Raw genomic sequence first — 56,341 nt, 5'->3', positions numbered from 1 at the left:
TACTCCCACTTCGTCATGTGCGGAGCCTAACTTGCCACCCGAACGACCTATGCGTGGTTCCGGCCGTTCGGGCTACCTTGATCACATGGAGACCTGGCGGATCATCGCCACCGGCCTGTTCGGAGTGGGCGGGCTGGTGATGGTGCTCGTCGCCATGGCGCAGGTGAGGGACCGCAAGCACAGCCATCACGCGGACGTCGTCAAGGCGGGGCTGATCGGGCTGGTGGTCGTGGCGGTCATCACGGTCAGCATCGCGCTGTGGCTGCCCTCGGTCGTCGTGTGGGCGCTGGTCGCCGCAACCGCGATGGCCGTCTTCTTCCTCACGATGATGGATTGACCGGTCAGTCCACCTTCCGCCGGATTCACACCTAGTCTGGACGTGTGACGTCGTGGACCGAGGAGCTGACCCGAGCCCGCCTGCACGTGGTCTCCGGCAAGGGCGGCACCGGCAAGACCACGATCGCCGCCGCGCTGGCCCTCGCGCTCGCGACCGGTGGCCGCCGGGTGCTGCTGGTCGAGGTCGAGGGACGGCAGGGCATCGCCCAGCTCTTCGACCGGGCCCCGCTGCCCTACGCCGAGGAACGGATCGCGTCCGCTCCCGGCGGCGGTGAGGTGCACGCCCTCGCGGTCGACGCCGAGGCCGCGCTGCTCGAGTACCTGGCGATGTTCTACAACCTCGGTTTCGCGGGACGGACGCTGCGCAAGATGGGCGCCGTCGAGTTCGCCACGACGCTCGCGCCCGGCCTGCGGGACGTGCTGCTGACCGGCAAGGTCAAGGAGTGCGTGAACCGCACCGGCAAGGACGGGCGCCACCTCTACGACGCGGTGGTGCTCGACGCGCCGCCGACCGGGCGCGTGGTCAAGTTCCTGGACGTCACGAAGGCCATGGCCGACCTCGCCAAGGTCGGGCCGATCAAGGGGCAGAGCGAGGGCGTGGTGCGACTGCTGCACTCCGGCGACACCGCGGTCCACCTGGTGGCGCTGCTGGAGGAGATGCCGGTGCGCGAGACCCTGGACGCGGTCGCCGAACTGGACGGCGCGGACCTGCGGCCGGGCGCGGTGCTGGTCAACCGGGTCCACCCGGCCCGGCTGCCGGCGCGGTCGGTGCCGGTCGCCGCGGAGGGCAGGGTCGACGCCTCACGGGTGCGGGCCGGGCTGACGGCCGCCGGGCTGGAGCTCGACGAGTTCACCCTCGACGGCCTGGTCGACGAGACCGTGGAGCACGCCATCCGGGTGCAGTCGCAGCAGGAGGCGATGGAGCTGCTCAGCGAGTCGGACCTGCCGACGGTGGAGCTGCCGGAGCTGACCGACGGGGTGGACGTGGCCGCGCTCTACGAGCTGGCCGAGGTGCTGGTCGCGGCGGGTGTGCGGTGACCGAGAAGCTCGACTTCGACCCGTTGCTGGACGATCCGGCGACGCGCGTGCTGGTGTGCTGCGGCTCCGGTGGCGTCGGCAAGACGACGACCGCGGCGGCGCTGGCGTTGCGCGCGGCGGAACGCGGCCGGCGCGTGGTCGTGCTGACGATCGACCCGGCCCGGCGTCTGGCGCAGTCGCTGGGCCTGCGGGAACTGGACAACCACCCGCGCGAGGTCGTCGTCGACGGCTTCGAGCCCAAGGGCGAGCTGTTCGCGATGATGCTCGACATGCGTCGCACGTTCGACGACATGGTGCTGACCCACGCGGGCCGCGACCGGGCCGACCAGATCCTGTCGAACCCCTTCTACCAGACCATTTCCTCGTCGTTCTCCGGCACGCAGGAGTACATGGCGATGGAGAAGCTGGGCCAGCTGGTGGCGCAGGACGAGTGGGACCTGATCATCGTCGACACCCCGCCGTCGCGGTCGGCGCTGGACTTCCTGGACGCGCCGCAGCGGCTGTCGACGGTGCTCGACGGCAAGTTCATCCGCATGTTGTCGGCACCCGCGCGCGCGAGCGGGCGCGGGTTGCTCAAGATCGTCGGGACCGGTTTCAGCCTTTTCACGCGTGCCGTGTCGACGATCGTCGGCGGCCAGCTGCTGCAGGACGCGTCGACGTTCGTGCAGGCGTTCGACAGCATGTTCGGCGGCTTCCGCGAACGCGCCCAGCGCACGTACGAGCTGCTCCGCTCGCCGGGCACCGGTTTCGTCGTGGTGGCGGCGGCGGAGCCGGACGCGTTGCGCGAAGCGAGCTATTTCGTCGAGCGGCTCAGCGCGGAGAACATGCCGTTGTGCGGGCTCGTCGCGAACAGGACGCATCCCGTGATCGCGACGGACCTGCCCGCGGCGAACGCGCTCGCCGCAGCGGACGACCTGGACCGCTCCGGTGAGGCGCCGCTCGCGGCGGCGGTGCTCCGGCTGCATGCGGACCGGGTCGCAGTCGCCGATCGGGAACGGCGGCTGCTGGCCCGGTTCACACGTGCGCACCCCGGTGTGGCGCTGGTCGGCGTGCCCGCGTTGCCCGCGGACGTGCACGACCTGGACGGCCTCCGAGAGATAGGTCGGCGCCTGGCCGGGGAGTAGCCGTTACCCGACTCGGGTGTCTTCGAGGTGCTCTTGACGTGCGTTGTCGAGCAGCTCGAACCACGAGTCGACGTCCGGGCGGCGGCGCAGCAGAGCGCGACGCTCGCGCTCGGTCATGCCACCCCAGACCCCGAACTCGATCCTGTTGTCCAGCGCTTCGGCCAGGCATTCCATGCGAACTGGGCAACCCAGGCACACGAGCTTCGCCTTGCGCTGCTCCGCACCCCGAACGAAGAGCTGGTCCGGCTCCTCATCGCGGCACGAAGCGTTGATACGCCAATCCCCCTGGTTCATATCCCCCACTCCTCAGTGCTGTCCAAATGTGGAAAATCCGCCACACCCCTGCCACGGATGCCGTAGCGTTCGAGCCACGGCTGCATTCCTTGGACGTTGACGGACTGTAGTGCCGTTCGGTTCCACGTCCAACCCTGGGCCACCCAACTGTTACCTGTCTTGCGTATCTCTACTCATGCTGAGTAACGGGCCTTACTGATCACTGTCACCCGTTCGTGTACCGCGTACGCTGACCTGCGTGCGAGTCAGGAATGGCGTGCTCAAGATGCTCGGCCTGTGCCTGCTGGCTGGGGTTCTCCTCGCCGGCATGCTGTTCCCAGTCGTGGGCGCGACAGGCCTCGTGTCCAACCGCGCCAGCGACACCGTGGACAGCATCTCCGCCGACCTCGTGACCACCGATCCTCCGTTGATCACCACGGTCACCGACAAGGACGGACAGCCGATCGCCTACCTGTTCGACCAGTACAGAGTCCTGACACCGCCGGAGAAGATCTCGCCGACCATGAAGGCGGCGCTGATCTCGGTCGAGGACCGCCGGTTCTACGAGCACCAGGGCGTGGACTGGAAGGGCACCATCCGCGCCGGCCTGACGAACCAGGTCAGCGGCTCGGTTTCGCAAGGTGCGTCCACACTGACCCAGCAGTACGTGAAGAACTACCTGGTCCACGTCGTGGCGCGGAACAACAAGCTGGAGCAGGCCAAGGCCCAGGAGCAGACCATCGCGCGCAAGATGCGCGAAGCCCGGATCTCCTTGCAGCTGGAGCGAAAGCTCGGCAAGGAGGAGATCCTCGCCAGGTACCTGAACGTCGTTCCTTTCGGGTCGACGATTTACGGCATCGCCGCGGCGTCGCAGGCTTACTTCAACACGACGCCGGACAAGTTGACGGTTCCGCAGGCCGCGATGCTCGCCGGAATGGTCAACAGCCCGTCAGCGCTCGACCCCGAAGCGTATCCGGACAAAGCGCTGGAGCGGCGCAACAAAGTGATCGACAGGATGGTCGAGAACGACAAGCTCTCGCGCGATGCCGGTGAGGCGGCGAAGAAGGAAGGACTCGGACTCGCGAACCCGGTCCGAACGCCACCGAACGGTTGTGTGGGCGCCGGTCCGGAAAACGGTTTCTTCTGCTCGTACGTGGTGAACTACTTGCAGCGCGCGGGTTTCAGCGAGGAGCAGCTGCGCACCGGCGGTTACACCATCCAGACCACTTTGGACAGAACGGTGACCGCGCAGGCGAAAGCCGCGGCGGAGGCCGGGGTGGCCAAGAACGCCGACGGCATCGCGAACACGATGGCCGTCGTGCGGCCCGGCAAGGACCGCCACGAGGTGCTGGCGCTGGTCGCGAACCGCGACTACGGGTTGAAGGCCGAGCAGAACCAGACGACGTTCGACCTGCCCAGCGGCGTGGAGAACAAGTTCGGCGCCGGATCGGTCTACAAGGTCTTCACGGCCGCCGCGGCCCTTGAGAAGGGCATGGGCATCGAGAACGTCATCCAGACGCCGACCCACCACGTCTCGAAGGTCTTCAAGGGTGGCGCGCAGCGCTGCCCGAGCACCGGTGAACCCGGCACCCGCTGGTACTGCCTCTCGAACTTCGACGGCAGCTACCCGTCGTCGATGACGCTGCAGCAGGCGCTCGCGACGTCGCCGAACACCGGCTTCGTGATCCTCGAGGAGCAGGTCGGCATGGACGCCGTCGTCGACATGGCCTCGCGCCTGGGCATGCGCGAGACGATGGCGACGAACCTGCAGGGCACCAGGCCGGACCCGAAGGCCAAGGACAAGCAGAACCGCATCTCGCAGACCGAGTTCTACAAGCAGAACGGCGGCAACGCGTCGTTCACGCTGTCGCCGGCACCGGTGTCCACTTTGGAACTCGCGAACGTCGCCGCGACCATCGTGAGCAGCGGCAAGTGGTGCCCGCCGACGCCGATCGTCAAGGTGCTGGACCGCAACCAGAAGGCCGTGCCGGTCAACGAGGCGCCGTGCGAGCAGGTCGTGTCGGAGGCCCTCGCGAACGGCCTCGCGACCGGCATGAGCAAGGACGACCAGGGCAACGGCACCGCCGCGGCCGCCGCACGTGCGGCCAAGTGGACGCGTCCGATGATCGCCAAGACGGGCACGACCGAGGAGTACAAGTCGGCGGCGTTCATCGGCGCCACCCCGGACTTCGCGGGCGCGGTGCAGACGTTCAACGACGGCACGGCCCCGCGGCCGATCTGCCTGGCCGGCGCGGGCCAGCCGCGGTTGTGCGGCAGCGGCAACATCTTCGGCGGCACGATCCCCGCCAAGACGTGGTTCGAGACGATGACGAAGGTGCACGGGTCGTTGCCGGTCAAGCAGCTCCCGCCGGTCGAACAGCGGTTCCTCAAGGGCGGCAGGGAGATCCAGGTGCCCGACGTCGTGGGCCGTCAGGTCAACGACGCGACGCGGATCCTGGAGCAGGCCGGCTACAAGGTGAGCCAGCAGTCGGTCAACTCCGAGCAGTCGAAGGGGACGGTCGTCAGCCAGACGCCGCGCGGCAACGCGTTGCGCGGCACGGTGATCACGCTCTCGGTGAGTTCCGGGTACGTGCCGCCGCCGGTGGCGACCGAGCCGTCGAACCCCAACCCGAACCAACCGCCGCCCAACCCGGGCAACCCGAACGAGCCGCCACCGATCACGCTGCCGACCGAGCCGGGCGAGCCTCGCTAGAGCAGTCGTTTGAGCTGCTCGACGCTCGTGTCGACGTGTGCGCGGATCTCGGCGACCGCCCGGTCGCGGTCGCCTGCGCGCAGGGCGTCGAGGATGAGCCTGTGCTCGGCGACGACCTGGTCCGGCGACTCGGACCGGGACAGCACCGTGAGGTAGAAGCGGAGCTCCTTGGTCAGTCCGGCGAAGAACTCGTCGAGCCGTGAGCTGTCGAGCAGCGCGACGATCGCCTGGTGGAAGGCCAGGTCCCGGTCGACGATCCGGCTCTTGTCGCCGGTCTCGGCGGCTTCGGCGAGCTCGTCGAACGCCCTGGTGATCGCATCGAGCTGCTCTGGCCGCGGCACGCGGGCCGCCGCGGCCGTTTCGAGGCGTTCGCGGGCGGTGTAGAGCGCCTCGACGTTCTCCGGGGTGGGCGCGATGACGACGGCACCGCGGTTGACCTCGTAGCGGACCAGGCCGGTCAGCTCCAGGATGCGCACGGCCTCGCGGATGGTGTTGCGGGCGACGCCCAGCTCGGCCGCGATGGCGCTCTCCCTGAGCCGGTCACCGGGGCCGAACGCACCGGCCATGATCCGTTCGGCGAGGCCGTCGGCGAGTTGCTGGGCCGTGGTGGTGCGGCGCACTTCGAGGCCGTCGAGGGCGGACATGGGCCGATTTTACTCGATTGCCCTGCAGTTGAACTGTACTACAGTTTGGTTCATGGACCTGACGAAGTTCCAGGCGCTCAGCTTCGACTGCTACGGCACGCTCATCGACTGGGAGACCGGCATCGCCGCGGTGCTCTCACCGTGGGCGCGCGAACAGGGGCTCTCACTGTCCGACGAGGAACTGCTGCTCGCGTACGGGGCGCAGGAGGCGGTCGTCGAGGCGGAGAAGCCGTTCCGGCTGTACCCGGACGTGCTGGCGACGGCGTTCCACCGGGCCGGTGCCGAGCTCGGCCGCGAGGTGAGCGACGAGTGGGCGCGGCGGCTGGGGTCGTCGGTGCCGGACTGGCCGGCGTTCCCGGATTCCGCGGACGCGCTGGCACGGCTGGCCGCCCACTACAAGTTGATCATTCTGTCCAATGTGCACCGCGACGGGTTCGCGGGCAGCAACCGGTGGCTGCGCGGGGACTTCGCGGCGATCATCACCGCGGAGGACGTCGGCGCGTACAAGCCGGCCGAGAACCACTTCCGGGCGCTGGACGACACGCTCGGCGCGTTGGGAGTGGAGCGCGCGGGCCTGCTGCACGTGGCGCAGAGCCTGTTCCACGACCACGTGCCGGCCCGCCGGGAGGGACTGCCGTCCGTGTGGATCAACCGGAGGCACGACCGGCCGGGCTGGGGCGCGACGCCGCAGCCGTCCGGTGAGTTCGGCTACGACCTGGAGTTCGGGTCGATGGGCGAGTTCGCGGACGCGGTCGACAAGGCGTTCTAGTTCGGGTGCCGCAGCGGGTTTCGCGCCCGCTGCGGCACTGGTTCAGCTCGTGAGCCTGGACTTCACCGCGGCGGCCACCCGGCCACCCTCGGCACGTCCGGCAACCTCGGCGTTGACGGCCTTCATGACCTGGCCCATCTGCTTGGGCCCCGGCGTCTCGCCGAGCTGCGCGGCCAGCGCCTCGATCGCCTTGTCCACAATGGACGCCAGCGCGGCGTCGTCGAGCTGGGCGGGGAGGTAGGTCTCCAGCACGGCGAGCTCCTGGCGCTCCAGCTCGGCCTTCTCGGCCCGGCCGGCACCCTCGAAGGCCTCGGCGGCCTCCTTGCGCTTCTTCGCCTCGCGCGTGAGGACCTTCACGACCTCGTCGTCGCTGAGCTCGCGCGCCTGCTTGCCCGCGACCTCCTCGTTCGTGACCGCCGTGAGCGCCATCCGCAACGCACCGGCCGTGACAGTCTCCCTGGCCTTCATGGCCGCAGTGAGGTCGTTCTGCAGCCGCGTCTTCAACTCCGCCATGGCGCAGAACGGTACCGCCCGCCGGATGCCGCGCCGATCGAGTTAACCGCCTTCCGTACCCTTGACACCGTGAACAAGCTCGGCCGAGCACTCCTCGCCACGACCGCACTCGGCGCCGCGACCATCGCGTACGCGGCAGGAATCGAGCGGAGGCACTGGACTCTGCGCACCGCCACCGTGCCTGTCCTGTCCCCCGGCTCCAAGCCGATCCGTGTGCTGCACATCTCAGACCTGCACATGACGCCGAACCAGGTGTCGAAGCAGCGCTGGGTCGCCTCACTGGCCGACCTGAACCCGGACTTCGTCGTCAACACGGGCGACAACCTCGCGCACAAGGACGCCGTCCCCGGCGTGCTGCGCGCGCTCGGCCCGTTGCTCGACAAGCCGGGCGTGTTCGTGTTCGGCAGCAACGACTACTACGCGCCCCGGCTGAAGAACCCGGTGCGCTACCTGCTGCCGTCCGCCAAGACCAAGCGCATCCACGGCGTGACGCTGCCGTGGCGCGACCTCCGCGCGGGCATGATCGAGCGCGGCTGGCTCGACCTGACGCACGTGCGCAGGACCATCGAGGTGGGCGGCCAGACGATCTTCGCCGCCGGCCTGGACGACCCTCACCTCAAGCGCGACCGCTACGCCGACATCGCCGGCACCCCGGACCCGTCCGCCGCACTGCGCCTCGGCGTCACGCACTCCCCGGAACCGCGCGTGCTGGACCCGTTCGCCGCCGACGGCTACGACTTCGTGATGGCCGGGCACACCCACGGCGGACAGCTGCGCGTGCCGTTCTACGGCGCCCTGGTGACCAACTGCGAACTCGACCGCGGGCGTGCGCGCGGGGTGTCGCGGTGGGGCTCGCACATGTGGATGAACGTCTCCGCCGGGATGGGCACTTCGCCGTACGCGCCGGTGCGGTTCTGCTGCCCTCCGGAGGCTTCGCTGCTGACCCTGGTTCCTCGGCCCGTTACGCCTGGTCAGGGCCGAAATGAGGGGGTCCGATTCGGAGCTGGGGCGGACATGATGTAGAGTTCTACTCGTTCCCAGCCGGGGTGTGGCGCAGCTTGGTAGCGCGCTTCGTTCGGGACGAAGAGGTCGCAGGTTCAAATCCTGTCACCCCGATTAAGAATCGGGCCGATTCCAGCTTGTGTTGGAATCGGCCCGATTTTTGTTTTCCCGGCCCGATCGAGGGCACCCCCGCCAAGACCACGCCGGAGGGTCGAACGAGCCACCCGCGTGCAGCGGCTGGGTCGAGCGTTTTCAGCCAGGGTCCAAGGGCGGCAGCTTCACGCGAAAGGTCACTCCCTCTCGGTAATACCACCCGATCGTGTGGTCTGGCTCGACACGAGCGGCCGCAGCGTTCACCGTGGTTGCATGACGCAGCGCCACCGTTCCGCACCAAACTATACGGAACGCGCACGTAGCGTTAACCCTTACGGGTGAAGGTTGACGGTTCAACTCACGTTCCGTAACGGGTGTCTTGATCCAAACGACGAAGGCAGTGGTTCAGCACTCGTTGAAAGAGTCGGGAGATGCTTGTGATGGACTCCGTCGCCGCCAAACCTGCCCATAGGTCGTGGATCGTCATAGCGGCCAAGTCCATTGTGGTGCTTCAGGCGCTGGGAATCGTTTACATGCTCACGTCGGTCTGGGTGGCGGCTGCGGCGGCGATCGGTTTCGCGCTGATCGTGGGCACGGTCAAGGTGCTGTCGCGGGCGTCGCGGCAGGTCGACCAGATCTTCGAGGACGAGCTCGGCCGCCGGTGAGGCCGGCGTCGTTCAGCTGAGGAAGCCTCGCGCGGGCAGGCCTTCCGGGAAGCGTTCCAGCGCCTCCCCGGCGTCGCGGGCCAACGCCTCCAAGGTCTCGGTCTCCACGGGCGTCGCGGTGTGCGGGACGGCCCAGTAGCAACCGATGGCGCCGAGTGGTTCCGGGCGCAGGATCGGGGCCATCAACAGGCTTCGCACGAATGTCGGCCGATACGCTTCCTGAGGAATCCTCGAATCGAAGCGGATGTCCCTGATCGCCACCGTTTTGCGGTTCAGCATCGCCCAGCCGCTGATGCAGTTCCCGACCGGGAAGCGCTGGCCCTTCCACAGCGGACTCATCGAGTCCTCGTCCGCGTAGTAGCAGAGATCGCCGTCGAGCAGCACCAACGTGGCGCCGTGGGCGGACAGCGAGGAACGGGCCGTGGTGCGGACGATCCGTTGCACTTCCTCCAACGTGGCCGCCCCGGCGAGCCGTTCCATCGTTTCCGACATGTATCAACATTAACGCCGCCGCACCCGCACGACCAGATATTCCGGTGCGGGCTGAAACCTGGTGTGATCAATTGTTCGCCGATAACGTGAGACCACGCCGCAGACATCCGATCTGTCCCTTCGCCGCGGGCATTGCACCGAAGGAGATCTGATGCGCGCACAGTGGGCGCTGGTGGCGACGGTCGTCGCCGCTCTCATCACCCCGGCCCAGGCGCGGGCCGTGAACGTCCTGTGGGAGGCGGATCCGGCCAAGGGGCTGGCGGCCGTGTTCGACGGGCTGGAGCAGGACCCCGGCAGGATCACCGTCGCGAACGACGCCACGTACGGGGCGTCGATCAAGTACGAGACGTGGGACTGGAACAACGGCAAGGAGCGCTGCGAGAGCCGGGGCATGCGCAAGAACGGGGCGCCGTACCGGATCGGCGCTGCGGACGTGGGCAAGGTCTTCTACTTCGGCTGGCGGGCCAAGTGGGACCTGAACCCCAACGGCGGGCACTGGATCTCGGTCTACCAGCTGCACGTCTCCGGGGAGAGCGGGTCGCAGCCCCAGTCCGGGCCGTTCGTGCTGCGGACGCTCGGTGACGGCAAGCTGCACTTCCAGCTCACCTCGCCGAACGGCGGCACGAAGCACATCTGGACCGTGCCGTTCCCGGCCGGGCAGTGGAACGACTGGGTGATCGGCTTCCGGCTGAGCCGCGGCGACGACGGCTGGGTCGAGCTGTACCGCAACGGCGTGCAGCAGACGTTCGACAACGGGCAGAAGCGGTACGCGGCGGCAACGCTGTGGGGCACGCACGTCAACACCAAGTGGGGTGTCTACCGGTCCGGTCCCAACAGCGGGCACGCCACGGCCTGGCTCAACAGCGCCAAGCTCGGCACCAGCTACGCGGACGTCGCGCCGTAGATCTGCTTCAGCGTGAACACCTCCGAAGACGGGCCGTGCGCGCGCAGGTGCACCAGCCGTTCCTCGGCTTCGGCGACGGACGGCCGGTGACCGACGGGCACCCACCACAGCGCGGTCATCGCCTCGGCCGGGTGATGGAACCACTTGCGCCTGCCGCGCAGCACCGCCCGGTGGGCGTCGCCGTAGACGTAAGCCAGCAGCGACTCCGGCGACTCCCACACCGACATGTTCACGATCAGCCAGTCGTCGTCGAAGACGCGGATCGCGGTCGCGTCGCCCGCCTCGCTCTGCAGCCGCCAGCGGAAGCCGGGTGCGGCGTCCGCGACCGCGTTCACCTCGTCGAGCGCGTCGACGAACTCCTTGAGCTGCGGGCTGTCGAGCGGTGCGAGCAGCCGCGAGATGTTGACCTGGGCGAGTTCCATCGACGCGGCAGCTCCCCACTGAGGTGGTTGTGTCATTTCGAATCCCCCTTGAACCAGGTCTGACTCTAGTGTTGCGGTGTGACAACGCACCCTGCTCCGAACGTTCCGGACCAGCTCTTCGACGATCCGGCCGCCGAGACCCGGTGGCGCGAGCGGTTCACCGCTCCCCGGATGAGCCTGCCCAGCTGGGCGGACGACGCACCGGACCGCACCCTGTACGTCTCCAACGCGAGCGGCGTGTGGGAGATCTACGCCTGGGACCGGGCGAAGGACGAGCACCGCAAGGTCACGGACCGCCCGAACGGCACCTCGCACGGCACGCTGAACCCGGACGGCACCGAGATCTGGTGGTTCGACGACCACGACGGCGACGAGTTCGGCGTGTGGGTGCGCGAGCCGTTCACGCCCGACGGCCGCAAGGCCGAGCCCGCGGTCGCGAACGTCCACGCGGGCTACCCCGCGGGGCTTGAGCTCGGCCGCGACGTCGTGGCGGTGGCCGCCTCGACCGACGACGGCACGACGGTCTGGCTGTCGCGTGCCGGCGGTCCCGCCGAGGTGATCTACCAGCACGTCAACGACGCCGGCGTGACCGCGCTGTCGAAGGACGAGTCGCTGGTCGTGATCGCGCACTCCGAGCACGGCGACAACCGGCACATGGCCCTGCGCGCGCTCAACGCCGCGACCGGTGAGGCCAGGGCCGAGAAGTGGGACGGCAAGGGCAAGGGCCTCGACGCCATCTCGTTCAGCCCGGTGCGCGGCGACCAGCGGCTGCTGGTGCTGCACGAGCGCCGCGGCCGCGAGGAGCTGCTGATCTGGGACGTCGCCGCGGACACCGAGACCGAGATCGTCCTCGACCTGCCGGGTGAGGTCGCCGCGGACTGGTACCCGGACGCGTCCGCGCTGCTGATCGTCCACACCCACCACGCCCGCAACACCGTGCACCGCTACGACCTCGCGACCGGCGAACTGTCCACTCTGGACACCGCGCCCGGCGTGATCGGGTCCGCCGGCGTGCGTCCGGACGGCACGGTCGAGTACTCGTGGTCGTCCGCCGAGAAGTCGACGGTGATCCGCGCGCTGGCCACCGACGGCACCGAACGGGTGCTGGTCGAGCCGCAGGGTGCCCGCCCGGCGACCTCCGCGCCGTTGGAGGACGTCTTCGTCGGCGAGGTGCACGCGCTGGTGTCCAGGCCGGAGGGCGAGGGACCGTTCCCAACGGTGTTCCTGATCCACGGCGGCCCGCACTCCTCCGACGAGGACCGCTTCTCGGCGTACCGGGCCGTCTGGCTGGACGCCGGGTTCGCGACCGTGCACGTCAACTACCGCGGTTCCAGCGGCTACGGCTCGAAGTGGCGGGACGCGATCGAGGGCAGGCCGGGCCTGACCGAGCTGGAGGACATCGCCGCCGTGCACGACTGGGCGGTCGAGTCCGGGCTCACCGACCCGTCGAAGTCGGTGCTGAGCGGCGCGTCGTGGGGCGGCTACCTGACCCTGCTCGGCATCGGCGTGCAGCCGCAACGGTGGACGGTCGGCATCGCGGGCGTCCCGGTGGCGGACTACTTCGCCGCGTACGAGGACGAGATGGAGCCGCTGCGGGCGTTCGACCGCGCGTTGTTCGGCGGTTCGCCGGAGGAGCTGCCGGAGCTGTACCGGGAGTGCTCGCCGCTCACCTACGTGGAGCAGGTGACCGCGCCGGTGCTGGTGCTCGCGGGCGAGAACGACCCGCGCTGCCCGATCCGGCAGATCGACAACTACCTCGACGCGCTCGCGGCCCGTGGCCACACGTACGAGATGTACCGCTACGACGCCGGCCACGGTTCGTTGGTGGTCGCCGAGACCATGCGGCAGACCGCGGCCGAGGTCGACTTCGCCAGGAGGCACCTGGCGATGTGACCGAAGTCAGCAAAACGTCACCAGCGCCTCCGTACTGTCGCGACCATGAGGAAAGCCCACTGGGGAGCGGCACTCGCGCTGGTGGCGTTCTTGCTGCCGGTGCAGGCCGCGGAAGCGGCCACGCCGCAAAGTCAGGTCACCACACCCAGGCCTGAGATCGGTTCGCTGTCGCCCTCCGGCGACGCCACGGACCACCACTGCTCCGGCAGCGTGGTCACCAGCCCGCGCGGCAACGTGATCGTCACCGCCGCGCACTGCGTCTACGGCAAGAGCAAGATCTTCTTCAGCCCCGGTTACCACGACGGCCAGGCGCCGTACGGGACGTGGCAGTCGGCGGCGATCTACGTCGACGACGGCTACAAGGACAACCACGACATCAACGGCGCCGGCTCGCCCTACGACTACGCCTTCGTCGTGCTGCAGCCGCGCAACGGCAAGAACGTCGCCGAGGTGACGGGCTCCTCGCTCAACCTCCACGTCGACGCGGCCCTGCCCGCGAACATGACCGTCTTCGGTTATCCGTCCGCCAAGGACAAGCCCTACCTGTGCGACAGCAGCGCGTCCCGCGACGGCCAGTACTGGGAGAAGCTGGAGTGCCTGGGCATTCCCGGCGGGTTCAGCGGCGGACCGTGGGTGCTGCGCGGCACCAAGGAGCTGATCGGCGTCATCGGCGGCAAGGGCCAGGACCTGCCGCCCACCAACCCGGACAACTACAGCGTCCGCTTCGACAGCCGCGTCAAGGCGTTGTACGACAAGGCCGTCGCGGCACCGGTGCCGCCGAGCAACGGCAACCTGGGCTATCCGCTGGGCAGCGGTGCGACGTGGAAGCACGCGCAGCTCATCACGTCCGGCCGCTTCACCGGCAGCACTCAGCTGGACATGATCGTCCGCTGGAGCGACGGCGAGGTCACCCTCTACCAGGGCGGATCCACGTCCGACCCGCAGAAGCCGTTCGTCGGCGAGACCCAGCTCGCGGCTCCGCAGAGCATCTGGACGCACGCCAAGGGCATCGCCACGGTGGGCAACGGGCTCGTCGTGACGTGGTCGGACGGCGAGGTCACCTACTACGGATCCGTCGACAAGAGCGGCTTCCACAACGAGGTGCAGCTCGCCGCGCCCAACGCCCTGTGGAAGGACCACGCGTCGTACATCGCCGGGCTCGGCGGTGACCTCGTGGTCGTCTGGAACGACGGCGAAACCACGCTCTACCAGGGCATCGCCGCCAACAAGCTCGGTTCGGAACGCCAGCTCGCGGCACCGAACAGCACCTGGACGCACGCCCAGACGATCTCCGGCGGCAACTGGACCGGTTCGGGTACGCCCGACCTGCTGGTGCGCTGGAGCGACGGCGAGTTCACCATCTACGGCGACGTGGCCTCCGCCGGTCTCGGCCAGGAGCACCGGGTCCAGGCGCCGAACGACCTGTGGACGCACGCCACCGTCACGGCCGGCCGCGGCAACGGCATCATCGTGCGGTGGAGCGACGGCGAGGTGAGCTTCTACCCCGACGTCGACGGTCAGCTGCACCGCGAGATCCAGCTCGTCGCGCCGTAAGACGAAGGCACGCGGGGAGCTTTCGTACTCTCCTGGAGTACGGAAGGGCCCCGCGTGCGGAAAGCAGGTCAGGCGGCTTGGGCCTGCCACATCCAGTGCGCCTGCTCCAGTTCCTGCGTGATGCCGATCAGCAGGTCCTGGGTGACGAGGTCGGGCTTGTCGGTCTCGTCGATGCGGGCACGCATGCGAGAGATCAGCGACGCCAGGGCAGCCGTGATCGATGCGACGACCTGCTCCTCCTTCAGCCAGCCGGTCTCGATCTCGGGCACGCCGGACGACGCGGCGATGGTCTTCGCCGTGCCGTTCGGCGTGACGCCGAGAGCGGCCGAACGTTCGGCGACCTGGTCGGCGGCGGTGCGCGCCAGCGTGACCAGTTCGTCGAGCTGGAGGTGGACGCTGCGGAAGTTCTTGCCGATCACGTTCCAGTGCGCCTGCTTCCCGATCAGGGACAGGTCGACGAGGTCGACGAGTGCGGCCTGCAGAACGGCTCCGACCGCGTCGCGGTCAGCGTCGGACAACGGGCTGGTGATCGGGTTCTTGGCCATGGTCTTACGCGCCTCCTCAGACGGTGACGGTGAGCGCCACCTCGATGTTGCCGCGCGTCGCGTTGGAGTACGGGCAGACCTGGTGGGCCTGCTCGACGAGCTTCTCCGCGACCGCCTGGTCGAATCCGGGGATGTTCACCGCGAGCTCGACGGCCAGCTGGAAGCCGCCGGCACCGTTCGGGCCGATCCCCACCTTGGCGGTTACCTCAGAAGAAGCGAGCTGAATCTTGCCCGCGCGCGCGACCGCGGCGAGGGCGGAGTTGAAGCAGGCCGCGTAGCCGGCCGCGAAGAGCTGCTCGGGGTTGGTCGCGTCACCGCCGGGGCCGCCCATCTCCTTCGGCACCGACAGCACCTCGTCGATCACACCGTCGGAGGACCGGACCTCGCCGTTGCGGCCTTCGCCGTAAGCAGTCGCCTCAGCCGTGTACAGCGCTTCCATTCCGCTCTCCCTTGAGTCAGTGGGCTTTGTTACCCACCGGTTAGAACGGATCGCACACGACTTATCTGCCCGATCGTGAGTCAGTTCACGTCGAGTTGAGACGCGTGGCGCAGCGCGAACTCCACGACCTGCCGGCCGATCACCCGCAGGTTCCGGTCGACGTCGTTGTCCGAGCAGGCGCCGTCGCCGTCGAACTTGACCTGCGCGGAGTTGATCGCGGCGCCGAGCGGGGTCGGCCAGCCGCGCAGCGCGTGCACGATGGAGCGGACCGCGGCCAGCGTGTTCACCGCGGCCTGCCAGCCGTACGCGGCGGTGATCGTGCCCACCGCACGGCCGTCGAGGTACGGGCGGTCGTCCTCACGCAGGTCCTCGATGTAGTCGAGGGCGTTCTTGACCAGGCCGGACACCGTGCCGTGGTAGCCGGGCGACACGAGGATCACGCCGTCGGCGCGCCGCAGGTCCTCGACCATGCGACGGGCGATGTCCGTCCGTTCCGGCACCGACGGGTCGTAGAACGGCAGCACCAGATCAGGCCCGCTGTACTGGATCGTCTCCGCACCGAGCTCGCGGGCACCCTCCAGGGCCACCCGCAGCGCGCGCTCGGACTGCGAGTCGGACCTGATCGAGCCCCCGATGCCCACCACCGTCACCGTCATGACCACGATCCTTCCACCTCCAGATACCTGGAGATCCAGCACTACTCGCGAGTAACGTGAAACACATGTCGAATTTCCAGACGGCCGTGCTGGCCGGCGCTCTGCGCTTCGCGTTCGGTCTCCCCGGCCCTGTGCGCCGCCTCATCGCCGGTACCCCGATCCGTCTGGACGGTCAGGACCTGCACCCGGAGGCGCAGCTGCTGCTCAGGCTCCAGCAGTTGTCCGGGACGGACTGGCGCACCAGGTCAGCGTCCGCGAGCCGCCTCGACCTGGAGTTGAGTTCGAAGCTCGTGGCCGGTCCGAAGATCACCGGAGTCGGCACGCGGGAGCTCACGATCGGCGAGTTCGCCGGACGGCTCTACACACCGGACGGCCTGGCCACCGGCTCCCCGCTGTTGATCTTCTACCACGGTGGCGGCTGGGTGACCGGCAGCCTGGAGAGCCACGACAACCTGTGCCGGTTCCTCGCCAGGGAGGCCGGTGTCCGGGTGCTCGCGGCCGACTACCGGCTCGCTCCCGAGGCGCCGTTCCCCGCCGCGGCCGACGACGCGGCCGAGGTGCTGCGCTACGCCGTGGCCAAGGCCGAGGACCTGGGCATCGACGCCAGGCGGATCGCGCTCGGCGGTGACAGCGCGGGCGGCAACCTGGCCGCGGTGACCGCGCATTCAGCCGAGGTCGACCTCGCGTTCCTGCTGCTCTTCTACCCCGGCGTGGACGCCTCGGTGCGCCGGCGGTCGCGGGAGATCTTCGGCAACGGGTTCTTCCTGACCGACGAGAAGATGGACTGGTTCCTCGACCAGTACAGCGCGGGCGGCAAGGACCGCCACGACCCGCGCCTGTCGATCATGCTCGCGGACGACCTCTCGAACCTGCCGCCCACCTACATCGCGACCGCGGGCTACGACCCGTTGCGCGACGAGGGCGAGGCCTTCGCGGAACGCCTGGCCGCCGAGGGCGTGCCGGTCGTGCTGCGCCGGCACGAGGGCCTGTTCCACGGCTTCGCGAACGTGCTCGGAGTCGGCGGGATCTTCCGCGAGGCCGTGTCCGAGGCCGTGGGCGCGCTGCGGACCGGCCTCGCGCTCGCGAACTCCGCTCAGGACGTGACCGAGACCGCCTGACGCTGCCTCGACAACACCCAGCCCAGACCGGCGATCGTCAGTCCGGCCAGCCCGGCGACGACGAAGCCGAGCGGGGGTCCGCTGTGGTCCACGGCGACCCCCGCGAGCGGCTGACCGGCGGCGACGCCGAACGTGAACGCGGAGCCCTGCAGGCCCAGGGCGAGCCCGCGGGCCGACGCGGGCGCGTACTTGCTGATCAGCTCGGTCGACGCCGCGATGGTCGGCGCGCACGCGAAGTTCATCGGGACGAGCGCGATCGCCAGCAGCGCCACGTTGCCGTCGCCCAGTCCGACCGGGAGCTCCAGCAACGCCATGACCGCCAGCAGCACGACCCCGCTCGGCACCCGTTTCAGGCTGCCGTAGACGAGCCCGCCGAGGGCCGACGCCGCGCACATCACCACGAAGATCAGGCCGAGCCAGCTCTGCTCGCCGACGCGCTGCATCGACGCGATGGAGGCGATCTCCATGCCCGACAACGTCATGGTGGCGCCGAACGGGATGATCAGCGCCGCGATCACCGGCCCGCGCAACCACTGGGTGAGCCGGGGCTTCGGACCGTCGACGACCTCGTCCTCGTGCACCAGTGGCGGGTTCACCGCGAACAGCACCGCGCTGGCCACGAGGAGCGCCACACCGATCGAGACGAGTGCGGTGCCCGTCGAGAACCTCGTCGCGATCAGCACACCGGCGGCGGGCCCGACCATGAACGACAGCTCGACCGAGATCGAGTCCAGCGAGAAGGCCGGCCGTCGTTGCGGTTCGGGGATGAGCGCCGTCAGCGCCTGGCGGCCGATCGACATCATCGGCACGGCCACCAGCCCGTTGGCGAACGCCAGCACCAACAGCACGTAGTAGTTCATCAGCGGCGCCGTCACCCAGAACACGCCTTCGAGCAGGCTCAGCGCGAGCGTGACCCGCAGGCCCTTGCTGTCGATCAGCTTGCCCATCAGCGGTGACCCGAGGCCGATGCCGACCATGGTCGCGAAACCGACCGTGCCGGCCGCCGCGTAGCCCTGGTGGAGCGTGGTGACGACGTGCAGGGTCACCGTGACGCCCGCCGCCGTCGGGGGAATCCTCGCCAACAGCATCAGCAGCATCAGGGGACGCACCCGCGGCAGCGCGAGGACGTTTTTGAAGGGGGCGAGGTTCACGCCCCTCATCGTCACCCCACTGGCAACGGATTTACCTGCTGACGTTGCCGCGCGAGCACCCACGCGACGCCCGCCACGAGCAGACCCGCCGCACCGACGACGGCGAACCCGAGCGGAGCACCGCCGTTGTCGATCGCGACACCGGCGAGCGGTGAACCGATCGCACCGCCGATGGTGAACGCCGAGCCCTGCAGTCCCATCGCCAGCCCGCGCGCGGCAGGCGGTGCGAGCCTGCTGATCTGCTCACCGGTGGCGGCGATCAGCGGCGCACACACCAGGTTCATCGGGATGAGCAGCACGCACAGCAGGAGAACGCCGCCGTCGCCCAGCCCGACCGGGATCTCGCACACCGCCATCACCGCGAGCAGCACCAGGACGCTCGGCACGCGCTTCACCCCGCCGTAGACCAGTCCGCCCACGATGGACGCCGCGCACATCGCGAAGAACACGACGCCGAGCCAGCTCGCCCGGCCGATGTGCTCCAGCGACGCGATCGCCGACACCTCCATGCCCGTCAGGCAGATGGTCTCGCCGACGCACACGACCAGCACCGCGACGATCCGGCCGCGCAGCCACTCGGACACGCGCGGCTTCGGGCCGCCGACGACCTCGTCCTCGTGCACCATCGGCGGGTTCGCCCAGTACAGCAGCACGCCCGCGACCAGGATCGACACGCCGATGAACATCAACGCGGCGTTCGTCGAGAACTTCGTCGCGACGAACACGCCCAGCGCGGGCCCGCCCATGAACGAGAGCTCCACCGAGATCGAGTCGACCGACAGCGCGACCCGCCGCTGGTGCTCCGGCACGAGCGCGGTGATCATCTGCCGGCCGACCGACATCATCGGCACGCCGAGCAGACCGACCACGAACGAGCTGACCAGCAACGTCCAGTAGCTCATCAGGGGCGCCGTCAGCCAGAAGGCCACGCTGGCCGTGACGCTCAGCGCGAGCATCGACCGCAGGCCGCGGCCGTCGACCAGCCTGCCCATCAACGGCGCACCCAGCCCCATGCCGACCGTGCCGGCCGCCCCCACCAGGCCCGCGGCCCCGTAGCCCTGGTGCAGGGTGACCGCGACGTGCAGCGTGAGGATCACGCCGGTCGCCGCCTGGGGCATCCGCGCGAAGAACATCAACAGCGCGAGCGGGCGAACTCTGGGCAGCAGGAGGACGTGTTTGAAGGGGGCGAGATCCACGCGGTCATCCTCACTCGCGTGGCAAAACGTTTAACCCTTCGTTTTCTTGATGTGTTCAAGATCGCAGGACTAGGGTGATGACCGTGGCTGCACTGGACCACCTCGTGTGTCGCGAATGCGGCCGGGTCGAGGACGTGGACTGCGTCTTCACCCCGGCGGCCGAGCTCGCCGGCTTCCACGTGGAACGTGCCGAGGTCACGTTCTGGGGCCGGTGCCCTCGCTGTACAGCTCTTCCAGCGCCCGGTACGCCTTCACCACGAACGGCCGTGCCGACGCGTACCTCCTGACGGCGTCCTCGTCGGGTGTGATCGTCCGAGCCGGCCGCACGAGGTCGACGGTCAGGTCGGGGATCTCGTCGAGGGCCCGCCAGGCCAGCAGGGCAGCGCCGACCGCGGAACCGCCGCTGTCCTCGGTCAGGTGCAACGGCATGCCGAGGGTGTTGGCCAGGGTCTGCGCCCAGATCGGGGCGCGGAAGGCACCGCCGGTGATCCGCAGCGAGCTGACGTCCGGGACGGCGTCCAGCACCAACGCCAGCTGCTGACACACACCCTCGACCAGAGCCTTGGTGATCTGCTGAGGGGTGTGTTCGCGGCGCAGGCCGAGCAACGCGGCGTGCGTGGTCGGATCCCACCACGGCGCCCGTTCGCCGAGCAGGTACGGCAGGGCGACCAGGCCGTCCGAGTCGACGGCGGAGGCCTGGTCCAGCAGGTCGCCGACCGGGATGCCGAACGTCTCGGCGGCCCACTGCGCGACGACACCGCCGTTGCTGATCGCGCCGCCGCGCACCCACAGGCCCTCGGCGATGGCGTAGCTGAAGGTGCGGCCCTCCTCGTCGACGCCCGGACCTCGTTGCGCCACCCGCAGGGCGCCCGAGGTGCCGAGTGAGATCGCGCCGGCGCCGGGCGTGGCCGCACCGACGCCGAGGTTGCCGAGCGGGCCGTCGCCACCGCCGATGATCACCGGGATGCCCTTGCGCAGACCGGGGATCTCGGCGTTGAGCGGCGTCGCGTGAGTGGGTTCGACGAGCGGCGGCAGCTGGTCGGCCGTGACGCCGGCGAACTCCAGCGACGGTTCGTGCCACTGCAGCGTGTGGATGTTCATCAGGCCCGTGCCGGAACCGCACGAGTGCTCGTTGAGCAGCTCGCCGGTCAGGTGCAGGTGCACGAAGTCCTTGATCTCGCACCACTTCGCGGCGCGCACGCCGTTCTCGTGGAACCAGGCGAGCTTCATCAGCGGCGTGAACGAGTGGATCGGCGCGCCGGTCGCCTGGTGCAGCGCACGGCCTTCCGGCGTGCCCCGCAGGCGTTCGGTCTGCTCGACCGCGCGGTTGTCGGCCCAGCTCAACGACTCCGTGACCGGGCGCAGATCGGCGTCGAGGCCCATGATCGAGTGCATGGCACCGGTCAGGGCGATGGCGCGGACGTCGTCGGACGCCAGCTCGGCCAACGCGTCGAGGGCGGCGTTGAGCACCTGGAACGGGTCGTGGGCGGCTTCGGCGCCACTCGTGCGCATCGGATAGCCGCGTTCGGTCGAGGCCACGACACGGGCCTGGGCGTCGACCGCGACCACCTTGGTGGCCGTGGTGCCGAGGTCCACCGCGAGCACGATCACGAGCCGGCCCGCACTGCCGTGAAGACGCCGAAGCTGGGGCACTTCCGCAGCGCGTCCCAGAACTCCCCCTCGTCCGGGGTCACGGTCGGCTGGCGGGTCACGTCGGCCAGGCCCGCGCGGGTCAGCGCGCCGTCGAACGCACCGCGCTCCCAGTAGAACGAGTCGAAGTCGAACGGCGGGTCGCCCAGGACGTGCACCGTGACCGGCTGCTTCAGGTTCATCGGACCGGTCGGCGTGATCTGGTAGCCGTAGCGGCCGTACTCCGCGTACAGCTCCCAGTCCGGTTCCGGGTTCGGCACCAGCACGACGAGCCGTCCGCCTGGCGCGAGGTTCGCGACCAGGTTCGCGACCATGGCGTCGAGCGCGGCCTCGTCGTCGGCGTAGCCGAGCAGCCAGACGGCGGTCACGACGTCGAACTCGCCGAGCACCGGCAACGCGGTCGCGTCGTGCTGCTCGTAGCCGATGCCGCGCGGTTCGCGTTGTTCGACGTACCGGGCGTAGCCGATCATCTCGCCGGCCGAGTCGACGCCGACGACGCGGGCCGCGCCCAGGTCGTGGAAGAGCCGAGCGTAGAAGCCGGTGCCGCAGGCCACGTCCAGCACGGACTTCCCGCGCACGTCACCGACCGCGGACAGCAGCGTGGCACGCTCGGCCAGCCCGGTCGGGATGTGCTTGGCCCGCTCGTAGATCGCGCCCAGCGCGTCGTACTGCTCGTCACTCTCCGCCATGGCCCTCAGCCTAGGAGGGCGGGTAGCGGGTGAACCACTCCTGTGCCATCGGCGGGTTCGGCCCGATCTCGGTGGCCCAGTCCTCGACCATCTGGTCGATGACCTCGCGGAACTGGACGCGCTCGACCCAGTCGGGGCGGATCCGGTCGACGCCGTGCAGCGCGCCGACGAGGTTGCCGCACATGGACGCCGTCGAGTCGTTGTCGCCGCCGTGGTTGACCGAGATCAGCAACGCCTCGTTCGGGTCGTCGGTCACCAACGCCGAGTACAGCGCGATCGCCAATGCCGTGTCGCCGACACCGCCACGCCCGAGCTCCTCGACGCGTGCCACGCTCGGGTCGCCGAGAGCGGCGAGCTCGATGGCGTGCTCGACGGCGGCGACGACCTCCTCGTGGTCCTCGTGCCAGACGATCTCCTTCATCGCGGAGTCGACACCTTCGAGCAATCCCTTGCCCTGCAACGCTTCGTAGATGAGCACGGCGAAGAACCCCGCGGACAGGCAACCGCTCGGATGGCCGTGGGTGAGCTCGGCGGCGCACTTCGCCAACGAGAAGGCCTGCTGGGCGTCGTCCGCGTAGAAGGCGATCGGGGCGACGCGCATGACGCCGCCGCAGCCCTTGGAGTTGTTGGCGGGGTTCCTGCTCGTGGCCATCACGCCGGTGCGCGCGTACTGCTGCAACGCCGACGTGACGGTCAGACCGGGCGCCCGCATGCGGAACAGGTCGCGGTGGCCGATCAGCCAGCCGTCCGGTTCGTCCAGTGTGGACAGCGGGCCGCGGGCCTTCTCCCACGGCGTCTTCTGGGTGTGCAGCCAGCGCTGGTAGGCGTGTTGCAGGTTTTCCAGCACGTCCGCGGTGCCGGTGATCCGCTTGCCCGCGTGCGCCCTGATCACCGCTTCGAACGTGAACAACGTCATCTGCGTGTCGTCGGTGATCGCCGGGTCGTCGGGCAGGTCGGTGATGCCGTCCGGTCCGTGTCGTTCGTGGACGACCTCCATGGGGAGGTTCTCGGTGTTGGCGCCCAACGCGTCGCCGATCGCCCCGCCGATCAGGCAGCCGCGCAGCTTTCCGTTGTCCTGCTCCGGTTCCTGCTTCGGTTCCGGCTCCCGCACGAGAAACCGGCGGCCCTGGTCGTCCATGCCCAGGGTGAACTCGATCTTGAGTGTGCGCACCGGCACGACGTCGACTGGCGGCACGCTCGCGATGCGCTTCAACGTCTGGATGTCGGCGCTGCTCAGCCACGGCGAGCGCTCGACGAGGAACCGGCCGTACCGCCCGCAGTCGCACATCCGCAGGTGCTGCGCGGCCTCGTCGGGGAAGGTGCGGAGGTCCAGCTCGGTGTCGTGACGGTGGCCGGGGTTGATGTGCAGCTTTTCCGGACGCGTGCCGGAGAAGTCCCGGCTGAAGATCTTGGTGATGAACGTGTTGAGCCCGACCCGCGTCCAGGCCGTCGTGCCGTCCGGCAGCAGTTCCGGTCTGGTGAAGACGGGCTGCACGTCCGGGAAGTCGAACCGGGTCGCCGACACCTCACCGGGGATCAGGACCTCGCCGTGCAACCCGTTGTGCCCCAACTGGTCCAGCTGGTACCAACCGCGGGCGATGTAGTCGAGGAACCGTTCCAGCGGCGTCAGCGGAACCGGGTCCCCGGACGCGAGGGGTCCGGGCACGTGCGCCGGGTTGGCGTGGAACTCGCCGCCGTCCTTCGCGACCCACCCGGCGACGGCGGTGAAGTTCGGGTCGGTGCGCATGCCCGGCAACGTGATCAGCTCGGGGTCGAACCGCGCCTCCCACGGGCGGTCCTCGACGTTGCCGTTCTCGATGACCGACATGGTGCCGAGCACGTGCACCTCGACGCCCTGGTCAGGCCAGCGGCCACCGGATCGGACGCGACCGTCCTCGCTCGGCACCGCGTAGCCGATCTCCCAGCCGTCCCGCGTGCGGAACACGCTGCCCTCGTCGACGCGGAACTCCGCGCCCCGCTCGGCGATCCACGGCGCGGCGAGCGCGAGCGCCTCCTCCCGGTTCACCACGACCTCCGGTGCAGTTCCTCGGCCACGCGCCCGATCTCGTGCTCCGGTCCGCCCCGCAGAGCACCCGCGATCGCCCGCGCGACACCACGTCCCTCACCGCGAACGGCCTGCGCCAGCGCACCGGCGGCCGTGCACGGGTCGGCGTCGGGAGGATCGAGCCGATCAGGCGTGAAGAGGTGTTCGGCCAGCATGATCACGGCATCGGCGGCCGGTGAGTCCGCGCCGTGAGTGAGCGCGACCAGCTCGCGGATCCGGTCCGCGTCCAGTCGTTGCACGGCAGCGGGCAGCGCCCAGATCAGCGCGCCGGGCCCCTGCGAGGTGGTCCGGCGGCTGTTGCTGACCTGCCGTGACACCAGATCCGGCTGCGCGGAGGGCTTGGCCGCCCACTCCGCCAGCGCGGCCGCGGGATCCTCGGCCGAACACGCGACCAGCTGGTCGACGAGTCCTGTTCGGACACCCGCGCCCCGTGCAAAACCCTGATAGGCGGCCACGACCTGACTCAGCCGGGGCGGCCTGATCCATTCGATCTCCCCCATCGCCGCCCGACCATAACAGGCGGGCGGCGAGGAGAGGCCTGCTTCTAAAGGCGCTTCGCGAGCTCTTCCGCGACCTCGTAGGTGTTCAGCGCGGCACCCTTGCGCAGGTTGTCACCGCACACGAAGAAGTCCAGCGTGTTCGGGAAGTCCAGCGCCTGGCGCACGCGGCCCACGTACGTCGGGTCGCCGCCCACCACGTCGGCGGGCGTCGGGAAGCGCTTCGCGGCCGGGTCGTCGACGAGCACGATCGTCGGCTGCGCCTCGAAGATCTTGTGCGCCGCCTCGACCGTGACCTCGCGCGCGAACGTCGCGTGGACCGACAGCGAGTGCGTCGTGACGACCGGGACGCGCACGCAGGTGGCCGAGACCTTCAGGTCCGGGATGCCGAGGATCTTGCGGGCCTCGTTGCGGACCTTCAGCTCCTCCGACGACCAGCCGTCGTCCTTGAGCGATCCGGCCCACGGCACCACGTTCAGCACCAGCGGAGCCGGGAACGGCGAGTCGGCGGCCGACAGACCGGCGGCGGCGAGCGCCTCGGCCACGTCACCGGCGACGACGCCAGCCTCCTTGCCGGCCAGCGCGCTGATCTCGGCGTAGAGGCGGTCGATGCCGGACTGACCCGCACCGGACGCGGCCTGGTAGGAGGCCACGACCAGTTCCTTCAGCTCGAACTCGCGGTGCAGGGCACCGAGCGACGCCATCATCGACAGCGTCGTGCAGTTCGGGTTCGAGATGATGCCGCGCGGGCGGTTGTCGATCTGGTCCGCGTTGACCTCGGGCACGACCAGCGGCACGTCCGGGTCCATCCGGAACGCGCCGGAGTTGTCGATCGCGATCGCGCCGCGCTCGGCGGCGACCGGCGCCCACTCGGCCGAGACCTCGTCCGGCACGTCGAACATCGCGATGTCCACGCCGTCGAAGGCCTCGGGCGACAGCGCGATGACCGTCAGCTCCTGGCCGCGCACGCTGATCTTCTTGCCCGCCGAGCGCGGGGACGCGATCAGCCGGACCTCGCCCCACGGGAAGTCGGAGCGGGTGTTCATGATGTCGATCATCACGGTGCCCACGGCACCGGTCGCGCCCACCAGCGCGAGCACGGGGGCGCTCATCGGCCAGTCCCTGCGTAGACGACGGCCTCTTCGTCGCCACCGAGCTCGAACGCGTCGTGCAGGGCACGGACGGCGTCGTCGAGCTGGGTGTCGCGGCAGATGACCGAGATGCGGATCTCCGAGGTGGAGATGATGTCGATGTTGACGCCGGCCGTGGCCAGCGCCTCGCAGAACGTCGCCGTGACACCGGGGTGCGAGCGCATGCCCGCGCCGATCAGCGACACCTTGCCGACGTGCTCGTCGTAGAGGACCTGGTCGAAGCCGATCTCGCCGCGGGCCTTCTCCAGCGCCGCCACCGCGCGCGGGCCGTCGACCTTGGCCAGCGTGAACGTGATGTCCGTCTTGCCCGACGCGGCCTGCGAGACGTTCTGCACGACCATGTCGATGTCGAGCTCGGCCTGCGCGACGACGCGGAAGATCTTGGCCGCGATGCCGGGGTGGTCGGGGACGGCGGTAACGGTGATCTTGGCTTCAGACCGGTCGTGCGCGACGCCGGTGATCATCGCCTGTTCCACGTGAAGGTCCTCCACTGAACCGGACACGATCGTTCCGGTCTTGTTGCTGAACGAAGAGCGGACGTGCACGGGCACGTTGTAGCGGCGGGCGTACTCCACGCAGCGAAGCATGAGCACCTTCGCGCCGCACGCGGCCATCTCGAGCATTTCCTCGTACGTGATCGTGTCGAGCTTCTTCGCGTTCGGCACGATGCGCGGGTCGGCGGTGTAGACGCCGTCCACGTCGGTGTAGATCTCGCACACGTCGGCCTTGGTCGCGGCCGCGAGCGCCACCGCGGTGGTGTCGCTGCCGCCCCGGCCGAGCGTGGTGATCTCGTTCGACCCCTGGGAGACGCCCTGGAAGCCCGCGACGATCGCGATGGCCCCCTCGGAGGTGGCGTCCTGGATGCGGCTCGGCGTCACGTCGATGATGCGGGCCTTGCCGTGCACCGCCGTCGTGATCACACCTGCCTGCGAACCCGTGTAGGAGCGGGCCTCGGCACCGAGCGAGTGGATCGCCATGGCGAGCAGCGACATCGAGATCCGCTCACCGGACGTGAGCAGCATGTCGAGCTCACGCGCCGGCGGCACCGGGGAGACCTGGCGGGCGAGGTCGAGCAGCTCGTCGGTCGTGTCACCCATGGCGGACACGACGACAACGACGTCGTTCCCCGCCTTTTTGGTCGCGACGATGCGCTCGGCCACGCGTTTGATCCGCTCGGCACTCTCAACCGATGAACCGCCGTACTTCTGGACGACGAGCGCCACCGACCTGACCTCCTTCGCGCGACTAAAACCCCACGTCGTAGGCAGCCTACCCGGACCACCTGGTGAGACTCTGGAGCCGTGACGCGCGTGACTACTCTGTCCGGGTGTCGTCGACCGCCTTTGACGTGGAGGCCCCAGCAGCCGTGCATGAGAACGGTGCGCGCACACGGTTGGCCGAGGCGCTCAAACACCCGGCCGCGCTGTGGTCGGTGCCGGCACTGATCTACCTGTTCGTGCGACAGGTCGGCGTGTACGTGCTGCAGCTCGTGGTCGAGTACCAGAACGAGCTGCACGGCACGACGATGACCGCGATGGGCGAGCTGAAGTCGTGGGACGGCGAGTGGTTCCTCGGCATCGCCGCCGGCGGCTACAACGACGTCCCGTCCCGCTTGGCCGACGCGGCCGGCCGGCGCACCGCCGAGACCCCGCTCGCGTTCTTCCCCGGCTATCCGGCGCTGGTCAGGTGGGTGCACGGCCTGCCGGGCGTGAGCGTGGACGGCGCCGCCTTCACGGTCAGCGTGATCAGCGGCCTGTTCTGCGCCTACGCCCTGTTCGTGCTCGGCCGCACGGTGCGCAACGGTTCGACGGCGGCCGGACTGGTCCTGGTCACCATGTTCGCCGCCTCCCCGATGGCCGTGGTGCTGTCGATGACCTACTCGGAGGCCACCTTCTGCGCGTTCGCCGCGTGGGCCCTGGTCGGCGTGGTGCAGAAGCGCTGGATCCTCGCGGGCGTCTGCTGCGCGGCCGCGGGCCTGGTCCGCCCCACCGCGGCCGCGCTGATCGCGGCGGTCGTGCTGGCGGCCCTGGTGGCCGTGCTCGCCGACCGGCGCGACTGGCGCGCGTGGACCGGCGGCCTGGTCGCCCCGCTGGGCCTGCTCGGCTACCTGGGCTGGGTGGCGGTGCGCACCGGCGACCTCGCGGGCTGGTTCGGCGTGCAGCAACGCGGCTGGAACTCGAAGTTCGACGGCGGCGCGGCCACCCTCAAGTTCGCCTTCGAGCACCTCGGCAACCCGCGCTCCGAACTCGAAACCGGCACCGTCTGGCTGCTGATCGCCGCGATCGTCCTGGTCTGCTACGCCATCCAGCGCCGCCTGGAGTGGCCGCTGATCGTCTACGGCCTCGGCGTCCTGGTCATGGACCTCGGCTCGAACGGCCTGATGAACTCCAAGGCCCGCCTGCTGCTGCCGGCGTTCACGCTGCTGATCCCGCTGGCCCTGGTCCTGGCCCGCCGCCGCCTGTCCACCGTCCTGACCGTGCTCGGCATGGCCACCCTGCTCAGCGCCTGGTTCGGTGCCTACTCGCTGGCCGTTTGGCAGTATGCGATCTGATGAACGAGCTGATCTCCCAGCGCCGGAGCCCGCGCGCCTTCTCCCCTGACGCAAGCGTCTCCGAGGACGAGCTGCGCACTCTCCTGGAAGCGGCCCGCTGGGCCCCGTCCCACGGCAACAGCCAGCCGGCCCGCTTCGTGGTGGGCCACCGCGGCACGCCGACGTTCGACGCGATCCTCGAAACGCTCCGCCCCGGCAACAAGACCTGGGCCTTCCGCGCCTCCGTGCTCCTCATCGGCTGCGTGATCACCGCCGACGACCGCGGGGACCTCCCGAACGTCGAGTTCGGCCTGGGCCTCGCCATGGAGAACATCGCCCTGCAGGCCGTCGAGCTGGGCCTGATCGCACACATGATGGGCGGCTTCGACAAGACGGCCGCGCACGAGGCGTTCGCGATGCCCGACGACGTGCGTCCGCTCGTCGCCATGGCCATCGGCCGCCAGGGCCGCCTGGAAGACCTCCCGGAGGACCTGCAAGCCCGCGAACAGCGCGAACGCCGCCGCCACCCACTCACCGAAACGGTCTTCACCGGCACCTGGGGCCAGTCACTGTTCGGTTAGGAAGTACTTCGTGGCGACCTCGTTGTGCAGCGGAAACGCCAACGGCACGCACTCGAAGATGACCCGCCGCTCCGACGCCTCCTCGTTCGGCACGAACGGCGGCATGTCCTCAGCGTTGATCTCAGGCGCCGTCGCGAACAACAACACCGTCGACCCGTCCGGCGTCGACACGAAGTGCAACGGCCGCAGCTCACCGGGATCGATGCTGATGCCGGCTTCCTCTTCGAGCTCGCGCGCGGCACTCTCCTGCCACGACTCCCCGCGATCCATGAACCCGCTGACGAACGCCAGCTCCCCCACCGGCGGAATCGCCCGCCGCACCGTCAGCAACCCGGTGCGCGCCCCGTCCTTCACCGGCACCAGCAACACCACGACAGGCACCGGATTGGCCCACACCACGTGCGCGCAACTCGGACACGTGCGCGGGTAACTCCGCGTATCCGCATACGCCGTGCCGCAGTTGTTGCAGAAGTCGTCGCGCGCCATGCCTTCGAACCTAGTTCAGGCGCCTCACAAGCTTAAGGACGATCGCTCGAACGGCCAGCCAGAACAGCGCCGCCAGCCCGAAGTTGACGATGACCCCGAGCTTCGCGTCCGAAGGCGAGAACAGGTCCTTGAACGCGAGCGCCACCGGCTCCGCCACCTCCCGCACCGTGGTGGTGATGGGGTTGCCGGGGTTGGCCCCGCCGACGGTCAGCACGACGTGAACGACGAGCACGACCGCCAGCGCGAGGCCGACCCAGCTGACGACTCCTGCGGCGATCCCGACCGCGCGCGTACGCATAGGCCGGGAATGTACTACTCAGTAACGGGATACCGCACGCGCAAGAATTCCGGTCACGACCAGCCAGAACACGGCGGCGAGACCGTAGTTCAGCAACACGTCGACGTTGTAGTTTCCGGTGGCGAAGAGGCCGGGGAAGAACAGTGCGAGGGGCTCGGCGAGGGACTGGACGAACTTGAAGAACGCGTTCGCCTGGTTCGCACCGAGCACGATCATCAGGATGTAGAGGATCTCGATCAGGGCGAAGACCACACCGATGCCGCTGATCACGCGTGAAGCCGTGCCGCGGCCACTGGTCGTACGTAATCTGGACATGCCTGAACTTTTCCCAGTTCAACGGGCCGCGAAACTTGCAGGTTGACCACCACCGGCATCGCCTGCATCCCACGATCCGGGCGACGCGGTTCCATCCCGCCCCGATCTGTGGCTACTCTGTGCTGCGTGTGGCGTTCCCTCCTGCTTCGCTGCCGTGACGGGGTCTGATCAGACCGGCCCCCCGTCGCGGGATTCAGCGTTGCCGCCGGTCGTTTCCATCACGACCAGCACGGAGCACCGAAAATGACCTCGCCAGACGCCTACACCTCCGGTAACAGCCGCATCCGCAAGCCCGCGCGCCCGGCCCCGGACTCCCAGCCGACGTGGAACCCCCAGCTCGGCAGCAGCATGCCGTTCCACCGCTACCGCCCGTTCCACGAGCTGGTGGAGGTGATCGACGTACCGGACCGCACCTGGCCGACGAAACGCGTGGAGAAGGCTCCGCTGTGGTGCGCGGTCGACCTGCGCGACGGCAACCAGGCGCTGATCGACCCGATGTCGCCGGCGCGCAAGCGCAAGATGTTCGACCTGCTGGTCAGGATGGGTTTCAAGGAGATCGAGGTCGGGTTCCCGGCCGCGTCCCAGACCGACTTCGACTTCGTCCGCGAGATCATCGAGGACGGCGCGGTCCCGGACGACGTCACGATCCAGGTGCTGACGCAGTGCCGCGAGGAGCTGATCGCGCGCACGTTCGAGTCGCTGCGCGGCGCGAACAAGGCGATCGTGCACTTCTACAACTCGACGTCGATCCTGCAGCGCCGGGTCGTGTTCCGCAGCGACCGCGAAGGCATCAAGAAGATCGCCGTGGACGCCGCGAAGTTCGCCAGGCAGCAGGAGAAGGACTACCCGGAGACCGACTTCCGCTACGAGTACAGCCCGGAGTCCTACACCGGCACCGAGCTCACGTACGCGCTGGAGGTCTGCAACGCCGTCACGGCGGTCATCCAGCCCACGCCGGAGAAGCCGCTGATCATCAACCTGCCGGCGACCGTGGAGATGGCCACGCCGAACGTCTACGCCGACTCGATCGAGTGGATGTCGCGCAACCTCGACCAGCGCGACTCGATCATCCTGAGCCTGCACCCGCACAACGACCGCGGCACCGGTGTCGCGGCGGCCGAGCTGGGTTACCTGGCCGGTGCGGACCGGATCGAGGGCTGTCTGTTCGGCAACGGCGAGCGGACCGGCAACGTCTGCCTGGTCACGCTGGCGATGAACATGTTCAGCCAGGGCATCGACCCGCAGATCGACTTCAGCGACATCGACGAGGTCCGGCGCACGGTCGAGTACTGCAACCAGCTGCCGGTGCCCGAGCGCCACCCGTACGGCGGCGACCTGGTCTTCACCGCGTTCTCCGGGTCCCACCAGGACGCGATCAAGAAGGGCTTCGAGGCGCTGGAGGCCGACGCCAAGGACGCCGGGCAGCACGTCGACGACTTCCCGTGGGAGGTCCCGTACCTGCCGATCGACCCGAAGGACGTCGGCCGCAACTACGAGGCCGTCATCCGGGTCAACTCGCAGTCCGGCAAGGGCGGTGTCGCCTACCTGATGAAGCAGGAGCACCACCTGGACCTGCCGCGGCGCCTGCAGATCGAGTTCTCGAAGGTGATCCAGGAGGTCACCGACACGCAGGGCGGCGAGATCAACCCGAAGGAGATGTGGGACGCCTTCGCGGAGGAGTACCTGCACGGCAGGGTGCCGCTGTACCTGCTCAAGCACAAGGCGTCGTCGGACGGCAGCGGGCACGAGGAGATCACCGCGACGCTGCTGATCGACGGCGAGCAGCAGGAGATCACCGGGTCCGGCAACGGTCCGATCGCCGCGTTCGTCGACGCGCTCGCGTCGGTGGGCTACGACGTGCGGGTGCTGGACTACGCCGAGCACGCGCTGTCCGCCGGTGACGACGCCCGCGCCGCCGCCTACCTCGAATGCGCGGTGGGCGATCGGGTGCTGTGGGGCGTCGGCATCGACAGCTCCACGGTCGCGGCCTCGTTCCGCGCGATCGTGTCCGCGGTCAACCGCGCACAGCGTTAGATCATTTCGGGATGGCGAGCGACGGGGAGGACGCGTGCGGCACCAGCTGCCGCGGCGCGCCCTCCCCGTTCGCCGGCACGGCCCAGATGCCCTCACCCGGCAGGCCGTAGGCGATGGTGTCGTTGTCGAGCCACACGACCTGGTCGTCGATCCCACGCGTCTCGGCCAGCGGTGTCTCCACCATCGTGCTCAGGTCCAGCACGTGCTCGCGCCACGGCCGCGCGCCGTCGCCCGGCACCCGCTTCTTGAACGCCACGCGCTTGCCGTCCGGTGACAGGGACGGGCATTCGGCGTTCTCCCGCAACGCCTTCGCGGACTTGTCGACGGCGTCGCCCTGGATCAGGTAGGTCTTCCCGCCGACGCCGAGGGTGGCGTAGAAGAGGCGGTCGTCCGAGGTGAACGTGACGCCCCAGTAGTTCATGTCGTTGGTCATCTTCCTGCCCTCGACGCGCAGGCCCTCGATGTTGCTGGCGTACTCCTCGGTCTGCGTGTCGAAGATCCCGGTGCGCGTCGAGAACGCGTTCGACTGCGCGTACGAGTCACCGGTCACGAACGTCGTCCACGACGCCATCCGGCCGTCCGGCGACAGCTTGGCGCGGTTCGGCACGCCCGCCACCTCCACCCGCCGCTGCTCGCTCAACGTCCGGTCGACGAACACCGCCGTGGCGCCCGGCATCGGCCGGGACGCGTCCGCCAGGCACAGTCCGCGCCCCGCAGCCGTGTAGAAACGCTTGCAGGACAACGAACTCACCCGGCGAGGGCCACCGGGAGAGGACAGCGGCACGGAAGCCACCTTGCCGCTCGCGTCGTCCACGAACAGCAACCGACCGGGAGCCAGCTCGACCGGTCCTGCCTCCGTCGCGACGGCGACCTCGTCCGGTGAGCGCAGTGCGTACGCCGTCGCACCGGCGCCCAGCGCGATCACGGCCGCGACGACGATCAGGATCCTCACCAAGCGAACCACGTCCAAAGTGCGCCGAACAGGACGGACGAGCACGCACGGGCCAGCACCTGGCCGGTCTGGAGCAGGGCCAGACCGGACGTGCGCAGCTCCTCGGGGACCAGCGGCCCGGCGACGGCCATCAGCACGCCGTCGGTGCACGCGTAGAACAACCCGTGCAGCAGCAGAACCCCCACCAGCAAAGGGATTCCGGACGCACCGAAGAACAGCAGGTACGCACCGAGCAGGGCGAGGTGGCCGGCGAGGAAGATCCGCCACCGCCCCACGCGGTCGGCCAGCGCGCCGATCGGCACGGCGGCGAGCAGGTACACGCCGGCCGTGCCGAGAGGCAGCAACGCGATGTACGCGACCTCGACGTTCAGCTTCTTCTGCAGCAACAGGTAGACGAACCCGTCGCCCAGCGTCAGCAGCCCGAGCCCGCACGCGACCAGGCAGACCCGCCGGAACGGCCTGGAGCGCAACAGCCCGAAGGCACTCCGCAGCGACACCGCGGCGCGTGGCAGCACGTCGCGGTGATCGCGCACGAACAGGACCAGCACCAGCAGACCGACCGCCGCGAAGCAGAAGCTGACGACGAACACCACGTCGTAACGGGCCGGCAGCGTCCACAACAGACAGAACGCGGCCAGCGGGCCGAGGAACGCGCCGACGGTGTCCATGGCACGGTGGACACCGAAGGCGCGTCCGAGCGCCGAAGGCTCACTGCTCAACGTGATCAGCGCGTCCCTCGGCGCGGTGCGCAAGCCCTTGCCGGTTCGATCCCCGGCCAGCACGAGCCCCATCGCGCTCGCCGAGGTCCCGGCGGCGAGCAGGCCGAGCTTGCCCAGCGCCGAGATCCCGTACCCGAGCCCGGCGACGAGCTTGCGCCGTTGCCAGCGGTCTGCCGCATGTCCGCCGGCAACGCGAACCAGTGCCGTCACACCGGTGTAGATGCCGTCGAGCACACCGAACTGCAGCGGGGAGAACCCCAGCCCCAGCACGAGGTAGAGCGGCAGGATCGCGGTGACCATCTCGGACGACACGTCCGTGAGCAGGGAGACCGCACCCAGGGCGAGCACGTTCGCCGCGATCCTGCCGGTGCCACCCGCGGCCGGAGCTTGTCGAGCAGTTGCGATGTACACGACGGCCTCCTGGGTCAACGGCAGTTGTAGGGGCCGGCCTTGTCGCGCACCGTGCCGGCCGTGTCGATGACCTCCCACGAGTAGGAGGTGCCGGACAGGGTGAGCTTCATGACGCCGTGGCTGTCCGAGAAGTACTTCTCGACACCGGCACGCGGTGTGCGCTCGTCGTAGAGGTAGTCACCGCCGATGCCGACGATCGCGGCCCGCATGCCGTTCACCGTGTCGACCGCACCGGTCTTGCTCAGCGGCGAGAACCGCTCGTAGTGGTGGTCGTGACCGTTGAAGACGACGTCGGCCTTGGCGTCGGCGAACGCGTTCCAGTACGGGGCCACCTGGGACAGGTCGCCGTACTGGCCCGAGTTGAACCGCGGGTGGTGCCAGTAGCCGATGACGCACGGCTTGGTGTTCGCGGCGAGGTCGGCCTTCAGCCAGTTCAGCTGCGTCGAGTCGCTGCCGTTGTCGTACATCGGGTTCGAGTCGACCGAGACGAAGTGGAACTGGCCGGCGTCCCAGGTGTAGTACGGCTTGCCGTTCGGGAAGGCCTGGGCGCCGAAGTACGACTTGTAGCCGTTGAGGTTGTCCTCCCACTCGTGGTTGCCGGTGGCGGGGTGGGTGATGCTCTTGTACTTGCCCCACGACTTGTCGTAGTGGGCCAGGAACTCCGAGAGCTTGCCGCTGTCGTACTGGTTGTCGCCGACCGTGAGGATGTGGTTCGGCTTGATCTGGTCGATCAGCTTCGCGGTCTCGTAGTGCTCGTTGTTCGTCAGCGACGCGATGTCACCGGCGACGACGACCGTGATGTTCTCGCCGGGCGCGGCGGGCTGAGTGGTCGCCTGCACCGCGTTGCTCGCGGGGCCGAGGTTTCCTGCCGCGTCACGAGCGCGGACGGTGTAGGTGAACTGAGTGCCCGACGCGAGACCCGTGTCGGTGAACGTCGTGCCGGTGGGCGTACCGACGACGCTGCCGTCGCGCAGCACGTCGTAGCCGGTCACGCCCACGTTGTCGGTCGCGGCCGTCCACTGCAGACTCACCGAGCTCGACGTGGTGCCGGTGCTGACGAGGTTGGTGGGCGCGGTCGGCGGCGTGTTGTCCCCGTTGGGATTGCTGCCGTAGACCTCCAGCTCGTACAGCGAGTAGCCGTACGGCGTGCCGCGCTTGGTGCCGTAGATCCGCACGTAGCGGCCGCTCGTCGCGATGCTGATGTCGTCGACGCCACCGTTCTGGCCGGTGAGGGACTTCTTGGTGCTCCACGTCGAACCGTCGGCCGAGGTCTGGATCTTGTACTCGGAGGCGTACGCGACCTCCCAGGTGAGCTTGACCCTGGAGATGGTCGAGTTGCCGCCGAGGTCGACGGCGATCCACTCCGGGTCGTGGCCTTCGAGGCTCGCCCAGCGAGTGGTCGGATCTCCGTCGACGGCGTTGGCACCACCGAAGGTCTGTGCTTCGACCGAGGAGGTGGTGGTGGGTTTGTTCGCGGAGAGCAGGGTGTCGGCCGCATTGGCCGTACCCGAACCAGCGATCTGGGGCATCACCAGCGCCAACAGCGCCAAGGCGACACCCGTGCGGGTGTGCTTTCTGATCACTTCGTCCTCCTGGGCAAGGGCGGCGGCGAAGGATTGGTAAACAAGCTTTCCTATTGAAGCTCGGAGGTTAATGACGGGTGAACGAGCAGGTCAAGACGCGGCCGGGGCGGTCATCAGCTGTCATTTCGTGACTGCCGGAAGCGCCACAGGACGGCGTTGATCACAATCGCGGCACCCACGCCCTGAATCAGACCTAGCAGAAAGCGTCGAACCCAGTCATAAAGACTGATCTGGCTGACAGGATCAGACAAAGACCAGGTCACGCCGATTGCCGCGACCACGGCGACGAAGATCCAGAACTTGTACCGGGAATTCCCGGTGCGCGCCGGCCAGTCATGCCCTTTCGGACAGCGCGCGGCCGCCCAGGCCAGCAACGCCATGCCGCCGAGGGAGGACACGTACCCGATCACGTTGTAGAGACGGTGCGGGCCGACGACCGAGACGGTCAGCCAGTCCCACCGCTGCACGAACCAGCCGTCGGTCTGGGTGAACGCGTCCCACAGCAGGTGCGTGAGCACTCCCACCACAATGGACAGCCCGCGGATGAACGGCCGGCGGAACCCTTCCGGACGCGGCACCCGTGTCCGCACGGACTCCGGCGCCAGCGCCATCACCGAGGGCAGCAGCAGGCGTCCGACCAGCAACAACACCACCGCCGCCAACGACCCGCCGAGCACGTCGTGGGTGCGCACGACCGGCACGTAGTAGCCCAGGTCAGGTGCCATCGCTCCCGCGACCAGTCCGGGCAGCCAGAGGTAGCGGCGCAGCGGCAGCACCACGGCCGGGTGCGCAAGGGTGAACGGCACAACCCAGCGTAGATCGACTTCGATTCTGTAGGTGGACTGAAGAAACACCCAGGTCGGGATTGTTCATCTGGGTCACGTACGTTCACCGATCATGAGCACCACAGCCGCCAGCCTCGTCGTGCTGTTCCTGGTCGCCGTCGTGCCGCTGGCACCGACGGAGGCCGTGCTCATCGGTGCCGGCGTCCTGGCCGCGTCCGGTGAGGTTCCGCTCTACCTCGTGGTTCTCGTCGCCGCCGCCGGCTGCCTGGTCAGCGACATGATCAACTTCAGCGCGGGCCGCCGGATGGGCATGAAGGCCCTCGACAAGGTCAACAAGAACGCCAGGGCGCGGGCCATGGTCGTGTGGACCGCGGACCAGCTCGGGTCCAAGGGCGAGAGCATCCTCATCGCGGCGCGGTTCCTGCCGGCCGGCGGCATCGTGGGCGCGTTGCTCGCCGGGGCGCTCAAGTGGCCGCTGCGGCGGTTCGTACCGGTCGCGGCGATCGGGTCGGCGCTGTGGAGCGTCTACCCCGCCACCGTCGGGTACGTCGGCGGTCAGATCGTCGACGAGACCTGGCTCGCGATGCTGCTGTCGTTCGTGGTGGCCACGCTCATCTCCATCCCCGTCGGCATGGTCATCCGTGCGCGCAACGCCGACCGCACTCTCTCGTACGCCGACGCGTCGTCGTAGAGCACCGCGAAACGGTCGGCGGCGGCCAGCAGGGCGTCCACTTCGAACGCCAGCTGCGCGTCACCGCACAGCCGTTCCAGCAGCGAGATCCAGCGCAGGTTGAAGAGCATCAACGCGTCGCGCACGCGGCCGGGACGGGCGGCGAACTCCGAGCGCGTCACGACGAAGAAGCAGCCGCCGGGGAACACGCGGCGCTTCGAGTAGTCGAGCCAGCGGTCGCACAGGTCCACAGCGGAACCACCGGCGATCACGACCTCCCGCGCGAAGATCTCCGCGGCGGCGTGCACGGTGCAGATCTGCAGCTCTTCCTTGGCGCCGAAGTGCGAGAAGACGCCGCTCTTGCTCAGGCCGAGCTCGACCGCGAGCCGTCCGATCGTGACTCCTTCGAGCCCGTCGACGGACGCGATCTCGGCAGCCCTCATCAGGATCGCCCCACGACTGTCCACCAGAACACTGGAGCATCACCCACTAGAGCCCCAGTAGCCACTGGGGTGAGCCACGCGGGGACCTTTCGTACTCTCATGCAGTACGAAAGGTCCCCGCGTGGCGTCCGCGACTACGGGTTGAGCGCCTCGGTGACGGAGGCCGGCCCCACGAGCGGGACGTCCGGCGAGATGCCGTCGTCCTCCTCGATGAGGATCGGCTTCACCTCGTGCGGCTGGATCTCACCGGACTGGATCTGCTCGGCGTAGTGGCACGCCACCTTGTGGCCAGGCTTGAGCTCGCGCAGCGCCGGGCGTTCGGTGTCGCAGCGGGACGCCTGCCGCCACGGGCACCGGGTGTGGAACCGGCAGCCCGACGGCGGGTTGGCCGGCGACGGGAGGTCGCCCGCCAGCAGGATCCGCTCGCGCCGGTCCTCGACCACCGGGTCGGGCACCGGGATCGCGGACAGCAGCGCCCGCGTGTACGGGTGCAGCGGCTCGGCGTAGAGGTCCTCGGAGGTGGCCTCCTCGACCAGGCCGCCGAGGTACATCACGCCCACCCGGTCGGAGATGTGCTTCACGACCGCGAGGTCGTGCGCGATCACCAGGTAGGTCAGGCCGAACTGCTCCTGCAGCTCCTCCAGCAGGTTCACGACCTGGGCCTGCACCGACACGTCCAGCGCGGACACCGGTTCGTCGGCGACGATCAGGTCCGGCTCCAGCGCCAGTGCGCGGGCGATGCCGATGCGCTGCCGCTGACCGCCCGAGAACTCGTGCGGGTACTTGCGCAGCGCGGTGGACGGCAGGCCCACGGCCGCGAGCAGCTCGCGCAGCCGCTTGGACGTGGACTCCTTGCCCTTGTCCAGGTCGTGCGCCCGCAGGCCCTCGACCAGGATCGACTCCACGGACTGGCGCGGGTCCAAAGAGGACAGCGGGTCCTGGAACACCATCTGGATCCGGCGCCGCATCTTGCGCAGGTCCTCGCCCTTCAGGGCCGAGAAGTCCTGGCCGTCGAAGACCATCTTGCCCGCGGTCGGCTCGTTCAACCGCAGCATCGCCCGCCCGAGGGTGGACTTGCCGCAGCCGGACTCGCCCACGAGGCCGTAGGTCTCGCCCCGCTTGATCTCGAGGTCGACGCCGTCGACCGCGTAGACGTGGCCGACGGTCTTGTCGAAGAAGACACCGCGCTTGATCGGGAAGTGCACCTTCATGTCCTGGACGGACACCAGGGTCTCGCTCACACCGGCACCTCCTCGGCGGCGGGAGTTCCCGGAACCACCGGGTTGTGGCAGCGGAGCAGACGGCCCAGCTGGTCTTCCTCGGCAGGCGTCTCCGTGTGGCAGACGTCCAGCGCGTTCGGGCAACGGGGTGCGAACGCGCAGCCCTGAGCCCACGGGATGTTGTCCGCGACGGAGCCCTTGATCGGCGTCAGCTTCTCGCCGGGGGCCGCGTCCAGACGCGGGATCGAGGCCAGCAGACCGTGCGTGTACGGGTGGCGCGGCTCGGCGAAGAGCTTGTGCCGCATGGCCTTCTCGACCACCTTGCCGCCGTACAGCACGTTCACCTCGTCGCACAGGCCGGCGACGACACCCAGGTCGTGGGTGATCATCACGAGCGCGGTGCCGAGGTCCTGCACCAGTTCCTTCATCAGCGACAGGATCTGGGCCTGGATGGTCACGTCCAGCGCCGTCGTCGGCTCGTCCGCGATCAGCAGCTTCGGCCGGCACGCCAGCGCGATCGCGATCAACGCGCGCTGCCGCATGCCACCGGAGAGCTGGTGCGGGTACTCCTTGAGCCGCCGGTTCGGGTCCGGGATGCCGACCTTGTCGAGCAGGTCCTTCGCCTCGGTCATGGCCTCCTTGCGGGGCATGCCGCGGTGCCGTTCGAGCACCTCGGTGACCTGCAGGCCGATCGGGACGACGGGGTTGAGCGACGACAGCGGGTCCTGGAAGACCATGCCGAGGTCGCGGCCACGACGGTCGCGCATCTCCTTGTCGGAGAGCTTCAGCAGGTCCACGCCGTCGTACGACACCGTGCCGGTGATCTTGGTACCGCGCTTGGGCAGCAGGCCCATGATCGCCAGCGAGGTCACCGACTTGCCGCAGCCCGACTCGCCGACGAGACCGACGGTCTGGCCGGGTTCGACGTCGAAGCTGACGCCGTCGACCGCGCGGAACGGCTCCTCGCCCCTGCGCTGGAACACGACGGTGAGGTCACGAACTTCGAGCAGTGCCACGACGACTCACCGCCTGTTCTTCGGATCGAGGGCCTCGCGCAGCGTCTCGCCCATCAGGGTGAAGCCGAGCGCGACGATGATGATGCAGACGGCCGGGTACGCGGCGAGCTGCGGATGCGTGTCGAAGACGTTCTGGACGTCGCCGAGCATCTGCCCCCACTCCGGGATCCGGTCGTCCGGGTTGCCGAGGCCGAGGAACGACAGCGCGGCCGCCTCGATGATCGCGGTCGCCAGCACGAGCGTGGACTGCACGATCACCGGGCTGAGCGAGTTCGGCAGCATGTGCCGGAACACGATCGCGCCCTTCTTCACGCCGAGCGCGGTCGCCGCCAGCACGTGGTCGCTGTGCCGTTGCGCGAGCATCGAGCCTCTGAGCAACCGGGCGAACACCGGGATCTGCACGATCGCGACCGCGAGGATCACGGTGAACTGGCTGGGCTTGGCGAACATCGCCGCGATCGAGAACGCGAGCAGCAGCGACGGCAGCGAGAGCATGACGTCGACGAGCCGCATGACGGCCGAGTCGACCCAGCCGCCGATCGCACCCGCGAGCGTGCCCAGGATCAGGCCGCCGGTCAGGCCGATCAGCGTCGCGCCGACGCCGACGACCAGCGTCTGCTGCGAGCCGACCAGCAGGCGCGACAGGAAGTCGCGGCCCTGCAGGTCACCGCCGAGCGGGTGGCCCGGCTGCGGCGGCGGGATCTCGTTGCGCGCCTTGACGACCTGCTCGATCAGCATCTTGTCGGACGGGTCGTGCGGGGCGATCCACGGCGAGAGCAGCGACAGCGCGACGAAGATGCCGATGATCACCGCGCCGGTGATGAACACCGGGCTGCGGCGCAGCCTCTTCCACGCGCTCGCGGCGAGCGAGACGCCCGCGGACTCCGCGAGGTCGTCGATCTTTTCCTTCTTGGACACTCCGAGTACCACTGCGCTCACCTCGTCCTGATGCGCGGGTCGATGAGCGCGTACGAGAGGTCGACCAGCAGGTTCACCACGACGTAGACGATGGTGGCCATGATGATCAACAGCAGCAGCACCGGGTAGTCGCGCCGCTCGAACCCGATGGCGAGCGCCTGCCCGACACCGGCGAACGAGAACACCTTCTCGGTGAGCACCGCGCCGGAGAGCAGCGCGCCCGTCTGCAGACCGATCGTCGTGACGACCGGCAGCATCGCGTTGCGCAGCACGTGCCGGCGGCGGATCACCGGTGCGGTGAGGCCCTTCGACTCGGCGGTGCGCACGAAGTCCTCGTCGAGCACGTCCAGCACGGCCGCGCGGGTGATCCGGAAGATCACCGCGAACGGGATCGTGGCCAGCGCGATCGCCGGCAGGATCAGGTGCTCCAACGCGTTGAGGGTCGCGTCCCACTCGCCGGTGATGATGCCGTCGAGGGTGAAGAAGCCGGTGACGCGCGTGGCGTCGATGGCGTCCTGGCGGCCCTGCGACGGCAGGCCGAGCGCCGACGACGCCACGTCCTTGAGCAGGTAGGCCAGGAAGAACACCGGCACCGCGACACCGATCAGCGAGCCGATGACGCTGAGGTTGTCGAACCAGCCGCCGCGGCGCTTCGCGGCGAGGTAGCCGAGCGGGACGCCGACCGCGATCGCGATCACGATCGCGAAGAAGCTGAGCTCGATCGTCGCGGGGAACCGCTGCAGGAAGATGTCGAGCGCCGAGTCACCGGGCTGGACGCCGGTGGAGACGCCGAAGTCACCGGTCGCCGCGCGACCGAGGAACTTGAAGTACTGCAGGAAGATCGGCTGATCAAGGCCGAGCTGCTTGGTGAGGGCCTCGCGCGACTCCGGCGTAGCGCGTTCTCCCAGGAGGGCCGAAACCGGCCCTCCTGGGAGAAGTCGCAACCACGCGAAGAGCAACATCGAGAGCACCAGCACCACGCCGACCAGCTGAACCAGCCGCCGAATCGTGTAGCGGAGCACTTGAGCTACCCCGTTGTTCTCTTGTGGTGGGAGCTGGCTCGGTCAGCCCTTGGAGGCCGAGCCGAACTTCTCGTCGGTCAACGGGCTCGGAACGACACCCTTGATGTCCGACTTCAACACCAGAGCGGGCGGGGAGTGCGAGATCGGGATCGCGGGGAGGTACTCCTCCATGATCCGCTTGTTGATGTCCTCGTACAGCTTGGTCCGCTTGCCCTCGTCCGGCTCGGAGTTGGCCTTGGCCAGGTCGTCCGCGAGGGTCTTGCCCCACGCCGACACACCCGTGCTGAAGCGGTTGTCGGTGCGGCCGAAGAACGTGCCGACCCAGTTGTGCGCGGTGCCGTTGTCACCGGTCCAGCCGAGCAGGAACAGGTCCGGGACGTGGTTGTCGACGTCGGTCAGGTAGCCACCGTTCCACGGCTTGGTGACGACGTCGAACGTGATGCCGACCTTCTGCAGGTCGCCGGAGATCGCGCCGAACAGGTCCTTCGGGGACGGCATGTACGGGCGGGTGACCTCGGACGGCCAGTAGAACTTGAGCTTCAGGTTCTCGGCGCCGGCTTCCTTGAGCAGCGACTTCGCCTTCTCGGGGTCGTAGCCGGCGGCCTTGATGTCCTTGTTGTAGCCGTTCACCGTGTCCGGCATGAACTGCGTCGCGACCTTGGCACCCTCGGGCAGCTGCGACTTGACCAGCTGCTCGCGGTTGATCGCGTACATGATCGCCTGACGGACCTTGAGGTCGGCGAGCTTCGGGTTGTTCTTCTGGTTGATGCCCAGGTAGAACACGTTGAACGCCGGGCGGATCGCGACGTTGAAGCCGTCGGACTTCAGGCCGGCCCAGTCGGCCGCGTTCGGCAGGTCGTAACCGTCGATGTCACCGGCCTTGAGCGCCTGCTTGCGGGCGGTCTCGTCCGGGATGATCTTGAAGACGATCTTGTCCAGCTTGGCCTTGGTGCCCCAGTAGTCCTCGTTGCGCACGAGTTCCACCGTGTTGTTGGCCTTGTCGTACTTGCCGAACTTGAACGGGCCCGTGCCGGTCGGGTGCTCGTTCGCGTACGCCGGGTAGGTGAACGCGTCACCGGCGGCCTGGACGTTGTCCGCGTCGTACTTCTTCAGCGCCTCGGGGCTGGAGATGGAGAACGACGTGAAGCCGAGGACCGACGGGAACTGCGAGGTGACCTCGTTCAGCTCGATGACCGCGGTCTTGGCGTCCTTGGCCGTGCAGGACTTGTACAGCGAGGGCTTGTCCGGCGTGTCCTTGAACCCGCCGAAGTTGTCCAGCCAGTACTGCGAGACGGCGTCGCTCTGCGCGGCGCCCTTCTGGTTGTACCAGCGGTCGAAGTTGAAGCAGACGGCTTCGGCGTTGAAGGCGGTGCCGTCGTGGAACTTCACGCCCTCCCGGAGGGTGAAGGTCCACGTCTTGCCGTCGGCGCTGGGCTCGTACTTGGTCGCCAGCGCGGGCTCGACCTCGGCGGTACCGGCCTTGAAGCCGACCAGGCCCTCGTACATCTGGCGAGAGACCCGGAAGGTCTCGCCGTCCGTCGCGTAGAACGGGTCGAAGAGCTTCGGCGCACCCGCGGCACCGAAGGTCAGCGTGCCGCCCTGCTTACCGCCGCCACCGGTGTCGCGCTGCGATTGCGCGCAACCGGACAGGGCCAGCGCGCCGACGCTGAGGAAGCCGATCGCGGCGACCCAACGGCGGCGAGCCGTTACTGAGTGGACCATCAAACACCCCTTGGACAATCCGCACATCTCACGGTGTGGTCGCCGACCATAACCGTTGTACATACCCCTCCCGTGTTAACTCAGGTCACGATCCGGCCACTAGACCAGGCATTCTGATACGTCCGGCGCACGTTCGCTGACCCAACGTGAGCACGTCAGATGCGTCGAACGCTCTCCTAGGCTGTAGAAACAACAACGACACGCGGAGGAGGTCGCATGAGCAGGCAGGTCGAGTTCCGCGTCCTCGGCCCCCTCCAGGTCCTCCTCGACTCCGAACCACTGCTGGTCCGCGCCGGTCGTCAACGGGCGCTGCTGGTGTCGTTGTTGCTGCGTGCGGGCACGTCGGTGTCCGTGGACGAGCTCGCCGCCAACGTGTGGGGCGACGACCCGCCCGCCCGCGCCAGAGCCACCCTGCAGACCTACGTGATGCGCCTGAGACAGCTGCTCGGGCCGTCGGTGCCGATCAGGACCGTCCCGGACGGGTACCTGATCGACGTCGACGAGAAGACGATCGACCTGATGCGCTTCGAGCCGTTGATCGACCAGGGCGAGCAGGAGCGCGCCGCCGGGAACCTGCAGGCCGCCTCGGCCGCGTTCGCCGCCGCGCTCGGGCTCTGGCGGGGTCCGGCGCTGGTCGACGTGCCGTCGGAGATCCTGCACCGCGACGAGGTGCCGCGGCTGAACGAACGCCGCCTGCACGTGCTGGAACGCCGGGTCGAAGTCGACCTCGAACTGGGCCGCCACGGCGAGCTGGTCGCGGAGCTGTCCCGGCTGACCAGCGAACACCCGTTGCGCGAGCGGTTCTGGGCGCAACTGATGGTGGCGCTGTACCGGTCCGGCCGGCAGAGCGAGGCGCTCGCCGCCTACCAGCGCGTTTCCCGGCTGCTGGGCGACGAGCTGGGCATCGACCCCGGTGACGAGCTGCGGCGCGTGCACGGCCAGGTGCTGTCCGGGTCGATCGACGCGGTGGCCGCGGCGTCGTCCGGCGCGCCGGTGGTGGCGTCCAAACCCGAACGGGTGGTGCCGTCGCAGCTGCCCGCGGACATCCCCGACTTCGTGGGCCGCGACGAGGCCGTGTCGTTGATCGTCGCGCTGCTGCGGACCGCCCAGGGCGTCCCGGTGGTCACGCTGGCCGGGCCGCCCGGTGTGGGCAAGACGGCGCTGGCGGTGCACGCGGCGCACCAGATGCGGGCGGACTTCCCGGACGGTCAGTTGTACGTCAACCTGCGCGGATACGCCCCGGGGCCGCCGTTGAGCGCGGTCGACGTGCTGCCGCGGTTCCTGCGCGCGCTCGGGACCGAGCCCGACCAGGTGCCGCTCGACCAGGACGAGCAGGAGGCGATGTTCCGGTCGACCCTGACCGGTCAGCGCGTGCTGTTGCTGCTGGACAACGCGTCGTCGGCCGAGCAGATCCGGCCGCTGCTGCCCGGTTCGCCGGGGTGCGCGGTGCTGGTGACCTCACGCGACACGCTGCGCGGTCTGGCCGTGTCGCACGCCGCCTCGAACGTGCGGCTGGACGTGCTCGACTGGGACGAGACCAAGGCCCTGCTCGCCGGCATCCTGGGCGCAGACGAGGTGGCGTCCCAGGAGGACGCCGCACTGGAGCTGTCCGCGTTGTGCGCGCACCTGCCATTGGCTTTGCGTATCGCTGCGGCCAACCTCGTGTCGCGTCCGGAACTGTCCATCGCGGACTACGTGGAGGAGCTGCGGGCGGGCAACCGGCTCGCGGCGCTGGCGGTGGAGGGCGACGAACGGGTCGCGGTGCACGCCGCGTTCGACCTCTCCTACACGGCGCTCAAGCCCGAGCTCGCGCAGATGTTCCGGTTGCTGTCGCTGGTTCCCGGCACGGACTTCACGCCCGAGATGGCGGCGGCGCTGTCGGGACTGACCACCCAGGACGCCCGCCGGCGGCTGGACCGGCTCGCCACCGCGAACCTGATCTCGAACCACGCGCCGTCCCGCTACCAGTTCCACGACCTGCTGCGCGACTACGCGGCCGAGCGGCTGGCGTTCGAGGAGGGCCGCGCGGACTCGCGACTCGCGTTGCGGCGGCTGCTGGACTGGGCGGTGCGCTCGGTCGACAACGCGACGGCCGCGATGAAGTCGACGCTGTTCCGCTTCCCGCGCCCGGCGCCGTTGGACGGCGTGGTGCCGCGGACGTTCTCCACCTCCACCGAGGCGCTGACCTGGCTGGACGTCGAACGCGCCAACCTCGTGGCCCTGGTCGCGCACGCCGTCGAGCGTGATCCGGAGAACTCTCCGTGGCAGCTGGCCGACGCGTTGCGCGGCTACTTCTACACGCAGGGCCTGACCGCGGAGTGGCGCGAGACCGCCAAGGCCGGGCTGCTCGGCGCGCGTTCGCCGCGGGACGAGCTCGGGCAGCTCGCGATGCTGTCGTCGCTGGGCACGCTGTACTGGGTGACGGGCCAGCACCGCAACGCGCTCGGCTACTACCAGCAGGCCATCGCCCTGCAGGAGCACATCGACCTGCCCGAGGCCGAGGCCGCGGTGCTGTCCAACGCCGGCAGCGTCTACATCGACCTCGGCGAGCTCGAACACGCCGCCGACCACCTCGAACGCGCGCTGGTGATCACCCGCCGGATCGGGGCCTTCCAGGTGCAGGCCAACGCCCTGTTCAACCTCGGCGGCGTCTACATGCAGCTGGGCCAGCTCGACCGGGCGGCCGCGACGTTCGAAGAGGCCCTGGAAGCCGGCACGCGCATCGACTCGTGGATCACCCAGGCGAACTCCATGCGCGCGTTGGGCGAGGTCCACGCGTGGCGCGGCAGGCCAGACCTCGGCGCGTCCTACTTCGCGCGCGCGAGCGAGCTGTACGAACGTGCGGCCGCCCGCAACTTCGGCCACACGCAGCACGAGGGCCTGGCCATCACGCTGATCATGCGCGGCCGCTATGACGAGGCGGCCGTCGAGGCGTCCGCCGCCATGCGGATCGCCCACGACCTGGAGAACGTCAAGAGCGTCTGCGACTCGATGAACCTGCTCGGCCGCGCGCTGGAAGGCGCGGGACGGCTCGACGAGGCGATCGAGCAGTTCTCGTCGGCCCTCGCGATCGGCCTGGAGACCGGTTACTCGTGGGGCATCTGCTCCGCGCGCCGCGGCCTCGCGTCCGCGTACCGGGGGGCGGGCCGGTACGAGGAGGCGCTGTCGATGGCCACCACGGCCCTGGTCGAGGCGGGCCGGTCGCAGTTCCGGCTGGCGGAGATGGAGGTGCTGCTCGTCCTCGGGCGAATCCACCTCGACACCGCCGACGCCTCCCAGGCCCTCGAATGTGCGCTGCGCGCCGCGTCCGTCGGCTCGAACTCCGGGCACCGGTGGGTGTACGGGAGGGCGCTGCAGCTGGCGGGCGACGCCTCCGCCGCACTGGGTGAGGTGGAAGGCGCCCGCGGCTACTGGGCATCGTCGCTGGAGGTGTTCAGCGAGATCGGCACCCCGGAAGCAGGCGTGGTCCGCGCTCAGCTCGAAGTGACGACGTAGTCGGCTCTCGCCCTGGTCTCGTCGACCGCGAACCAGCCTCTTTCGTACTGCTGCCAGCGGATGAAGTCCTCGCGGTGCTTCTCCCCGTCCCTGGCCACGGCGCGTTCCAGCCTGGCCTTCTCGTCACCGTGGTCGACGAAGATCGCGAGGCTGAGCCGGCGGTTCGCTTTCCTGGCCGAGGAGAAGCCGTCCAGGATGATGGTCCTTTGTGGATGGATGACCACCTCGGGGCCTTCGCCCACCCGCGGAAAGCCTTGGGACCAGTCAGCTTTGCGATAGCGCCCCGGCCGACCCTCCGCCACGGCGTCGAGCGCCCGCACGAGGGTGGGCCACCACCGCGTCGTCGGGTCCTCCCACGTCGCGAAGTGGTCGGTCTTGATCAGCTGGGCGTCGAGCTGCCGGGCGAGGAGCTTCGCGAACGTCGACTTGCCCGCGCCGGACGGTCCGTCCACCGCGACCAGGCGGGTGTCGCCCAGTCGCGGTGGAGCGCTGTTCACATGCTCCGGCGACCAGATAGCGCACGTCCCAGGGTGAGCTCGTCCGCGAACTCCAGGTCGCCGCCCATCGGCAGGCCGCTGGCCAGCCGCGTGACGGTCAGCCCCGGGAAGTCGCGGAGCATCCGGACCAGGTAGGTGGCCGTGGCCTCCCCCTCGGTGTTGGGATCCGTGGCGATGATGACCTCGGAGATGTCCACACCGTTGGTGGCCGTGCCGATCCGGTTGAGCAGCTGACGGATGCGAAGCTGATCCGGCCCGACCCCGCTGAGCGGGTCGAGCGCGCCGCCCAGCACGTGATAGCGCCCCTTGAACTCCCTGGTGCGCTCGATCGCCTGAACGTCCTTCGGCTCCTCGACCACGCAGACCAGCGACAGGTCCCGCTTCGGATCGCGGCAGATGCGGCACGTCGTCTCGGCGGACACGTTGCCGCAGACGTCGCAGAAGACCACGCCTTCCTTGACCTTCTGGAGCGCGCTCTGCAGCCGTTCGATGTCGGCCGGTTCGGTTGCCAGGAGGTGGAAGGCGATCCGCTGGGCGCTCTTCGGGCCCACGCCGGGAAGCCTGCCCAGCTCGTCGATCAGGTCCTGTACCGGGCCCTCGTACATTTCTTCGCCGTCTCTTTGCCGGTCTTCGTGGCCGCGAGGAAGTCAGGTCAGCCGAGCAGGCCGCCGAGGCCGCCCTGGGCCAGCGGGCCGAGCTTCTGCTCCACCAGCTGCTGGGCCTTGGTGTTGGCGTCCTTGATCGCGGCGATGACGAGGTCCTGGAGGGTCTCCACGTCGTCCGGGTCGACGATCTTCGGGTCGATGGCGAGGTTGACGAGCTCGCCGCCGCCGGTGACCGTCGCGGTCACCAGACCGTTGGCCGCGTTGCCGGTGACCTCGGTGTTGGCCAGCTCTTCCTGGGCGGTCGCCATCTGCTGCTGCATGTTCTGGGCCTGCTGGAGCAGGGCCTGCATGTCGAACTGACCGGGTTGCACCGCTGGTCCTCTCTCGCTGCTCTTGGGGTGTGTTCCAGCGTACGGCCTCGGCCGGCTACGCCTTCTTCAGCGGGCGGGCGCCCAGTTCGTCGGCCAGCAGCTTGAGCATCACCGCTTCCGGATCCTGCTCCTTGCTGACGGAGTCCGGGTCCACCGGGCGGGCCGCTTCGGCCAGCATCGCCTCTTCGTCGTCCGGTTCCGGCGGGAGCGGTTCGTCGGGCTCCGGCGGTTCCGGGGGCGGAGGGACGTCGTCCGCCGGTGGCCTCGGGGCGGCCTGGCGCTGGGGCTCCGGCTGACGGGCGTTCTGGGCCTGGCTCGGGCGCGTCGGGGCCGGACGCGGGGCCTTCGGCGGGGTGGTGGCCTGGGGCGTGGCGCCGGGGGTGCCGTGGATGCAGCGGACCTGCCAGGTGCCGCCGAGGACGGTGGCGAGAGCGTTGGCGATGGCCTCGGTGTTGCGGGGCTCGGCCAGGCGGCGGGCCAGCGGAGCCGAGGTGTGGGCGATGGTGACCACGTTGCCGTCCACCTCGCTGACCATGGCGTTGGTCAGCATCGCCTCGGTGCTGCGGCTTGAGGAGCGGACCGCGGACAGCAGTTCCGACCAGACCCGGCGGACCGCCGTCGCGTCCAGGCCGCCGGTCGCGGCGGGTGCCGCGGAAACCTCGGCTGACGGCTGGGGCTGCGCCGGTGGCTGAGTTTGCGGTGCCGCCTGGGACTGCGGGGCGGCTTGGGCTTGCGGCCCAGCTTGGGCATGCGGCGTTGCCTGAGCCTGCGGGCCTGCCTGGGCGTGCGGCGTTGCCTGAGCCTGCGGGCCTGCCTGGGCGTGCGGCGTTGCCTGAGCCTGCGGCGGCGCGTAGGTCTGCGGAGGTGCCACCGACTGGGGCGGGATCGCGGCGGCCGGCGCGGCCTGGCGGGGTGGTTCTGCGTGCTGCGCGGGCTCGGCTGCCTGAGGTTGCTGGGACCGGCGGGTGAAGACCGGGCCACCTGCGGGTGGAGCGTCGGCTCCCGCGGCGATGGCGGCCGGGGGGCGGCGTTCCAGTTGTTCCAGGCGTTGGAGCAGTGCGGCCTCCGACTGGCTCACCGACGGCAGGAGCATGCGGGAGACCAGGAGTTCGAGGAGCAGGCGCGGGGCCGTGGCGCCGCGCATCTCGACCAGTCCAGTGTGGACGATCTCGGCGTAGCGGGTGAGGGTCGCCGGGCCGATCCGTTCCGCCTGGGCCGACATGGTGGCCAGCTCGTCTTCCGGGGCGCTGACCAGGTTGCGGTCGGCCGCGTCGGGGACGGCGCAGAGCAGGACCAGGTCGCGCAGGCGGTCCAGGAGGTCGCTGGCGAAGCGGCGGGGGTCGTGACCCGCTTCCACGAGGCGGTCGATGGTGCCGAAGACCGCGGCGCCGTCGCCCGCGGCCAGGCCGTCGACCACGTCGTTGATCAGAGCGGAGTCGGTGACCCCCAGGAGGGTGATCGCGCGCTCGTACTTCACCCCGTCGGGGCCCGCGCCGGAGAGGAGCTGGTCCATCACGGACTGGGTGTCGCGGGCCGAGCCACCGCCCGCGCGGATCACCAGGGGGAAGACGGCCGGCTCCACGGCGACGCCCTCTGCCGCGCAGTTGCGTTCCAGCAGGGTGCGCATGACGCCCGGCGGGATCAGGCGGAACGGGTAGTGGTGCGTGCGGGAGCGGATGGTCGGGAGGACCTTGTCCGGCTCCGTGGTGGCGAAGATGAAGATCAGGTGGTCCGGCGGCTCTTCCACGATCTTGAGCAGGGCGTTGAAGCCCTGCGTGGTGACCATGTGCGCCTCGTCGATGATGAAGACGCGGTAGCGGGCCTCCGCCGGGGCGTAGAAGGCCTTGTCGCGGAGATCGCGAGCGTCCTCCACGCCACCGTGGGAGGCGGCGTCGAGCTCGACGACGTCGACGCTGCCGGTGCCGTTGGGGGCCAGGCCGATGCACGAGTTGCACTCGCCGCACGGATCGGGCGTCGGGCCCCGCACGCAGTTGAGCGAGCGGGCCAGGATGCGCGCCGAGGAGGTCTTGCCGCAGCCTCGCGGGCCGCTGAACAGGTACGCGTGGTTGACCCGGCCTGCCGCCAGGGCGGTGCGCAGGGGTTCGGTCACGTGCTCCTGGCCGACGACCTCGGAGAACGTGGCCGGACGGTACTTGCGATACAGAGCGAGCGCCACGCCCGAGACAGTACCGGTGACCACCGACAGAAAAAGGGGACCCCGTGCACCCACCAGAGCCCGCTTATCCTTGCTGCCTTCCGGCCCTGGGGAGGTTCGCGAGATGTGTGCCGCACGAGGTCCGCAGTCAGTGTAGCGAACGGTTCCGGTCGAACGTGTGTTCGAGTTGCCCACAGTGTTGTCCACACCTGTGGACAACCTCCGTCCACCCCCGTTTTGGGTTGCCGAACACCCGTCCGGTAGGCTCTGCCACGGAGGATTCGCCTAGTGGCCTAGGGCGCACGATTGGAAATCGTGTTGGGTTAACACCCTCACGGGTTCAAATCCCGTATCCTCCGCTCAGGCCAGAGGCCCGGCACCTGCTCAGGTGACCGGGCCTCTGCCATCTGCGAGTCTCAGCGAACGTCCAATTGGATGACGTTGTTGTCGATGTGGCTGGTGTCATGCGTTCCGGGGCCATAGCCGTACACGGGATTGTCGCCTCGCCAGTACACCGTCGCTTCGTGGTGCTGGCTCACCATGACCGCCTTGACCACCTTGTTGTTGATGCCGTGAGAGCCGGCCTGGTAACAACCCGACCACTGGCCGTTGTACCACTTCAGCTTCACGGGACAGACCGCGCTCACTTCGTCCGTGGCGGCAGTGGCCGTGGCCGCGGTCCCGAGCAAGGTGGCGACCACAAGTCCCGCAACGAGGGGTGCTACTCGCACAAAAAGTCCTTTCAATTTCAACAATCAGCATGCGAATTGAACCAGTTCGGTCAAGACCGCTGAGGGCTCCGACTTGCAACGGTCGGCACCCTCCGTGCGTTATGAGGGCATGCTGCCCGAGGACCTCATGCTCCTGTCCACGACAGAAGGCCGTGGAGGGCAGTCCAGGCGCGCTCAGGGCGATGACGGTCGCCGCCACGATCACGACGGCAGGGGGTTCGAGCTGAGATGCTGGCAGAAGACCTGATGTTGTTGTTCATCGACAATGAGAGCGGCCGTTCGCTGGCCGACTCGACGTCGGTGGAGAACGCGCTCGCCGGTGCCGTGCTCATCGAACTGGTGAACTCGGGCCGGGTCGCGTTCGAGCCGAACGGCAAGAAGGTGCGGGTCGTCGATCCGACGCCGTTGCGGGACCCGTTGCTGCAGGAGTCGGTGACGAGGCTCGACAAGCCGATGAAGCCGCAGCGGGCGGTGGAACGCCTGCGGAAACGGTTGCGGGACAACGTGATCGCGCAGCTGGAAGGCCGGGGCGTCGTGCGGGTGGAGCCGAGGAAGGTGCTCGGGATCTTCCCGGCGAAGAGCTACGTGATCACCGACGAGGCGAGGTTCGCCGAGGTCAGGCAGGCGGTCGGCGAGGTCGCGCTCGGGTACCGCACACCGGATGCACGCACGGGCTCGTTGATCACGTTGCTGCACGCGGTGAAGGCCGTGCACAAGGTGTTCGACGGCGACCGGCGCGAGATGACCAGGCGGGCCAGGGAGATCGCCGCCGGCAGCTGGGCGGGAGAGGCCGTGCGCAGGGCGGTCGAGGCGATTCAGGCCGGGGTCGCGGCCGCCGCGGTCGCGGCCGCCGCCGCGTCATCGGGTGGATGACGCGGCGGCGACGGGCGGTCACTTCTTCAGGCAGTCGAGGATGTCCTCGAGGGCGAACACGATCCGGTCGACGTTCGCGTCGCCCGTGGACGGGCGGGCGTGCACGATCTGCGGGTCGTGGTCGCTCGCCTGGTCGGCGAACTCGGCGTTGATGTGCACCACGTCGTAGCTGAAGCGCGTGATGTTCTTGCTCATCAGCAGGTGGTCGAGCGTCTGCGAGCTGCCCTCGAAGACGTAGCTGTACCTCTCGTTCACGGGCAGCGTCTCGATCAGCGCCTTGAGGTTGCCGTCGCCGGTCAGCGTCTTCACCGCGGGCGAGAACTGGTAGTCGTTCAGGTCGCCGGCGAGGATCACGTTGGCGCCCTTGTCGATCGCGCGGATCTGCTCGGTGAACGCCTTCAACGCCGCCGCCTGCTTGGCGCGCTGCACCTCGGAGGAACGGGCCGGCGGCTGGTTGCGGCCGTGCATGGCCTCGTCGCCGCCCTTGGAGTTGAAGTGGTTCGCGACCACGAAGACCGTGCGGCCGCGGAACTTGAACTCACCGGCGAGCGGCTTGCGGCTGTTCGCCCACGCGTCGTTCAGCGGGTCGACCCGGCCGGGTGAGATGGACAGCGCGGCGCGGCCGTTCTTCTTCACGACCTCGACCGGGGTCTTGAAGTCACCGCCGGGACGGTCCACGAAGGACACCCGCTGCGGGTTGAAGAAGAAGCCGACGCGGATGTTGCCGCCGGGCTCGCCGCCGTCCTTGAGGTTCTCCGGGTCGATCTCGCGCCACTGGTAGCGCGGGCCGCCCTTGGCGACGATCGCGTCGGAGAACTTCTGCAGCGTCTGGTCGGCCGCGACGGTGCCGTCGTTGACCGCGCCGTTGTTGTCCTGGATCTCCTCCAGCACAACGACGTCCGGGCTGCGCAGGTTGGTCGTGACGCCGTCGGCGAGCCGGTCGAACTTCTCCTGCGGGTCGGACGGGTCGAGGTTCTCGACGTTGTAGGTCGCGACGGAGAGCTCGCTCTCCTTCTGCGGCGCGGTGATCTCGCGCTGCAGGTTGCCGGAGACGTGCTGACCCAACGACAGCGCGGCCAGCGTGTAGCCGCCGAAGTTCGTGTACTCGATGGCGCCGACGGTCGCGCCGGCGAACACGTCACCGACGTTGGAGACCGGCATCGGCGTGGCCTTGATCTTCAGCCGGCCGCTGTTGGGCTGGTCGTAACCGGTGTAGGTGGTGCCGCCGCGCTCGTTGCGGTTCTGGTCGGGGTTGACGGTCACCCAGACCTCGCCGAACGCGTTGCTCGGGCCGACCACGCGGGCGTCGTCGACCTGGACCAGCGTGCCTTCGAGCGACTCGAGGTAGTCGAGGCCGTACTTGTCCGGCTCCAGCGGGAGCTGCTCGATGCTGCCGCCCGGTGCGGGCAGGTAGCCGGCCGGGATGTTCTTCAGCACGACCGGCGCCGGGACGGGGTTGCCCTTCGACAGGGTGATCGTGGTGGCCTGGGCGATCTCGGTGAGGGTCTGGTTGGAGCCCGTCTCACCACCCGGCCGGTACTCCGCGACGGTGCCGCTGACCAGCACGTTGTCGCCGACGGCCACGGTCGGCGCGCTGCCGGCCGTGTAGACGAAGATGCCCTCGCTGGTGCGCGGGTCGTTGTCCGGGCTGACCGTGTCCTGGATCCAGAAGCCGCGGTCACCCGTGGCACGCGTGCCGGTGACGACACCGGGGACGTTGGTGACCTTCTGGCCGAGGAACGGCGAGATGCGCGTGACGCCCTGGATGTCGTGGACGCGCTTGTCGCCGGGCACGGGGTCCGGGTCGGGAGGAGTGCCTCCGCCAGGCGTCTCCCCCTTCGAGTTCGTCGGGCTCGGGTCGCCGGCCTTGAAGTCGGCGGAGTTGTCGTCGGTGTCGGCGAGGCCGGTGCCGCGGGACGCCGAGGTGGTGTTGCTCAGGGCAGGCGCCGCCGTGCCCTCGCGGACGACCGCGGTGCCGTAGCCGACGAGGTCCTTGATCCGCGAATCCGCGGCGCAGTCGGCGGCCGTCTTGCAGGTGAGGGCCGCGGTGCCGTTGACCAGCGCGATCGTGCCGCCGGTGGCGCTCATGTTGAGCGAACCGGTGGCGTCGGGGGCGGGCAGGTCGACGGTGCCGCCGGTGCCCTTGGCCTCGGCGACGAGGAACGTCTTGCCGGGCGCGATCGAACCGGACAGCGGGGTCACGCCCCACTGCGTGGTCGCGCCGGGGGTCGCGGAGATGTACTGGACGCTGTAGCCGTCCAGGGAGATCGGGCTCGTGCCCTTGTTGGCGAGCTCGACGAAGTCCTGCTTGAGCGTGGCGCCGGAGTTGCCGCCACCTCCGTAGACCTCGGAGATCAGCGCGTCGGGGCTGGGCGCGGCGACGGCGGGTACGGCGGCGAACACGAGCGCCGCCACCGCTGTCCCGACGCCGGGCAGGGTGGGTCTCAAAACTTCCTCCAGGGAATGCGGCGGACCGACGCATCCTTCCTCGATCGGGTGGTGTTTGGTAGCCGTTGTTACTAACGGTTAACCGGTTGGCCTAGCAACGATCACTCGAACAAGCGTTCGATCATGGTGTAGGCTCGAAAACGGAACGCTGACCGGTGGGCCCCTCCCAGGCGCCGGTCGGCGTCCCTACTTTGGAGGGCATGCCCCTGCTGAGCTACGAGCGCCGTTGCGCCGAGATCGTCCACCAGGCTTCCCTGCTCGCCGCGTCGCTGGAAGGCGCTGACCTGGGAGTTCAGGTCCCGTCCTGCCCCGACTGGACGGTGAACCAGCTCGTCCGCCACGTCGGCTACGCCCTGCGGTGGGCCGACGAGATGATCCGCACCCGGACGCCGGAGATCCCGTTCGACCGCAACAAGGCCATGGACGTGTCGGGCTACGCCGGCGAGCAGGCCGCCGACCTGGCGCCGTGGCTGGTGGAGGGCGCCACCTCGCTGTCGGAGGCGCTGTCCGAGGTCGATCCGGACCTCATGATCGCCTCGCTCGGCGGCCACCCCGGACCGCAGGTGTGGTCGCGGCGGATGACGCACGAGCTCGCCCTGCACCGCTGGGACGCCGTGACCGCGCTGGGCCTGCCGTACGAACTGGACCCCGAGGTCGCCCGCGACACGCTGGCGGAGTGGGCCGGCCTCGCTCTCCCGCTCGCGTTCTACCGCACGCCAGAGCAGACCGCGCCGTTGCTCGGACCGGGCCGCACGGTGCACCTGCACGCCACCGACACCGACGCCGAGTTGCTGATCGACCTCACCGGCCCCGCCCCGGTCGTGCGGCACGACCACGAGAAGGCCGCGGTGGCGTTGCGCGGCCCGGTCGCCGAGCTGGTGCTGACGGTCTACCGGCGGCGGCCGGTGGACGGCCTGGAGGTGTTCGGCGACGCGGATCTGCTCGCGGAACTCCTTGAGCGCGTACGTTTTTGACCATGGGGAAGCTGACTCACCCGCAACGGCTCGACACGGGCGTCGCGCAGACAGCGCTGCTGGTCTCCGGGCTCGCCGACGCCGATCTGAGCGTGCCGGTGCCCGCGACACCGGACTGGACGCTGAACCAGCTGCTGCGTCACCTCGGCTACGCGCACCGGTGGATCGAACAGCTCGTCCGGGAGCGGATCCCGACCGCGGACCGCTCGCTGAGCAAGGCGCACTCGGTGTCGGAGTACGCCGGCGAGACGGCCGCCCAACTCGGCCCCTGGCTGACCGAGGGCGCGGACCTGCTGGCCGCGGCGATGCGCGAGGTCGCACCGGACGAGCCGATCGCGGTGCTGTTCCCCGACGAGCCGGGACCGCAGTTCTGGGCGCGACGGATGGCGCACGAGACGTGGGTGCACCGCCACGACGTGTTCGAGGCGCTGGGGCTGCCGTTCGACGTCGACCCGATGGTGGCGGCGGACGGGTTGTGGGAGTGGATGAACGTCGGGCTGCGCGTGGTCTTCCTGCGGCGGCCCGAGTTCGCCGAACTGCTCGGCGCCGGCACGCTGGCCTTCGAGGCGACCGACGCCGACGCGAAGTGGCTCGTGGACCTGACCGGGGACAAGCCGGTGGCTCGTGAGGGCGAGGGTTCCGGCGCGGTGACCGTCCGGGGACCGGCCGCGGATCTGGTGCTGACGCTGTACCGGCGCCGGGGACCGGACGGGTTGGACGTGTCCGGCGAGGAGGCCTTGCTGAAGGAGTTCCTCGGTCGGGCGCGGTTTTAGCCGAACGGGCCGGGGGTCTGGGGGCTTGCCCCCAGGGCGGGGGTGGGGGGGGGGGGGCCCCCCCCCCCCCCCCCCCAACCAAAAAAACAGATTAGATTAACAAATATTGTAATAGAAACACA

The 56,341-nt window shown here is 69.1% G+C and carries 52 protein-coding genes, 2 tRNA genes, 1 other RNA gene and 2 pseudogenes (1 of these 57 cut by a window edge); 21 read left to right on the top strand and 36 right to left on the bottom strand.

Annotation, left to right across the window (positions count from 1 at the left end):
• Positions 1–17 carry the 5' portion of a DUF4177 domain-containing protein gene (locus ACWEIJ_RS43840; RefSeq protein ID WP_086668176.1) on the bottom strand. 139 nt of this gene lie to the left of the window's left edge, so only the first 17 of its 156 coding nucleotides appear in the window; the start codon lies at positions 15–17; its stop codon lies beyond the left edge, outside the window.
• Positions 18–85: 68 nt separating this feature from the next.
• Here ACWEIJ_RS43840 and ACWEIJ_RS43835 point away from each other — a divergent pair, with 68 nt between their 5' ends.
• Genes ACWEIJ_RS43835 through ACWEIJ_RS43825 form a run of 3 tightly spaced genes read left to right on the top strand, consistent with a single transcriptional unit; the run spans position 86 to position 2,498 of the window.
• Entirely contained in the window at positions 86–337 is a 252-nt protein-coding gene (locus ACWEIJ_RS43835) for a hypothetical protein (RefSeq protein ID WP_449843217.1), read from the top strand.
• 44 nt (positions 338–381) lie between these two features.
• A complete protein-coding gene (locus ACWEIJ_RS43830) occupies positions 382–1,374 on the top strand; it encodes an ArsA-related P-loop ATPase (RefSeq protein WP_449843216.1) in 993 nt (330 codons plus the stop codon).
• Positions 1,371–2,498 (top strand): ArsA family ATPase, encoded by a 1,128-nt coding sequence (locus tag ACWEIJ_RS43825; protein WP_355433977.1) that lies wholly within the window; start codon positions 1,371–1,373, stop codon positions 2,496–2,498. Before ACWEIJ_RS43830 ends, ACWEIJ_RS43825 begins: the two co-directional genes overlap by 4 nt.
• A 3-nt stretch (positions 2,499–2,501) precedes the next feature.
• On the opposite strand, the gene ACWEIJ_RS43820 is transcribed toward ACWEIJ_RS43825, so the two are convergent.
• The gene (locus ACWEIJ_RS43820) at positions 2,502–2,792 is read right to left on the bottom strand and encodes a WhiB family transcriptional regulator (RefSeq protein WP_109630938.1); all 291 of its coding nucleotides are present in this window, start codon (positions 2,790–2,792) and stop codon (positions 2,502–2,504) included.
• 238 nt (positions 2,793–3,030) lie between these two features.
• On the opposite strand from ACWEIJ_RS43820, the gene ACWEIJ_RS43815 reads away from it, so the two are divergent.
• On the top strand, positions 3,031–5,484 hold the full coding sequence (locus ACWEIJ_RS43815; protein WP_449843215.1) for a transglycosylase domain-containing protein: 2,454 nt from the start codon (positions 3,031–3,033) through the stop codon (positions 5,482–5,484).
• Here ACWEIJ_RS43815 and ACWEIJ_RS43810 read toward each other — a convergent pair.
• Positions 5,481–6,128, bottom strand: a complete 648-nt coding sequence (locus ACWEIJ_RS43810) for a GntR family transcriptional regulator (RefSeq protein WP_449843214.1) — start codon at positions 6,126–6,128, stop codon at positions 5,481–5,483. The two genes, ACWEIJ_RS43815 and ACWEIJ_RS43810, sit on opposite strands and share 4 nt — an antisense overlap.
• 52 nt (positions 6,129–6,180) lie before the next feature.
• Between ACWEIJ_RS43810 and ACWEIJ_RS43805 the strand changes: the two genes are divergently transcribed.
• Positions 6,181–6,897, top strand: a complete 717-nt coding sequence (locus ACWEIJ_RS43805; protein WP_449843213.1) for an HAD-IA family hydrolase — start codon at positions 6,181–6,183, stop codon at positions 6,895–6,897.
• 42 nt (positions 6,898–6,939) lie between these two features.
• Here ACWEIJ_RS43805 and ACWEIJ_RS43800 read toward each other — a convergent pair whose 3' ends face one another.
• A complete protein-coding gene (locus ACWEIJ_RS43800; protein WP_449843212.1) occupies positions 6,940–7,410 on the bottom strand; it encodes a GatB/YqeY domain-containing protein in 471 nt (156 codons plus the stop codon).
• Between the two features lie 69 nt (positions 7,411–7,479).
• Here ACWEIJ_RS43800 and ACWEIJ_RS43795 point away from each other — a divergent pair, with 69 nt between their 5' ends.
• The 3 genes from ACWEIJ_RS43795 (at position 7,480) to ACWEIJ_RS43785 (ending at position 9,170) form a co-directional block, all read left to right on the top strand.
• A complete protein-coding gene (locus ACWEIJ_RS43795) occupies positions 7,480–8,433 on the top strand; it encodes a metallophosphoesterase (RefSeq protein WP_449843211.1) in 954 nt (317 codons plus the stop codon).
• Positions 8,434–8,452: 19 nt separating this feature from the next.
• Positions 8,453–8,526, top strand: a tRNA-Pro gene (locus tag ACWEIJ_RS43790).
• 419 nt (positions 8,527–8,945) lie between these two features.
• Positions 8,946–9,170 carry a hypothetical protein gene (locus ACWEIJ_RS43785; protein WP_449843210.1) on the top strand — a complete coding sequence of 75 codons (225 nt, stop codon included), beginning with the start codon at positions 8,946–8,948 and terminating at the stop codon, positions 9,168–9,170.
• A 12-nt stretch (positions 9,171–9,182) separates the two neighbouring features.
• Here the strand turns inward: ACWEIJ_RS43785 and ACWEIJ_RS43780 are convergent, their stop codons facing one another.
• Positions 9,183–9,662 (bottom strand): GAF domain-containing protein, encoded by a 480-nt coding sequence (locus ACWEIJ_RS43780; RefSeq protein ID WP_449843209.1) that lies wholly within the window; start codon positions 9,660–9,662, stop codon positions 9,183–9,185.
• 151 nt (positions 9,663–9,813) lie between these two features.
• On the opposite strand from ACWEIJ_RS43780, the gene ACWEIJ_RS43775 reads away from it, so the two are divergent.
• Complete coding sequence (locus tag ACWEIJ_RS43775; RefSeq protein WP_449843208.1) at positions 9,814–10,566, top strand: heparin lyase I family protein; 753 nt, start codon at positions 9,814–9,816, stop codon at positions 10,564–10,566.
• On the opposite strand, the gene ACWEIJ_RS43770 is transcribed toward ACWEIJ_RS43775, so the two are convergent.
• The gene (locus ACWEIJ_RS43770) at positions 10,545–11,024 is read right to left on the bottom strand and encodes a DUF3291 domain-containing protein (RefSeq protein WP_449843207.1); all 480 of its coding nucleotides are present in this window, start codon (positions 11,022–11,024) and stop codon (positions 10,545–10,547) included. The two genes, ACWEIJ_RS43775 and ACWEIJ_RS43770, sit on opposite strands and share 22 nt — an antisense overlap.
• A 42-nt stretch (positions 11,025–11,066) precedes the next feature.
• Between ACWEIJ_RS43770 and ACWEIJ_RS43765 the strand changes: the two genes are divergently transcribed.
• On the top strand, positions 11,067–12,881 hold the full coding sequence (locus ACWEIJ_RS43765; protein WP_449843206.1) for a prolyl oligopeptidase family serine peptidase: 1,815 nt from the start codon (positions 11,067–11,069) through the stop codon (positions 12,879–12,881).
• Positions 12,882–12,926: 45 nt separating this feature from the next.
• Positions 12,927–14,435, top strand: a complete 1,509-nt coding sequence (locus ACWEIJ_RS43760) for a trypsin-like serine peptidase (protein WP_449843205.1) — start codon at positions 12,927–12,929, stop codon at positions 14,433–14,435.
• Between the two features lie 68 nt (positions 14,436–14,503).
• Here ACWEIJ_RS43760 and ACWEIJ_RS43755 read toward each other — a convergent pair whose 3' ends face one another.
• The 3 genes from ACWEIJ_RS43755 to ACWEIJ_RS43745 form a co-directional block, all read right to left on the bottom strand.
• Positions 14,504–14,980: a Dps family protein gene (locus ACWEIJ_RS43755; RefSeq protein ID WP_449843204.1), complete on the bottom strand. Its 477-nt coding sequence runs from the start codon at positions 14,978–14,980 to the stop codon at positions 14,504–14,506.
• Between the two features lie 16 nt (positions 14,981–14,996).
• Positions 14,997–15,419: an organic hydroperoxide resistance protein gene (locus tag ACWEIJ_RS43750; protein ID WP_355434002.1), complete on the bottom strand. Its 423-nt coding sequence runs from the start codon at positions 15,417–15,419 to the stop codon at positions 14,997–14,999.
• 80 nt (positions 15,420–15,499) lie between these two features.
• On the bottom strand, positions 15,500–16,075 hold the full coding sequence (locus tag ACWEIJ_RS43745; protein WP_449843203.1) for an NADPH-dependent FMN reductase: 576 nt from the start codon (positions 16,073–16,075) through the stop codon (positions 15,500–15,502).
• A 65-nt stretch (positions 16,076–16,140) separates the two neighbouring features.
• Here ACWEIJ_RS43745 and ACWEIJ_RS43740 point away from each other — a divergent pair, with 65 nt between their 5' ends.
• Positions 16,141–17,193, top strand: a complete 1,053-nt coding sequence (locus ACWEIJ_RS43740; RefSeq protein WP_449843202.1) for an alpha/beta hydrolase — start codon at positions 16,141–16,143, stop codon at positions 17,191–17,193.
• On the opposite strand, the gene ACWEIJ_RS43735 is transcribed toward ACWEIJ_RS43740, so the two are convergent.
• The 8 genes from ACWEIJ_RS43735 to ACWEIJ_RS43700 form a co-directional block, all read right to left on the bottom strand.
• Complete coding sequence (locus tag ACWEIJ_RS43735) at positions 17,169–18,344, bottom strand: MFS transporter (RefSeq protein ID WP_449843201.1); 1,176 nt, start codon at positions 18,342–18,344, stop codon at positions 17,169–17,171. The two genes, ACWEIJ_RS43740 and ACWEIJ_RS43735, sit on opposite strands and share 25 nt — an antisense overlap.
• An 11-nt stretch (positions 18,345–18,355) precedes the next feature.
• Positions 18,356–19,540 carry an MFS transporter gene (locus tag ACWEIJ_RS43730; RefSeq protein ID WP_449843200.1) on the bottom strand — a complete coding sequence of 395 codons (1,185 nt, stop codon included), beginning with the start codon at positions 19,538–19,540 and terminating at the stop codon, positions 18,356–18,358.
• 195 nt (positions 19,541–19,735) lie between these two features.
• Entirely contained in the window at positions 19,736–21,151 is a 1,416-nt protein-coding gene (locus ACWEIJ_RS43725; RefSeq protein WP_449843199.1) for a gluconokinase, read from the bottom strand.
• Complete coding sequence (locus ACWEIJ_RS43720) at positions 21,148–21,879, bottom strand: class I SAM-dependent methyltransferase (protein WP_449843198.1); 732 nt, start codon at positions 21,877–21,879, stop codon at positions 21,148–21,150. The genes ACWEIJ_RS43725 and ACWEIJ_RS43720 overlap by 4 nt, the downstream gene beginning before the upstream one ends.
• Positions 21,880–21,889: 10 nt before the next feature.
• Positions 21,890–23,905, bottom strand: coding sequence for an ADP-ribosylglycohydrolase family protein (locus ACWEIJ_RS43715; RefSeq protein ID WP_449843197.1), 2,016 nt, complete (start codon positions 23,903–23,905; stop codon positions 21,890–21,892).
• Positions 23,902–24,444 (bottom strand): hypothetical protein, encoded by a 543-nt coding sequence (locus tag ACWEIJ_RS43710; RefSeq protein ID WP_449843196.1) that lies wholly within the window; start codon positions 24,442–24,444, stop codon positions 23,902–23,904. Before ACWEIJ_RS43710 ends, ACWEIJ_RS43715 begins: the two co-directional genes overlap by 4 nt.
• Before the next feature lie 44 nt (positions 24,445–24,488).
• A complete protein-coding gene (locus ACWEIJ_RS43705; RefSeq protein WP_449843195.1) occupies positions 24,489–25,553 on the bottom strand; it encodes an aspartate-semialdehyde dehydrogenase in 1,065 nt (354 codons plus the stop codon).
• Positions 25,550–26,815, bottom strand: coding sequence for an aspartate kinase (locus ACWEIJ_RS43700; protein ID WP_449843194.1), 1,266 nt, complete (start codon positions 26,813–26,815; stop codon positions 25,550–25,552). The genes ACWEIJ_RS43705 and ACWEIJ_RS43700 overlap by 4 nt, the downstream gene beginning before the upstream one ends.
• 143 nt (positions 26,816–26,958) lie before the next feature.
• Between ACWEIJ_RS43700 and ACWEIJ_RS43695 the strand changes: the two genes are divergently transcribed.
• Positions 26,959–28,143, top strand: coding sequence for a hypothetical protein (locus tag ACWEIJ_RS43695; RefSeq protein WP_449843193.1), 1,185 nt, complete (start codon positions 26,959–26,961; stop codon positions 28,141–28,143).
• A complete protein-coding gene (locus ACWEIJ_RS43690; protein WP_449843192.1) occupies positions 28,143–28,703 on the top strand; it encodes a nitroreductase family protein in 561 nt (186 codons plus the stop codon). Before ACWEIJ_RS43695 ends, ACWEIJ_RS43690 begins: the two co-directional genes overlap by 1 nt.
• On the opposite strand, the gene ACWEIJ_RS43685 is transcribed toward ACWEIJ_RS43690, so the two are convergent.
• The 3 genes from ACWEIJ_RS43685 to ACWEIJ_RS43675 are packed head-to-tail and all read right to left on the bottom strand — an operon-like array spanning position 28,689 to position 29,802.
• Entirely contained in the window at positions 28,689–29,189 is a 501-nt protein-coding gene (locus ACWEIJ_RS43685) for an NUDIX domain-containing protein (RefSeq protein ID WP_449843191.1), read from the bottom strand. The two genes, ACWEIJ_RS43690 and ACWEIJ_RS43685, sit on opposite strands and share 15 nt — an antisense overlap.
• A gap of 10 nt (positions 29,190–29,199) precedes the next feature.
• Positions 29,200–29,487, bottom strand: a complete 288-nt coding sequence (locus ACWEIJ_RS43680; protein WP_449843190.1) for a hypothetical protein — start codon at positions 29,485–29,487, stop codon at positions 29,200–29,202.
• A gap of 18 nt (positions 29,488–29,505) precedes the next feature.
• Positions 29,506–29,802 (bottom strand): hypothetical protein, encoded by a 297-nt coding sequence (locus ACWEIJ_RS43675; RefSeq protein WP_449843189.1) that lies wholly within the window; start codon positions 29,800–29,802, stop codon positions 29,506–29,508.
• A gap of 243 nt (positions 29,803–30,045) precedes the next feature.
• Between ACWEIJ_RS43675 and leuA the strand changes: the two genes are divergently transcribed.
• The gene (leuA, locus tag ACWEIJ_RS43670; RefSeq protein WP_449843188.1) at positions 30,046–31,836 is read left to right on the top strand and encodes a 2-isopropylmalate synthase; all 1,791 of its coding nucleotides are present in this window, start codon (positions 30,046–30,048) and stop codon (positions 31,834–31,836) included.
• A gap of 877 nt (positions 31,837–32,713) precedes the next feature.
• Here leuA and ACWEIJ_RS43665 read toward each other — a convergent pair.
• From ACWEIJ_RS43665 to ACWEIJ_RS43655, 3 genes and pseudogenes are all read right to left on the bottom strand, one after another.
• Positions 32,714–33,918: pseudogene (locus ACWEIJ_RS43665) on the bottom strand (MFS transporter); the annotation flags it as partial.
• 14 nt (positions 33,919–33,932) lie between these two features.
• Positions 33,933–35,501 (bottom strand): discoidin domain-containing protein, encoded by a 1,569-nt coding sequence (locus ACWEIJ_RS43660; RefSeq protein WP_449843187.1) that lies wholly within the window; start codon positions 35,499–35,501, stop codon positions 33,933–33,935.
• A gap of 113 nt (positions 35,502–35,614) precedes the next feature.
• Positions 35,615–36,355 carry a DUF4184 family protein gene (locus ACWEIJ_RS43655; protein WP_449843186.1) on the bottom strand — a complete coding sequence of 247 codons (741 nt, stop codon included), beginning with the start codon at positions 36,353–36,355 and terminating at the stop codon, positions 35,615–35,617.
• A gap of 43 nt (positions 36,356–36,398) precedes the next feature.
• Between ACWEIJ_RS43655 and ACWEIJ_RS43650 the strand changes: the two are divergent.
• Positions 36,399–36,821: pseudogene (locus tag ACWEIJ_RS43650) on the top strand (DedA family protein); the annotation flags it as partial.
• A 20-nt stretch (positions 36,822–36,841) separates the two neighbouring features.
• Here ACWEIJ_RS43650 and ACWEIJ_RS43645 read toward each other — a convergent pair.
• The 6 genes from ACWEIJ_RS43645 to ACWEIJ_RS43620 form a co-directional block, all read right to left on the bottom strand.
• Positions 36,842–37,423 (bottom strand): TetR/AcrR family transcriptional regulator, encoded by a 582-nt coding sequence (locus tag ACWEIJ_RS43645; RefSeq protein ID WP_449843185.1) that lies wholly within the window; start codon positions 37,421–37,423, stop codon positions 36,842–36,844.
• Positions 37,424–37,533: 110 nt separating this feature from the next.
• Positions 37,534–38,610, bottom strand: a complete 1,077-nt coding sequence (locus tag ACWEIJ_RS43640) for an ABC transporter ATP-binding protein (protein WP_449843229.1) — start codon at positions 38,608–38,610, stop codon at positions 37,534–37,536.
• A gap of 26 nt (positions 38,611–38,636) precedes the next feature.
• Positions 38,637–39,635: an ABC transporter ATP-binding protein gene (locus ACWEIJ_RS43635; protein WP_449843184.1), complete on the bottom strand. Its 999-nt coding sequence runs from the start codon at positions 39,633–39,635 to the stop codon at positions 38,637–38,639.
• 6 nt (positions 39,636–39,641) lie between these two features.
• Complete coding sequence (locus ACWEIJ_RS43630; RefSeq protein ID WP_449843183.1) at positions 39,642–40,553, bottom strand: ABC transporter permease; 912 nt, start codon at positions 40,551–40,553, stop codon at positions 39,642–39,644.
• 17 nt (positions 40,554–40,570) lie between these two features.
• The gene (locus ACWEIJ_RS43625) at positions 40,571–41,575 is read right to left on the bottom strand and encodes an ABC transporter permease (protein WP_449843182.1); all 1,005 of its coding nucleotides are present in this window, start codon (positions 41,573–41,575) and stop codon (positions 40,571–40,573) included.
• Between the two features lie 42 nt (positions 41,576–41,617).
• Positions 41,618–43,297, bottom strand: coding sequence for an ABC transporter substrate-binding protein (locus ACWEIJ_RS43620; protein WP_449843181.1), 1,680 nt, complete (start codon positions 43,295–43,297; stop codon positions 41,618–41,620).
• Positions 43,298–43,513: 216 nt separating this feature from the next.
• On the opposite strand from ACWEIJ_RS43620, the gene ACWEIJ_RS43615 reads away from it, so the two are divergent.
• A complete protein-coding gene (locus ACWEIJ_RS43615; protein ID WP_449843180.1) occupies positions 43,514–46,792 on the top strand; it encodes an AfsR/SARP family transcriptional regulator in 3,279 nt (1,092 codons plus the stop codon).
• Here ACWEIJ_RS43615 and ACWEIJ_RS43610 read toward each other — a convergent pair.
• From ACWEIJ_RS43610 to ffs, 5 genes are all read right to left on the bottom strand, one after another.
• Positions 46,771–47,289, bottom strand: a complete 519-nt coding sequence (locus ACWEIJ_RS43610; protein ID WP_449843179.1) for a uridine kinase family protein — start codon at positions 47,287–47,289, stop codon at positions 46,771–46,773. The genes ACWEIJ_RS43615 and ACWEIJ_RS43610 overlap by 22 nt on opposite strands.
• Positions 47,286–47,894, bottom strand: coding sequence for a recombination mediator RecR (recR, locus tag ACWEIJ_RS43605; protein WP_355434049.1), 609 nt, complete (start codon positions 47,892–47,894; stop codon positions 47,286–47,288). The genes ACWEIJ_RS43610 and recR overlap by 4 nt, the downstream gene beginning before the upstream one ends.
• 47 nt (positions 47,895–47,941) lie before the next feature.
• The gene (locus tag ACWEIJ_RS43600) at positions 47,942–48,244 is read right to left on the bottom strand and encodes a YbaB/EbfC family nucleoid-associated protein (protein ID WP_355434139.1); all 303 of its coding nucleotides are present in this window, start codon (positions 48,242–48,244) and stop codon (positions 47,942–47,944) included.
• A gap of 76 nt (positions 48,245–48,320) precedes the next feature.
• Positions 48,321–50,441 carry a DNA polymerase III subunit gamma and tau gene (locus ACWEIJ_RS43595; RefSeq protein WP_449843178.1) on the bottom strand — a complete coding sequence of 707 codons (2,121 nt, stop codon included), beginning with the start codon at positions 50,439–50,441 and terminating at the stop codon, positions 48,321–48,323.
• A 31-nt stretch (positions 50,442–50,472) separates the two neighbouring features.
• Positions 50,473–50,567: signal recognition particle sRNA small type (ffs, locus tag ACWEIJ_RS43590), an RNA gene on the bottom strand.
• A gap of 127 nt (positions 50,568–50,694) precedes the next feature.
• Here ffs and ACWEIJ_RS43585 point away from each other — a divergent pair.
• A tRNA-Ser gene (locus tag ACWEIJ_RS43585) sits at positions 50,695–50,779 on the top strand.
• 57 nt (positions 50,780–50,836) lie between these two features.
• Here the strand turns inward: ACWEIJ_RS43585 and ACWEIJ_RS43580 are convergent.
• Entirely contained in the window at positions 50,837–51,049 is a 213-nt protein-coding gene (locus ACWEIJ_RS43580; protein WP_449843177.1) for a hypothetical protein, read from the bottom strand.
• 330 nt (positions 51,050–51,379) lie between these two features.
• On the opposite strand from ACWEIJ_RS43580, the gene ACWEIJ_RS43575 reads away from it, so the two are divergent.
• Positions 51,380–52,024, top strand: coding sequence for a GOLPH3/VPS74 family protein (locus tag ACWEIJ_RS43575; RefSeq protein ID WP_449843176.1), 645 nt, complete (start codon positions 51,380–51,382; stop codon positions 52,022–52,024).
• A gap of 18 nt (positions 52,025–52,042) precedes the next feature.
• Here the strand turns inward: ACWEIJ_RS43575 and ACWEIJ_RS43570 are convergent, their stop codons facing one another.
• Positions 52,043–54,472, bottom strand: a complete 2,430-nt coding sequence (locus ACWEIJ_RS43570) for an endonuclease/exonuclease/phosphatase family protein (RefSeq protein ID WP_449843175.1) — start codon at positions 54,470–54,472, stop codon at positions 52,043–52,045.
• Positions 54,473–54,672: 200 nt separating this feature from the next.
• On the opposite strand from ACWEIJ_RS43570, the gene ACWEIJ_RS43565 reads away from it, so the two are divergent.
• Together ACWEIJ_RS43565 and ACWEIJ_RS43560 are read left to right on the top strand one after the other, a co-directional pair.
• Positions 54,673–55,446: a maleylpyruvate isomerase family mycothiol-dependent enzyme gene (locus tag ACWEIJ_RS43565; protein WP_449843174.1), complete on the top strand. Its 774-nt coding sequence runs from the start codon at positions 54,673–54,675 to the stop codon at positions 55,444–55,446.
• Between the two features lie 2 nt (positions 55,447–55,448).
• Complete coding sequence (locus ACWEIJ_RS43560) at positions 55,449–56,219, top strand: maleylpyruvate isomerase family mycothiol-dependent enzyme (RefSeq protein ID WP_449843173.1); 771 nt, start codon at positions 55,449–55,451, stop codon at positions 56,217–56,219.
• Positions 56,220–56,341 lie beyond the last annotated feature (122 nt).

It is taken from the genome of Lentzea sp. NPDC004789, assembly GCF_053601075.1.
The sequence above is the reverse complement of the archived record's forward strand: the minus strand, read 5'-3'. Positions and strand labels throughout refer to the sequence as shown.

Excerpts from the sequence above, each read along its gene's own strand:
- ACWEIJ_RS43835 (WP_449843217.1), top strand. The coding sequence starts at position 86 with ATGGAGACCTGGCGGATCATCGCCACCGGCCTGTTCGGAGTGGGCGGG.
- ACWEIJ_RS43820 (WP_109630938.1), bottom strand. The coding sequence starts at position 2,792 with ATGAACCAGGGGGATTGGCGTATCAACGCTTCGTGCCGCGATGAGGAG.
- ACWEIJ_RS43810 (WP_449843214.1), bottom strand. The coding sequence starts at position 6,128 with ATGTCCGCCCTCGACGGCCTCGAAGTGCGCCGCACCACCACGGCCCAG.
- ACWEIJ_RS43805 (WP_449843213.1), top strand. The coding sequence starts at position 6,181 with ATGGACCTGACGAAGTTCCAGGCGCTCAGCTTCGACTGCTACGGCACG.
- ACWEIJ_RS43800 (WP_449843212.1), bottom strand. The coding sequence starts at position 7,410 with ATGGCGGAGTTGAAGACGCGGCTGCAGAACGACCTCACTGCGGCCATG.
- ACWEIJ_RS43785 (WP_449843210.1), top strand. The coding sequence starts at position 8,946 with ATGGACTCCGTCGCCGCCAAACCTGCCCATAGGTCGTGGATCGTCATA.
- ACWEIJ_RS43780 (WP_449843209.1), bottom strand. The coding sequence starts at position 9,662 with ATGTCGGAAACGATGGAACGGCTCGCCGGGGCGGCCACGTTGGAGGAA.
- ACWEIJ_RS43775 (WP_449843208.1), top strand. The coding sequence starts at position 9,814 with ATGCGCGCACAGTGGGCGCTGGTGGCGACGGTCGTCGCCGCTCTCATC.
- ACWEIJ_RS43770 (WP_449843207.1), bottom strand. The coding sequence starts at position 11,024 with ATGACACAACCACCTCAGTGGGGAGCTGCCGCGTCGATGGAACTCGCC.
- ACWEIJ_RS43760 (WP_449843205.1), top strand. The coding sequence starts at position 12,927 with ATGAGGAAAGCCCACTGGGGAGCGGCACTCGCGCTGGTGGCGTTCTTG.
- ACWEIJ_RS43755 (WP_449843204.1), bottom strand. The coding sequence starts at position 14,980 with ATGGCCAAGAACCCGATCACCAGCCCGTTGTCCGACGCTGACCGCGAC.
- ACWEIJ_RS43750 (WP_355434002.1), bottom strand. The coding sequence starts at position 15,419 with ATGGAAGCGCTGTACACGGCTGAGGCGACTGCTTACGGCGAAGGCCGC.
- ACWEIJ_RS43745 (WP_449843203.1), bottom strand. The coding sequence starts at position 16,075 with ATGACGGTGACGGTGGTGGGCATCGGGGGCTCGATCAGGTCCGACTCG.
- ACWEIJ_RS43740 (WP_449843202.1), top strand. The coding sequence starts at position 16,141 with ATGTCGAATTTCCAGACGGCCGTGCTGGCCGGCGCTCTGCGCTTCGCG.
- ACWEIJ_RS43720 (WP_449843198.1), bottom strand. The coding sequence starts at position 21,879 with ATGGCGGAGAGTGACGAGCAGTACGACGCGCTGGGCGCGATCTACGAG.
- ACWEIJ_RS43710 (WP_449843196.1), bottom strand. The coding sequence starts at position 24,444 with ATGGGGGAGATCGAATGGATCAGGCCGCCCCGGCTGAGTCAGGTCGTG.
- ACWEIJ_RS43705 (WP_449843195.1), bottom strand. The coding sequence starts at position 25,553 with ATGAGCGCCCCCGTGCTCGCGCTGGTGGGCGCGACCGGTGCCGTGGGC.
- ACWEIJ_RS43690 (WP_449843192.1), top strand. The coding sequence starts at position 28,143 with ATGAACGAGCTGATCTCCCAGCGCCGGAGCCCGCGCGCCTTCTCCCCT.
- ACWEIJ_RS43685 (WP_449843191.1), bottom strand. The coding sequence starts at position 29,189 with ATGGCGCGCGACGACTTCTGCAACAACTGCGGCACGGCGTATGCGGAT.
- ACWEIJ_RS43680 (WP_449843190.1), bottom strand. The coding sequence starts at position 29,487 with ATGCGTACGCGCGCGGTCGGGATCGCCGCAGGAGTCGTCAGCTGGGTC.
- ACWEIJ_RS43675 (WP_449843189.1), bottom strand. The coding sequence starts at position 29,802 with ATGTCCAGATTACGTACGACCAGTGGCCGCGGCACGGCTTCACGCGTG.
- leuA (WP_449843188.1), top strand. The coding sequence starts at position 30,046 with ATGACCTCGCCAGACGCCTACACCTCCGGTAACAGCCGCATCCGCAAG.
- ACWEIJ_RS43640 (WP_449843229.1), bottom strand. The coding sequence starts at position 38,610 with ATGAAGGTGCACTTCCCGATCAAGCGCGGTGTCTTCTTCGACAAGACC.
- ACWEIJ_RS43620 (WP_449843181.1), bottom strand. The coding sequence starts at position 43,297 with ATGGTCCACTCAGTAACGGCTCGCCGCCGTTGGGTCGCCGCGATCGGC.
- ACWEIJ_RS43615 (WP_449843180.1), top strand. The coding sequence starts at position 43,514 with ATGAGCAGGCAGGTCGAGTTCCGCGTCCTCGGCCCCCTCCAGGTCCTC.
- recR (WP_355434049.1), bottom strand. The coding sequence starts at position 47,894 with ATGTACGAGGGCCCGGTACAGGACCTGATCGACGAGCTGGGCAGGCTT.
- ACWEIJ_RS43600 (WP_355434139.1), bottom strand. The coding sequence starts at position 48,244 with ATGCAGGCCCTGCTCCAGCAGGCCCAGAACATGCAGCAGCAGATGGCG.
- ACWEIJ_RS43575 (WP_449843176.1), top strand. The coding sequence starts at position 51,380 with ATGCTGGCAGAAGACCTGATGTTGTTGTTCATCGACAATGAGAGCGGC.
- ACWEIJ_RS43565 (WP_449843174.1), top strand. The coding sequence starts at position 54,673 with ATGCCCCTGCTGAGCTACGAGCGCCGTTGCGCCGAGATCGTCCACCAG.
- ACWEIJ_RS43560 (WP_449843173.1), top strand. The coding sequence starts at position 55,449 with ATGGGGAAGCTGACTCACCCGCAACGGCTCGACACGGGCGTCGCGCAG.